The organism is Oceanobacter kriegii DSM 6294 (assembly GCF_000422845.1).
GTDB classification, from domain to species: domain Bacteria; phylum Pseudomonadota; class Gammaproteobacteria; order Pseudomonadales; family Oceanobacteraceae; genus Oceanobacter; species Oceanobacter kriegii.
Genome location: NZ_AUGV01000009.1, coordinates 1 through 54261, shown reverse-complemented (window position 1 = coordinate 54261; position 54261 = coordinate 1). Strand labels below are relative to the sequence as shown.

Below are 54261 nucleotides of genomic sequence, written 5' to 3'. Positions count from 1 at the left end.
CCGCCGAACAACTCGGCCGCCTGCTGACCCTGATTAAAGACAGCACCCTCAACAACGGTGGCGCCAAGGAAGTCTTCAATGCATTGGTTGAAGGTAAGGGCGACGGCACAGTTGAATGTGTGGATGCACTGGTCGACAGCATGGGCCTGAAACAGGTATCCGACACCGGCGCCATCGAAGCCATCGTTGCCGACGTACTGGCCAACAACCCGAAACTGGTAGAAGGCTACCTGGCTACCCCGGTTGAAAAACGCGGCAAAGCCATGGGTCCATTCATCGGCCTCACCCGTAAAGCCGCAGCAGGTGTAAACCCGCAAGTGGTGATGGAAGTGCTGAAGAAGAAGCTGGAAGAGTTGGGGTAAGACAGTCGGGAGACTGACGTCAGGCGTCTGGAGCGGTTGGCCAGATGCCTGGTTTGTTGGAAGGTCGGACGTCTGAAGTCGGACGTCCGATGCTCTTAAGCTTTGTTGGCCTCAGAGCGAACCGAAACGCGTAACTTCATTCGCGAATAAATTCGCTCCTACAACGAGCTTTGATCGCAAAGCCGTAGGGTGTAATAGCCGAAGGCGTATTACACCGCTACATTTGATGTATTACGCGTTCCGCTAATACATCCTACAGAGTGTTCAACAAATTGATCTGTCTCCCGCGCTACTGCCTGGGAGTAGATACCGTTTCACCCGAGAACAAAACGCCGGTGTGGCTGAAAACTTTCAGTACTTACCGTTACGCTTGTCGTAGGCCCGTATAAGATTATCCCAAACATTATACGACCGCTCTTTTCTTAGATCTGATTCCACTACAGCACTTTCAAATCCCAAGTTTTCCATAAACTGTTCAACGACAGTTTTGAACCACGGATCGGCCTCCGGGGATATGACAACCTTGTTTATCAACCCCTTTAAATTACCGATTTATAGCACCATCCCATTCTCTGGATTTTTATCACTTTTGGTCAAATCAACAGATGGATCGAAACATATCAATCTTGTTTCATTTTCAAATTCATACTCTTGAGACTTCAATTTAAACGGAGTAAATCCATTTCCACTTTGGCATGATTCAGCGTATTCATCGTGATCAATATATTCCACATCATAGAACTCTACCGACATATGACCAGGAGACTCAATAGACTTCAGGACAGACTCTTTGTCAGAAACCAAGCAAAGAGAATTTCTTGATCCTCCATAAATCTGCCACATAGCTACTGACTCCATTTCAGATCTGTTCCAGCAACTAACGTAGATCCACTCCCGACACTGAGGGTGAACAGCTTCTATGCCACTGGATGGATACGCCCCAAATGGAGTTAAAAACTCACGCGCCTCGATTGCCTTCCTGTGCTTCTCATTTTCAGCCAATCTTGCGTGCCACACAGCTTGGCTTTCACCTATAGGCCCCATGGCTCCATTCACAGCCAAATCAATAATCGGTGCATCGTTGCTCATTGATATAAAGTAGTGAGCAGGAAGCCCGCCTTCAAGATCATCTGAGAACAACGTCATCTTAGGAAGAAAGAGATTTCCCCCGAGCATTAGTGATGCAAATTTGTCGAAACTCATATAACGACGAATAATTTCAGACATAAAACTCCATTTAATAAAATTTCACCACTGTCCGGGCAATCGCCTCGAGGTATGGAACACCCGCAAGATTTCAATTTGCTGCAATCCGGAGTTAATCCGATAAGGAATAATGTAGCGGGTATTGGGAACCACCAGTTCACGAGTGCCAGCAATACGGCCGGGGCGGCCAAGGTTCGGGGTTTCTTCAAGTAGGTTGACAGCGGTAACGATACGCTGAACAACTAGTCGGGCGGCGGCGGGGTCTTCGGAAGCAATAAACTCTGCTTCGTCATCCAGGTTTTTGAGAGCTTTGGCCAGCCATTTAATCTGCATCCACTCCCCACTTCCCAAGCGTTTCCTTCACTTGAGTTGCCGTGGCAAATTCGCCGCGATCGGCTTCCTTGATCGCGTCTTGCAGTTCCTGCGACTGCCATTCATTCAATTCTACAAAGTCTTTCAACACATCGGACGCTAGCGCATCGCTGGATTGCTGACTGGCAGCAGCCAGCCGATCAAGACGTTGCTTGAGATCGGAGTCGAGTTGAATGGTCATGGTGGTGGTCATAATGAGCCCTCGCGCAGGAGTTGTTCAAAAATAGCACAGCACCGTAGGGTGTAATAGCCGAAGGCGTATTACACCGAGAGCCCCACCCACAAGGAGCAAGGCAACAAGTGAGTCACACTCAAGCGGCGATGCTTTCCAATGGAATCCCGTTACGAGCCGTTTCCAGAAAGGATGCAGGAGCTGAATTGATATCGAGGATATCGACCTTCCAGGGCAGTTCGGATTCATCGAAGGCCATTGCCAGCTGGGCAAGCAGTCCAAAGTCGAGCGTTTTGCCACCTTCCAGTTCAATGGCCAGATCAAGGTCTGAAAATCGTTTGGCATTGCCGTTTGCGCGACTGCCGTAGACCCAGACATGAATTGCGTCTGGAAGATGTTGCTTCAGAATCTGTTTGACGATTAGAAGCTCAGACGGGCTGATGGCGAGTTGCTGTTCCATACTTCTACTCTTCACCGACCTACTCCGCAAAGCTGCTGTCGTTCAGGCGAGCCAACAGGTATTCGGATTCTTTCAGAAAGTCCGGAATCTGCTGGAACACTTCCAAGGCCTTGGCTTCGTTGTAGCTATGGCTGGTGATGTTTCTGGCCAGCCGGTATTTGGCCCAGCAGTCCCAACTATTAAGCAACAAACCTCGTTCAGCGCCTGTTCGAATCAGCTCCTGGAAGCTGTAACCATCAACATCCGCCGGGTTTGCAGAAGTCATCTCAAGGTGGCGTTTCAGCATCTTGTGGGAAAGATCATAGGTATATTCAAACCGCTGAATACAGGCATCGCGTACAAACTCATTGGCCGTGCGCTCATACTCATCTATTGCACGTTGCAACGAGGAAATGGCATTGGCAAAGGATTCTGTTTGCAGCATTGGGACGCCCTTTTGAGTGGTTCGCTTCAGGTTAACTCAGAACACACAGGTGCCGCTATAAAACCACGGCATCACTACCTTGAGCACAGCACTGCCCTAATGTAGGTCGAATAAGCCGAAGGCGCCATCCGACGCATGCAGCACGTCGGATGGCAGCCGCTTGTCTGGCTCCCACGCTCTGCGTGGTAGCCGAGATACCGCCCGCCCCTGCATTTCCACGCGGAGCGTGGGAACGAGAAAAGATAATAGCATTGCCGCAGGTAGCAATTTTAACGGGATGTATTCCCGGGAGAAGCTGAGTATGCTTGAAAGCTACTCCAACAAGCAGGTTTAGCAAGTGAATAATTTTCGTTTTTTTGTTGGTATTTTTTTATTTTTCGCCCTATGTACATTAGGCTACATAAAGCTTATGGCCACGTCTTTGGGAATTAAATCACATACGTTTAATATAGAGAGCGTCCTGGAAGCTTTCAGCATCGCTCTGGTATTAGCCAGTATTTTCACCACTATCAGAGCTCTCATAAAGAAACCAAACAACCAGAGATGATTGCTTATCTATCTGACCCACGCTATTAACAGGAACTAGGATCTCCATATGGTGTAGGTGAAGGCACATTAGAACGCACACGCTGATGTACTACGCGTTTTTCCGGGCGGCGCTCCACTGACACATTCTACTTTCCAGCAAGTAGTGTATTTTATCCCCTGGGCCCGTGAAGCTTTGTCTTGATATAGCCAACCACCTCCAGAATGAGATCCCGAAACAGCATGGTAAAAAGCAGTACGTAAAAGAATCCGTCTTTGTTTTCAGGAGAAGCCTCCGAGTAGCAAAAAGCGATCATCAGTCCTATCCCTGCCAGGTACCCGAAAGCAAGTAAAACCCCGACGATATTATTTTTCATGTCGATCCGTTGACCCATCGCTTATACCTCTCGATAGCAGCGCGGCTAATTTCCACCACTGAAGCTTCAGTGACCCAGCGAGGAGAAGAAAGACGTCGGCTTAGCGGGACTATTTTCCACATTTCTCCGTGTTTGTTTGTGCATCGCTCACGGTTATAGCAGGCCCGTCCTCTGTTCCAGATTTCGCCATTGAGCCAATAGGAAAGTCCGTTACGGGAGGTTTCAACCATTTCAATACAAACCGAACCACCTTCTTGCTTTTGAATGTATACGAGCAGTCTGCGGTCAATCTTATCTTTCATTCCTAGAATACTCGTTGGTGTTAAATTCGCCTCAGTAAACAGATTTAAAAGCCGTTCCAATTCACCCTGATGCAAGGAAACTCTTCGCGACCAGTAGCAGTAAGACCAACTCAGGGCATTGAATATGAACATAGAGCTTCCGTGGAAAACAGGAACTCCAGCACAACCAGAATATTCACTGCAGCACTTGGTAGGTCGAATAAGCCGAAGGCGCCATCCGACACATGCAGCACGTCGGATGGCAGCCGCTTCGCGGCTTTATTCGACCTACCATGGATTATTTTGCCAGCCCAAGAAGACCAAAATGAACATTTACAAATCACAATGTGCAAATTGAACACAAAAGCCTAGAATAAGGTGTGTTTAATCACCGTTTGGAGTCGTTATGTCTGCTCAGTTACAGCTTCAACCAGATCCTGCTGCCGTGCTCTGCAAGGCGTTGTTTCGGGCTTCCGAGCAACTGACGCTGAAGCAGTCGGAGTTGGGTCAGGTGATTGGCATAAATCGCAGCAGTGTGTCGCGCCTGAAGGATAAAGGGGTGCTGGACCCGTCTTCGAAGCAAGGTGAGCTGGCCTTGCTGTTGATTCGGGCAGCCCGTGCCTTGTATGCGCTGGCCGGTGGCGATGGCGCCTGGATCAAGCATTTCATGCGCTCCCCCAACACGGCCACTGGCGGTATTCCAGCGGAACAAATGCAAACCGTGCAAGGGTTGATGACGGTGGTCACCTATTTGGATGCCATGCGAGGCAAGGTCTGAGCATGACTCACACAGATACGGATATCTGGGCGCAATGTCAGGGTGAACAACACATTCGTTCAATCGAAGGGCGGTTGTGGCGTTTGGTAGAAAGCCAGGAGCAAGTTGCTACGCTGAACTATGTCGATTCGCTCGACGAGCAAGCCGTGCTGGAAGACTTGCTGGAGTCGGCCAAACCACCGGCCCCGTATCAGTTCCACCCAGTGACCAATGAACCACTGCATTATTTACTGAAAACCCCATTCCGCTACCCACCATTGAAGTGGGGATCTCGCTTTGGCCAACAGCACGAGCCCAGCTTGTTTTACGGTGGCTGCTCGGTTGAGGCCACGCTGACAGAGTCAGCGTACTACCGTCTGGTTTTTCTGCATGCCATGCCACTCCCCGGCCCGTCCGATCGTTTAACCACCGAACACACGCTGTTTTCTGTGTCTTACCGCACCACGACTGGCGTGTACTTACAGCAAGTGCCGTTCGATCAATTTCAGGCAATGCTGACTCACCCCAGCGACTATCGCGCGTCACAGCACACCGGTAGTAGCATGCGCGCTGCTGGGGTTGAGGCATTCGAGTATTTGTCAGCCCGCAGTGCAACGCCTCTGACCTGCGTCGCCTTGTTTACGCCTCGGCCGTTTGCTGACAGCAGTCCAGAGTCGATGGAACGTTGGCTGTGTGAAGTCAGCCGCGACAAGGTCACCTTCAAGGCGGTTGGCAACCACAACACGGTTCATTTTCCGCTGACGTCCTTTCTGGTTGATGGCACGCTGCCCAAACCGGCTTAGCTCCTGTCGCTCTGCGTGGTAACCGATATCCCCCCTGCGTTCCCACGCGGAGCGTGGGAACGAGAATATTCACTACGGCACTTGGTAGGTCGAATAAGCCGAAGGCGCCATCCGGCACCTGCAGCACGTCGGATGGCAGCCGCTTCGCGGCTTTATTCGACCTACATTTTTCAGTTTTTTATCCAGATACACCCAACCGCCATTTCCCGTAAAACTCATGCAACAACGCTCTATCCCTGTTAGGGGAACAATCATTCGCGGAGGCTTAATATACAATCCGTATATGTTTTGTATTTCATCAGGCATCGCGGCTTGGCGATGTGTCTGTGAGGGGTAAGGAAGAAGATGGGTATCGTCAAAATCTCTGACGAGTTGCATGAGGAAATCCGTGACGCCAGTGCGGTGATGGCGCGGTCGATTAATTCGCAGGCAGAGTACTGGATCAAGATTGGTATGTTGGCGGAGTTTTATCCACAGCTGAGTTATGCCGAGTTAACGCGCAAGCTGTTGATGAATGAGGCTTTGCCGTTGGCGTCATTGCGCTCTGAGCACCATCAGGCACGAACGCAGGAGGCCAGCTGATGAATGCGGTTGTGAAAACCCCTGAAGAACTGGAGTTGATGCGTGAATCCGGTCGTTTACTGGCGCAGGTGTTTGCGATGCTGGACGACTTTGTGCAAGCGGGTGTCAGCACCATGGACATCAATCTGGCGGTGGAAGACTTTATTGAAAACGAGTTGAACGCCCGTCCAGCCAGCCGTGGTCAGTACGATTTCCCATATTGTTTGAACACTTCAGTAAACCATGTGGTGTGCCACGGCATGCCGAAGGCCAGTCAGATTCTGCGCAATGGCGATATCATCAACTGCGATATTACTCTGGAGAAGAACGGTTTTATTGCTGATTCCAGCAAGATGTATTGCGTTGGCAAGATCACGCCAGTGGCCCGTCGTCTGGTGGATAAAACCTACGAGGCTATGTGGGCCGGTATCAAGACGGTGAAGCCAGGGGCGACACTGGGCGATATCGGTTTTGCGGTGCAGCAGGTGGCCCAGCAAGCCGGTTACAGCGTGGTACGTGAATATTGTGGCCATGGCATTGGCCGCGAGATGCACGAAGACCCGCAGGTATTGCACTACGGCGCGCCGGGCACGGGCATGAAGCTGGAGGAAGGTATGACCTTCACCATCGAGCCGATGATCAATCAGGGCGACCGCAAGCTGAAGCATATGAAAGACGGTTGGACGGTCATTACCCGTGACAAGAAGCTGTCGGCCCAGTGGGAGCACACCATTGCGGTCACCAAGGACGGCTACGAGGTGCTGACCTTGCGCGACGAGGAAACCGAGTCCCGCTTCGGCCGGGTTGAATAAAACGGACTCAATTGCTTTTAAACAAGCCTTTGAGGATATAGCCCATCAAGGCAATCACACCGGAGCCTGCGCCAATAATGCCCAACATCACGCTGCTGGGCACAGGCTCTGCCAATGTCTGCATCTGGCTGAAATAGCTGCCAATAAACCAGAACAGCCCCACAAACCAGCCGCTGATCAGCAAACAAATAAACATCGACAGACCAATCTTGAGGTTGGTATTCGCTTTTACATCACCGGTCAAAGCCCGGCTGTGGGCCAGCTTGACCAGTTGTTCGTCTTTTTTAAGGGAGTAATCCACCTGCTCCTGGGTTTCCTTGACGGTCGCAGGACGGCTGGGTACGGCTTTGGTAAACGGGTCCATGTCTGCGATTCCTTTCAAAGTCCGGATACGTTGTCAGGGCAGCTGATCACCTTGCGGTAGTGATCCTTGATCATGTCATTCGGTATGCGAGCAAACAGGTCGCGCTTGCCATCTTCTTCTTCATACACGCAATACCAAGGCGTATTCGGCTGATGGGTGAGGTTCACCAGGTCCATCGGATCGCGGTCGCCGTAGAGTTTCAGGGTGCCTTCCAGCGCTTCAATAACATCATGGTCATCCACCCCCGCTTCCACCGCACCGACCGGAATTTTCTCGGCTCCAAATTCCCGAAACTGGTTGTACACCCCCAGAATCACCGGGCCGTATTTCCAGGCACTGATGTCGTCCTTGAACATGGGTTTGTTTTTCCACGCCAACAAATAACCGTGGGCAATGTAGAGCAGCTTTTGCAGCTGTAAGTTGGATAGCGCCAGCTGACGTTGCTGGGCCAGTTCGAGCATTTTGTAGGCTACGTCGACGGCGCGATACATGCTGCGTTCCTGCAGTCCGAATTTGGCCACCAGTGTAGTGAGGGTTGGCGTGCTTGTTCAAGAGCCCTTAAACCAGTGACGCCCCCCTAGTCACGGCCTATTTGTTGACATAAATCAACAAAATCCAGACTTGTACACAGTTTGCATACTTCAAATATCCATATTTGTGAAACAATTCGTACTGGATAGACGGATTTATCCCATAATTGCTCAGCTTTAACATGGAAGTCATATTAATAGAACAACCGTTTTAAACGGGCACTGCAATGACGCAAACGATTAGTATTAACCCTGAATTATTGATAGGTCGTGGCAGGGACAGAGCCTGCTACCGCCATCCTGACGATCCCGACTTTTGCATCAAGGTCGGCACCAAGCCGGAAAAACAAACCCGCCGCGAAAAGCGCTATTTCCTGTATTTGCTACGCAAAGGCGTGGATATGCGTTTCATCGCTCCTTATATGGGAGACATCAAAACCTCCCATGGCACGGGTGCGCTGTTTCCGCTGATTCACGATGACAATGGCGAGGTGTCGCTGACGCTGACCCAGACCATCAAGGCCAATCAGATTGACCGCGGTACCCTCAACCGCAAACTCGATCAGTTGTATCGGTATCTGGTCGACAACCATATTTGTACCCGGGATGTCAGCCCGAACAACATTATGGTGCGCCGTCGCGCCGGACAGATCGATTTCATTCTGATTGATGGCGTTAGCCGCCCTAACCTCAACCCGTTATCGATTCGTTTGCCAGCACTGGCCAAACGCAGTGTCGACAAGTGCTGGGTTAGCCTGATGCAGAAGGTCAACAAGCTGACGACTGCCACTGTTGTGCCACTGCACGCCGCCTGAGCCAGTTTTAATCTTCCCGCCTGCTGTCCATAGCAAGATATAACGCAAGATATAACCACCAGCTCGTACTGCACCGGGCTGGTGCTGTTATAAGGCAAATATGCCTGCCACCGCGCCTTAAACGCGCCTGAATACCCTTCACTGCCTATCTACCGCGAGACACCTGACTGGCTGAATCCTCTTCGGAAGAGTAATTGTCCACATCCGCCGCAAGGCATAGATGACAATGCTATCCAAAAGTGTGATCAGGCCGACGTTCGGTCAGTTGGAGCCAGCCAACAGCCAATATTTGGCACCGCTGTTGCTATGTTCAGTCAGGTTCGGGCCAACGGCGGCCCAAGCCATAGATCGCATTCAAGATCGTTTAATGCATGTATCTGGATAACGGTGTCCAGCTTCTGTCAGTGTGTCTGACGGCGGCGGGACGCCGTTTTTTATGCCTGAAGAAAAAGCCGGCCCGGCAAACAGGGCGCGACAGCCAGGTCGTCGCACAGAAGAAACAGAACCGCCTGCGGGCAAACCATGATCAAGAGGAACTGACAATGTCCTATCTCGCACCTTCCGAATTTGCCACCAAGATGGTGGACGCTGGTGAAGAAAAAATCTTCATGTCCACCAAGGACACTCTGATCCGAGCCTTTATGGCCGGTGCTATCCTGGCTCTGGCAGCCGTATTCGCTATTACCGTTGCCATGAAGAGCGGCTCTCCCATTCTGGGGGCCTGCCTGTTCCCGGTTGGTTTCATCATGCTGTATCTGATGAAGTTCGACCTGCTGACCGGTGTGTTCACACTGGTGCCACTGGCACTGATCGACAAGCGTCCGGGCTGCAACATGCAGCAATTGCTGCGCAACTGGGGACTGGTGTTCTGCGGGAACCTGGCCGGTGCCCTGACGGTTGCAGTGATGATTTCTTTCATTCTGACCTACGGTTACAACACCGATGGCGGCGCGCTGGCTGCCAAGGTTTCTACCATTGGTGAATCCCGCACCGTTGGTTACGCCGCTCACGGTATCGACGGCTGGCTGACCATTTTCATCCGCGGCATGCTGTGCAACTGGATGGTATCCATGGGTGTGGTTGGTGCCATGATCTCTACCTCTGCTACCGGCAAAATGGCTGCCATGTGGATGCCGATCATGCTGTTCTTCTTCATGGGCTTCGAGCATTCCATTGTGAACATGTTCCTGTTCCCATTCTCCATGATCATGGGCGGTGACTTCACAGTAATGGACTACATCATCTGGAACGAACTGCCGACGGCTCTGGGTAACCTGGTGGGTGGCTTCCTGTTTGTCGCCTTGCCGCTGTACTACACCCATGTTCGCCAGGATGCCAAGCGCACACTGGGCGGCGGCGCTGGCAGCATGACCGCTCCGGCTGACAAGGCCAAATAAGGGGGTTGCCAACATGGGCTGTAGTTCTGGATATTGTGGCTCTGGATACTGTTGATCTGGATAAAGAAAAACACCGCTCACCAGTCCCATCCACAGCCATCACCATGACATAACCCTCAACACTGGCCCCTGCGGATACCCCGTTGGGGCCAGTGTTGTGTTTGGCCTGAACAACCATGCCCCATTCACTTCAGGAGCATTGATGACCAGCCAGTTGCAGGTTCGCTATGGCCACTATTCCGACAAGGGCCGTAAAGCACACAATCAGGACTTCCACGACGGCAAGCTGCCGCAAGGTAACGAAGGCGCGTTGAAAGGTCTTGCGTTTGCCATCGCCGATGGCATTAGCAGCAGCGACGTCAGCCGTCAGGCGGCCGAAACCGCCGTTGGTAACTTTCTAAGCGACTACTACTGCACCCCGGAAAGCTGGTCGGTGAAGCAATCGGCCAACAAGGTCATCTCCGCCACCAATGCCTGGCTGCATTCCCAAACCCTGCAAAGCCCCTTTCGCAACGACTTTAACCGCGGTTATGTCTGCACCCTTGCTGTGCTGATTCTGCGCCAGCGCAGTGGCCACCTGTTCCACCTTGGCGACAGCCGTATCTACCGTTTGCGCAATGGATCAATGGAACAACTGACCCGCGACCACCGGGTGTGGGAGCACAACCGCAAAAGCTATCTGGCCAATGCCATGGGCATGCGGCCACTGGCAGACATCGACGAGCACAGTGTCGAGCTGGAGTCCGGCGATGTGTTTTTATTAACCACCGACGGCATCCATGACTTTGCCGACCCGGCATTTATCGACCAGACCTTGCAGCTGCACAGCGATAACCTTGACGATGCCGCTCGCCAGATTGCCGAAGATGCGTTGGAGAGAGGCAGTGACGACAACCTCACCTTGCAGGTGATTCAGGTAACGGGCTTGCCGACTGCTCGCGGTCATAGCCCGGTGGCGGAACTGCAACAGCTGCCATTGCCACCGGCACTGGATGCCCGCATGGAGTTCGACGGTTATCGGGTACTGCGCAATCTGCACACCTCCAGCCGCAGTCACGTGTGGTTGGCAGAAGATATCGACAGCGGCAAACAGGTAGCGTTGAAAGTCCCTTCCGGGGAGTTACAACAAGACGCTGACTATCTGGATCGTTTTCTGATGGAAGAATGGATCAGCCGTCGCATCAACAGCCCCCATGTGCTGCAACCCCAGCTGCCCAATCGGCCCCGCAACTATTTGTACACCACCACCGAATACGTCGACGGTCAGACTCTGACGCAGTGGCTGGAAGACAACTCCAAGCCGTCACTGGAGGTGGTTCGAGGAATCATTGAGCAAATTGCCCGAGGGCTACGGGCCTTTCATCGGCTGGAAATGCTGCATCAGGATCTCAAGCCCGGCAATGTGCTGATCGACCACGCAGGCACCGTGCGAATCATCGATTTTGGTTCGACGGCGGTGCGCGGTTTGATGGAAGCAGGAATGCAAACGGAAGAACCGCTGCCGGGTACTGCGTTGTATATGGCGCCGGAGTATTTTATTGGCTTGGGCGGCTCGACCGAGTCAGATCAGTTTTCGCTGGCGGTGCTCACGTATCACATGCTCACCGGCCAGTATCCGTATGGCACTCGGGTGGCTCACTGCCGTTCGCAGTCGGCGCAACGCAGACTGGAATATCGCAGCATTCTGAACGACGAACACACCGAAGTGCCCGCCTGGGTCGACAGCGCCATTCAACGGGCCTGCCAGATCGATCCGCTGAAGCGCTACGATGATCTGGCCGAATTCGTCTACGACCTGCGCCACCCCAATCAACAGTATCTGAAACAAACCCGGCCACCGCTGGTACAGCGCAACCCGGTAGCCTTCTGGCAATCCATCGCTGCACTTGAGCTGCTATTGCTGCTGGTGCTCTGCTATCAGATGCTCAACTGACGGAACCCGGTTATGCTGTTGGCGTTCCAAGAGCTTGCTGGGTTAACCCGCCAGCGTCTGGATCAAGGATATGCAACAACAGGACTTTCCATGAAAACCCCGTTACTGGATGCCATCAAAGCTGCGGCTGTTGGCATCGCGGCGTCAGTGATCGCCATTGCCGCCACCTTCACCAGCGCCAACGCCGAAGTGATTGGCGAGGTCGATACTGCGTTCAAATTGATCGGCAAAAACCACCGCATTGTGATTGAAGCCTTTGATGACCCCAAAGTAGAAGGCGTGGCGTGCCATTTAAGCCGCGCTCGCAAAGGCGGAATTTCCGGCTCGCTGGGATTGGCTGAAGACACCTCGGATGCGGCCATTGCCTGCCGTCAGATAGGCCCGATTCGCATTGTTGATGAACTGGAAGACGGCGAGAAAGTATTCAACGCTCGTACCTCTATTCTGTTCAAAACCATGCAGGTGGTGCGTTTCCTCGACAAGAAACGCAACACGCTGGTGTATCTGGTGTATTCCGACAAACTGGTGGAAGGCTCGCCGAAGAACAGCATTTCGACGGTGCCTATTCAGCCGTGGTAATCAGCCTTGGTAGCCAGGCCTGATAACCAGCTCGGCTGGTCATACCAAGCGGTCAGCCTTTGAAATCGACCTTGCAGCTCTGGCACACCTGATCACCGTAGTAGTTGTTGTCGTAGTTGCACGGGCTCTCGTCACGACGACGGGCAGCCGGTTGGGCAGAGGCTGACACTTTGTTGTTGCTGGCAGAAATACCAGTGGAAGCGGCAGCGAGGTAGCGGAACACATTGCTCATGGGATTTCTCCTGACTCTTGAATAGTCTTTCAAATAGCTTTTAGGAATCGACTTGATTTACTTAAAAGCTTCAATCAATCGATAGAGTCAGATTAGTCCCCTGATCTGCGTTTCGGAAATCGCTTTTTTCTCTGCCTTATATAGCTATTAGCAATCAGAGTTTTGATTTCGATAGCCAATTGCAAATCCCTATCCAGCAGCCAACACAGTGTCGGCTGCGTCCACTTGCTTGCGACGCAATACCTGCGCCCAGAACATCAGCCCGGCTCCGCCAACCAATGCGGTCATTTCAACCGCCAACGACAACATCGACATCTGTGTGTGCCCAAGCAGCAGCCATAACAACCCACAGGCCGGAATCAGCCAAATAACCAGCGCCGTGGCCACCAGCATTTCAATGGCATTGCGGGCTGGCGACATACGTCGTAGCCAGGCCCACAACAGCCAGCCGAGAAACACGACATAGTAAGTGGTTACCAACCATTGATTCACCGCGCCCTGCCCAACTGAGCCTGTGGACAACAGCTCACTGGAAACGGCAGCAAACAGGCCTGCCGATTTGGCCACCACCATGGCGGCGGCCACCGCTGCTATCACGCCCAGACACACGCCGTTTGTGAGTGCTCGCATCACAGTGACGGAATGAAACCGACGCCGATGGGGCTGCGCCTGTTGCAGCTTTTTACGGCGGCTCTCGGTCCACAGCAAATTGCCGCTGTAGAACACAAAGGCACCGCTGATGCCCAACAGGAAGTACAGCCATTTCATGGTCAGGCCACCAAAACTGCCAAAGTGAATGCCGAAGAAGGTCGCAACCAAGCCACTCCAGACATCCTCCTGCCCAGGAACAATGTTGCGGTTGGTCACCTCCCCGGTGTACGGATTCAGCACCAGATAGCCCTCGCGGGCACCACGGGTAACGAAATCGTCGGTACTCAGCGCCACTCGCGCAGCCGGACGAGCCGACTCCAGGTTAAACAGATCCACCGACTTGATGCCAAAGCCCGGTGCTTCGGCCTCAATGCCCTGCAATATCTCATTGAACGGTGGCAAGGCTTCTATGGAGTAACTGCTCGCGGGTGCGCCGCCACGGCCGCCAAACATCGGCTGTTCGCCGTACACCAGTTCGGCCATGGAGTCGTAAAACACATCGTGAAAGGCAAACACCACCACCGTCAGCGCAATCACCAGATGAAACGGCAGGCTGGTAATGCCAATCAGGTTGTGGGCATCGAGCCAGAAGCGCTTGTTGCTTTTCTCTGGCCGCAACACCAGAAAGTCCCGCACGATGGCAGGCAACACCAACACCAGACCGGACACCAGCGCCAGACTGTACAAAAACGCCGCAACACCCATCAGGTAAACACCCAACACATCGTGGCCAACATCACCGGGAATCCCGGCGCTGCGATGAAGCTGGTCGATCAGCTCCGCCAGTTGGCCCGGTACGTACTGACGCACCTGCAGTTGTCCCTGTGCATCCAGCGACGCCTGAAACTCGCTGGCCTGCAAATCAATATCGCGGCTGAACGGCCCTTCGTGCCACACCACCGGAGCCGGGCTACCGTCTTGCAGATGCACGGTCATGTCCTTGCGCGCAGCGGGGTGCTGTTGCAGCACGGTATCCACCAGCTGGCCCAGTTCGGCGGCCGCCATCTCACTGGCCGGGCGCAGGTTATCCTGCGGAGGATTGGCCCAGCGTTGCAGTGGCTCCTCGAACATGGTCAAGGCACCGGCAAAGAAGCCCACAAACAGCAGCAGCCCCGAGCAAATGCCCACCCAGGTATGCAGGGTTTTGTACATTTTCAGCCATTCGCCACGTACCTTGATGCCTGCTTTGGCCATCACTGAATCCCCCATTGCGTACGGCTGAAGTAGAGTAAAATCTGCGTCAGCAAAGCCAGCCCACCAATCCAGCCCAGCGCTTGCCAGCCTGACCGCATCGGGTAGACCAGATTCAGCACCACCAGCCACACCAGCGGCACCATCCACATATTGAATTGCACCTTATTCGGAGCGTCGATGCCGCCCGGCCCCCACCAGGCAAACAGGCCTACCAGCCCAATCGACAAGGCGAAGCCCGGCCCCAGAGCCACAAGGGTTTTCAGCCACCAGTGGTTTCGGAATACGGCTTTGGACTCGGATGTCTGTTTCATTGCGCTTTTCCTTTATCCGCTTTGCCTTTATCCGCTGTTCCTTTCACCTTTTTATTCACTTTCTCAACCGCCGTGCGGTGACTCTGGCTGGCAGGTCCCGCCTCGGGTGTCGGCCGCATCAGCGCCAGCGCAGGAAACAGTGATAGCGACAGCATCACGGTGGTCAACCAACTCAGCACGGCTGCCAGTGTTTCAATACGCCAGCACCAGACGATCAGCAGCAGCGCCAGACACAGTAAAGCCCCGCTCCGCCAATGGGCAGAGAGGGGCTGATGTCGCCATCGTTGACCCGGCAACGTCAGGCAGAACGCCGACGTTGCCAGGGCCGTGGCCAATACAAGCAATAAGTGGGTCATAGAATCAGAACTGGTAGCGGGCACCCAGATACACACTGCGCCCCATCACACTGCCGTTGTAGTTATCGTTGATGTTATCCAGACGGGTATTGCTGAGGTTCTTCACCCCGTAGGTCAGTTTCAGGTCATCGCCGATGTCGCTGGCCATGCCCAGATTCCAGACGTAGTAGCCCGGCAGTTTGTTGTACACCTGCACCCAGCTGCCGCTGGCGTTACTCCAGGCGGAGTACTGCATGCCCGCCTTGTAGGCCACATCGAGGTTAACGTTGAAACGATCCAGCGCTCGCCAGTTCAACTTCACGCCAGCCTCATGTTCCGGGCGATGCTCCAGTACGACCTTGTTGCCATCGGCGTCTTCGTACGACGTCATCAAGCGGGTGTAGTTGGCGCTCAGAACCATGCTGTCGGTCAGGTCATAGGAACCCTGAGCTTCGTAGCCTTTGGTGGTGGCCTTGGCAACGTTGATCCACTCCGCGGAGATCGGGTTGCCATCGGTGTCGTACCCGACTTCGCGCTCAATCAGATCCTTGATGCGGTTGTTGAAGTACGCCATGGTCAGATCAAAGCGGCTCAGGTTCAGCTCGAAACCGGCTTCGTAGTTGATGCTGGTTTCCGGTTCCAGATCCGGGTTGCCTGCCAGCGTGCAATCACCACCACAGGAAATAATGGCGTATTCAGCGCTCAATTTACTGCCGTCCGGGGCTTTGAAGGCTTTCGAAACACCGCCTTTCAGGGTCAGTGCATCGGATAGCTGGTACACCGCGTAGGCTTTTGGCGAGAAGTTCTGGCCAAACAGTTCGTGGTCGTCCAAACGGCCACCCAGAGTGACGCTGAAATCATCGGTCAGGAAGGCTTCGCCCTGGGCAAACCAGGCATTGGTGGTCACGTCGTATTCACCGGTATCCAGATAGGTCGCGGCGTCCTTGATGGTCTGGGTGCGACGGTCAAAACCGGCCAGCCAGTCAATAAAGCCGATCGACCCCGACAGCCAGGCTTTGGTGTAGAGGTTGTCCTCTTCCAGATTGCGCGACTGCGGATCATCGTATGAGCTGTTGTAGTCATGGATGTCGGAGTGCTCGCTTTTGATGTAAGCCTGAGCTTGCAGACTCTCCCACTGACCCGTCCAGTTGAGGCCGATGTCGGTACGGGTAATGTCCTGTTCACGACTGGCCGAGCCACCGGAATACAGCGCGTATGGACGTTCATCGCGGTTACGCGCCAGTTCCAGCTGCAACGCGTGGTTTGGATTCACCTGCCAGCTGATCGTGCTGTTGAGGTTCAGGGCTTTCTTTTCTTCACGATCCGGCGCGTCCGTTGAAGTACTGGCATCGCCATCTGCGTACCAGGCATCCTGCCCCAGCTTTTCCGCGCCCAGCGCCAGGTCCACCGAATCACTCAAGGCACCGGAGATCGAGGCGTTGGCGCGGTACTGGTCACCGCCCTTGCCGGAGGTTACGGCACGGTATTCCGCGCCCAGCTGACCACTCCACTCATCGGTTGGCTGCTTGGTGATGATGTTGACCACACCACCAATGGCATCGGCGCCGTACAACGACGACATTGGGCCACGAATGATTTCAATACGCTCAATATCACCCAATGGCACCGAGTTAAGGTCAAAGTCGCCGCCGCGCCACATGGCGCCGGCCGAAGATACCCGCTTGCCGTTCACCAGTATCACGGTGTATTCGCCACCCAAACCACGAATTTGCAGTTCGTCACGGCCAGAGGCATCCGCCAGATTACTGATACCCACGGCCGAATCGAGAAAGTCAGACAGACTGTTCACCGGCGCTTCGGCCAGATCTTCTGCGGTAAACACCGACGAAAACGCCGGTGCCGACGCCACGCTGCGAGCTTTCATGGTCGCAGTGACCACCACTTCTTCCAGCACGTCCTCACTGTCGGACTGCTCGGCCAATGCCGGATTGATCGCCAGAAAACTGATCAAGCCCAAGGAAACGGGCAGGGTTTTGAGTTCAGAATAGGGAAAACGTGACGTGCTCATGGGAAAGCTGTGCTCCTGGGAAACGGTCTGTCCATCGAATGGAACGCATGCTATTTGATAATAAATCCCATTAACAACAATGATTGAACTTTTTTACATTTCAAAAAATAAAAAGTCAGATTTAATAAATCCCTAAAAAGTCAATGGGTACCTTGAGCCAACAGACAGGTCCGCGCCCAACCAATAACATTCTGTTACCTGGGGACACTCTGAATAACGCAGCACCGTTTTGAACGAGATCCCAAGCCAACGACTGTGAGGAAAACATAACAATGATCGCTGTTGTCAAAGCGTTCCAGCATTGGCTGCTGAACCGTAATAGCCTGATTTTTATCGCCAACGTCATTCTGATGCTGGTACTGCTGAACACCCTGCCCTACCAACACGATGTGGTGGTCGGCCTCAGCATTCTGACGTTCTGCGCCATTTTGTGGCTTACCGAAGCCGTGCATGTGTCGATTACCGCGCTGATGGTGCCGATTCTGGCGGTGTTCCTTGGGGTATTCGATACGCCCAAGGCACTCAGTAATTTCGCCAACCCGATTATTTTCCTGTTTTTGGGTGGCTTTGCTCTGGCAGCCGCCTTGCGGGTACAAAAGCTGGATCAGGCCATCGCCGATAAGGTCATGGTGCTGGCACGAGGCCGTATGACCATTGCCGTACTGCTGATCTTTGCCGTTACCGCCGGGCTGTCGATGTGGATCAGCAACACCGCCACTGCCGCGATGATGCTGCCATTGGCGATGGGCCTGCTGAACCAGATCAACAACGATGACGACCACGGCACCTACCTGTTTGTGTTGCTGGGCATTGCCTACTGCGCCAGCATTGGCGGTATCGGTACGCTGGTGGGGAGCCCGCCAAACGCCATTGCCGCCGCCGAAGCCAAACTCAGCTTTGCTGACTGGATGGAAGCGGCCATGCCGATTGCGCTGATTCTGCTGCCACTGTGCGTGGGTCTGCTGTACATCATCACCAAACCGAACCTAAGCCATAAATTCGAGATTGACCATGAGCCGCTGGAGTGGACCCACAGCCGCATTCTGACCCTGTGCATTTTTATGGCCGCGGTGGTGTGCTGGATTTTCAGTGGCCAGATCAACGCCATGCTGGGCGGTTTGGCCAAGTTCGATACCATTGTTGCGCTGTGTGCCATTCTGGCGCTGGGCGTGACCCGGGTAGTGCAATGGAAAGACATTGAACGAACCGCCGACTGGGGGGTGTTGTTGCTGTTTGGTGGCGGCCTGACCCTCAGTGCGGTACTGAAAACCACCGGTACCAGTGTGTTTCTGGCCGAATCCATCGGCGACATGCTCGGTGGTATCGGCGGTATCCTGACGTTGGCAGGCATCATCACCTTTGTGGTGTTCCTGACCGAATTTGCCAGTAATACCGCCAGTGCCGCGTTGTTGGTACCGGTATTCGCGGGCATTGCCGAAGCCATGGGCATCGACCCTGTGATCATGAGCATCATGATTGGTGTTTCTGCGTCCTGCGCCTTTATGCTGCCGGTCGCTACGCCACCGAACGCCATCGTCTTTGGCACCGGCTTTGTGCCTCAGAAAGACATGATGCGCATTGGCATGTGGCTGAATCTGGTGTGTATCCTGTTTCTGGCCCTCTACAGCTGGCTGTTCTGGTAAGCCTTTTCTGGTTAGCCGCAAGTTGTTCTGCCACTCCTGAATTCTGTTAAACTGCGACTTATCCGAGCTTAATACTCGGGTAAGTCAAAGCTGACAAACGTATTCCAATAACGCCGACAGGCGGATCAGCACTCAAGAATTCAATCGCTAGAGGTTTGTATGAAGTCCTTCTGGTCACTGTTCGCAGCCGTTTTCATGGTCATCGCCATGGTCTCCCCTCAGCCAGCTGAAGCCAAAAAGCGTTTTGGCAGCGGCGGCTTTGGCAAAAGTTATTCCACCGCTCCGGCCCAGAAAAAGGCTACGCCGGACAGTACTCAACAAAATCAATCCGCAGCCCAGACCGGGCAAACCAGCAAAAGCGGCATGGGCAAAGGCCTGATGGGCGGCATGCTGGGTGGTTTGCTGGCCGGTGGCCTGTTTGCCTACCTGCTGGGCAGCGGTGCCTTTGAAGGCATCCAGTTTATGGACATCCTGCTGTTAGCACTGGTGGCCTTTGTGCTGTTCAAACTGTTGCGCGGCTCCCGACCGCAACAGCAAGGTCATGCCTATCAGGGCTCTGCCCCTCATTCACAAGCACAGCCACAGTCACCGTTTCCGAATGGTGCCAATACCCAACAACGTACCAGCTCGGCCACCAGCCTGGGCGGTATGATGGACGCTGCCCGTCAGGCACCACCAATGAACCTGCCTGCCGACTTCGACCACGTTGGTTTTATCGGCGGCGCACTGGATCACTACCGCAAGGTGCAGCAAGCCTGGAACGACGGCGATCTGGAAACCATTCGTGAGTACGTATCGGCCGACCTGTACGAAGCGCTGGCCCAGCAACGTTCAGCCATGAACGATGCACCGCCGCAAACCGAAGTGCTGGATCTGGCGGCAGACATCGTCCGTGCAGACGAAGTCGGTAGCGTCCGTCAAATCAGCGTACTGTTCCGTGGCCGTAGCCGCGATCTGGGTGACAACTCCGAAGACGGTATCTTCGATACCTGGCACCTGGAGCGTGACACCAGCAACAGTGCCAACCCATGGTTGGTGGTTGGTATCGAAGCCGAATAAGGCCTTCTGATAGAACCAAACAAAGCCGCTGATCCAGCGGCTTTGTTGTTTCTGCAGCCCAGCTTTTATGATTACGTCATAAGCGACTGAACTTGAGGGGAAATCTACTTAATCCTGCACAGCTCTGCGCGAGTGTTGCCGGTTTTCAGAGCAAGGCGGATAACGCAGTGAAATGACGCGTCCTTTTCAAGTTATCCAACACAGCTATGTGAAGCGGCAACCCGCGCCCTTCGGGGGCTGCTGGATGATTCCGACTCTGTGTCGCCAGTTTTTGACTTGACCTGTCAGGACTGCCAACTGGCTTCGTGATTCACAACCATCCAGAAACCCAGAGCGGGCACCGGATTAAATAGATGTCCCCTTTAGTCCCAGCCGCTATAATCGGCGCAAATTTGTCCGTCCACAGCCCGGCTGTGAGTTTTACAAGCAATTGGTGCGACATGAATCCGGATCTGAGCAAGCTGCAACCCTACCCGTTCGAGAAACTGGCCAAACTGAAGGCCGCCGTAACCCCGAACGCGGCGCTGGAACACATTTCCCTGTCTATTGGTGAACCCAAACATCCGGCTCCGGCGTTTGTTCAGCAAGCCATGATCGACAATATCCAGAGTCTGGAAAACTACCCGACCACCAAGGGCATGCCAGAGCTGAGCCAGGCCTGTGCCGAGTGGCTGGAAAAGCGTTTCAAACTGAACGCGGTCGACCCGCTATCCCAGGTGATTCCGGTCAACGGCACCCGTGAAGCCATTTTTGCCTTCACCCAGGCGGTGGTGGATCGCAGCCAAGCCAACCCGTTGGTGCTGAGCCCGAACCCGTTCTACCAGATCTATGAAGGCGCCGCCTATCTGGCCGGTGCCACGCCGTACTTCCTGCCATGTCTGGAAAACACCGGCTTCAATGCCGACTTCGATTCCGTTTCTGACGAAGTCTGGAACGACTGTCAGGTGCTGTTCGTGTGTACCCCGGGCAACCCGACCGGTTCTACCCTGACCACCGACGACTTCAAGAAGCTGATCGCGCTGGCCGACAAACACGACTTCGTGATTGCCTCTGACGAGTGTTACTCCGAGCTGTGGGTCGACGGTAAGCAAGCCCCTGCGGGCCTGCTGCAAGCCTGTGCCGAGCTGGGCCGTGACGATTACGACAAGTGTGTGGTGTTCCACTCGCTGTCAAAGCGCTCCAACCTGCCGGGTCTGCGCTCAGGCTTCATCGCTGGCGATGCCAAGATCATGAAGCCGTTCCTGCTGTACCGCACCTACCACGGTTGCGCCCAGCCGATTCAGACCCAGATGGCTGCCATCGCCGCCTGGAACGACGAAGCCCACGTGGAAGAAAACCGTCGTCTGTACACCGAGAAATTCCAGACCTTCCTGGAAATCCTGCAGCCGGTGATGGACATCGAACAGACCGACGCCAGCTTCTATTTATGGCCAAAAACCCCGATTGCCGACGACCTGTTTGCCCAGCGTCTGTTTGAAGAACAGCACATCACGGTACTGCCGGGTTCGTATGTATCCCGCACCGTCGATGGCGTGAATCCGGGTGCTGGCCGTGTGCGTATGGCGCTGGTCGCCAGCGTCGATGAGTGCCGCGAAGCCGCCCTGCGCATTCGTGCCTTTGTTGAAAAACTGAACTCAGAAGCCGAACAGGCGTAAGGAGAAGCCCATGAGCCTGACACCGAACCCGTTTGGCACCGACATCACCGTTGAAGACGTGCTGGATACCCTCGGCTTCTTCGACGACTGGGAAGAGCGCTACAAGTACATCATCGACCTCGGCAAGCAGCTGCCCGCCATGGCAGACGACAAGAAAACCGACGAGCACCTGATTCGTGGCTGTCAAAGCCAGGTGTGGATTGATTCCGCCATCGTCGACGGCAAGCTGATGCTGGAAGCCGACTCCGACGCCCAGATCGTCAAAGGCCTGCTGGGTATGGTGCTGACCGCCTACAACAGCAAGACCCCGGCTGACGCTTTGGCGTTTGATATCGAAGGCTACTTTGCCGAAATCGATCTGATCAAACACCTGAGCCCAACGCGCGGCAACGGCATCCGCGCCATGGTGCAACGCATTCGCGAAATCGCTGCCAACGCCTGATCTGACGCTCACCGAAGACACAAAAAAACCGCCCGGGTGTTAAACACCGAGGCGGTTTTTTTTGGTCACTCAAAAATGGCGATTAGCCGATTTTTGGGTCCAGTTCACCGGTCAGGTAACGCTCGAACATATTGTCCAGAGAGATCGGTTTGATCTTGCTGGCGTTGCCCGCAGTACCGAAGGCTTCGTAACGTGCCACACAAATGTCCATCATGGCATCAACGGTTTTGGCCATGAATTTACGTGGGTCGAACTCGCTTGGGTTCTGAGCCAGGAAGCGACGGGTCGCACCGGTAGAGGCCAGACGCAGGTCGGTATCGATGTTCACTTTACGAACGCCGTACTTGATGCCTTCAACGATCTGCTCAACAGGCACGCCGTAGGTTTCCGGGATTTCACCACCGAATTCGTTGATCACCGCCAGCCATTCTTGTGGCACAGAGGAAGAACCGTGCATCACCAGGTGAGTGTCTGGAATGCGCTTGTGGATTTCCTTGATGCGGTCGATCGCCAGGATGTCGCCTGTTGGTGGACGAGTGAACTTGTAAGCACCGTGAGAAGTACCACAGGCAATGGCCAGGGCATCAACACCGGTTTTCTTGACGAAGTCAGCGGCTTCTTCCGGGTCGGTCAGCATCTGGTCGTGAGACAGGATGCCTTCAGCGCCAATGCCGTCTTCTTCGCCGGCCTGACCGGTTTCCAGGGAACCCAGACAACCCAGTTCGCCTTCTACAGAAACGCCACAGGCGTGAGCCATTTGAACGGTGCGCTTGGTCACGTCCACGTTGTACTCGTAGGAAGTCGGGGTCTTGCCGTCTTCACCCAGAGAACCGTCCATCATCACGGAGCTGAAACCCAGCTGGATAGAACGCTGACACACGTCTGGAGAGGTGCCATGATCCTGGTGCATACATACCGGGATGTGCGGGAATTCTTCAATGGCAGCCAGGATCAGGTGACGCAGGAAAGGGGCACCCGCGTACTTGCGCGCACCGGCAGAAGCCTGCACGATAACCGGAGAATCGGTCTTGTCTGCGGCCATCATAATGGCGCGCATCTGTTCCAGGTTGTTGACGTTAAACGCCGGTACGCCGTAACCAACTTCGGCGGCGTGATCCAGCATCTGGCGCATGCTAATCAGGGCCATGGGGTTTCCTTTGCATTATAAGATATTGTGGTCGCATGATTGTATCACTCACGCCGCCGCTTTCAGACCCTGTTAATGCATGCTTGTCAGGAAAATCTTCAACCAAAACAAAAAGATAACAATTATCATTTTTACTTTAATGGTATAAATAGCCAAAACTGGCGACCAACGCGGAGACCACACGTCCTATCGACCTGCCGCGGCCAGTCCGAACGAGCACACCACTCACAACCGACCAACAACACGAGAACAGGGAGTAGTCACCATGGTTTCACCCGCCCAACTTGCCATGCTGGACAAAGTCACCCAACAGAAAGGCTTCGTTGCCGCCCTTGACCAAAGCGGTGGTAGCACCCCCAAGGCGCTGAAGCTGTACGGTGTAGAAGAAAACGAATACGACGGCGATGAGGCCATGTTCACCAAGGTGCACGAAATGCGTACCCGCATCGTCACCAACGACGCGTTTGACGGCCAGCGCGTGCTGGGCGCCATCCTGTTTGAAAACACCCTCGACCGCGAAATCAACGGCAAGCCGTCTTCCCACTACCTGTGGCAAGACAAGCAGGTGGTGCCGTTCCTGAAAGTCGACAAGGGCCTGGCCGACGAAGCCAATGGCGTGCAGCTGATGAAGCCAATGCCACAGCTGGATGAGCTGCTGGCCAAAGCCAACGCAAAAGACGTGTTTGGCACCAAGATGCGCTCGGTGATCAAGCAAGCCAATGCCGACGGCATTACGGCTGTGGTTGCCCAGCAGTTTGAGATTGGACGCCAGATTCTGGCGGCCGGTCTGGTGCCGATCATTGAGCCAGAGGTGGATATTCACTGTGCCGACAAAGCCGATGCCGAAGCGCTGTTGAAAGCCGCATTGTTGAGCCAGCTGGACCAACTGGCCGATGACCAGAACGTGATGCTGAAGGTGACCCTGCCAGAGCAGGACAACTTCTACGCCGAGTGCATCGCCCACCCTCGGGTGATTCAGGTGGTTGCCTTGTCTGGTGGTTACAGCCGTGAAGAATCCAACCGTCGACTGACCAACAATGAAGGCATGATTGCGAGCTTCTCTCGTGCTCTTACCGAAGGTTTGTCTGCGCGTCAGAGCGATGGCGACTTCACTGGCACCCTGAACCGCACCATCGAGTCGATTTATCAGGCGTCGATTACCTGATAGCTAAGACCTGACAACAACTAGCTGATCGCCAATTCTGTCAGGCACAAAAAAGCCGCTCAATTCGAGCGGCTTTTTGCTTTCCGGCTGTCCGGATTAACCCTTGGCGCGTTCTTCCAGAACCGCTACCGCAGGCAGGGTCTTGCCTTCTACAAACTCCAGGAAGGCACCGCCGCCAGTGGAGATGTAGGACACCTTGTCGGCGATGTCGTACTTGTCGACAGCTGCCAGGGTGTCGCCACCACCAGCGATAGAGAAGCCTTCAGACTCGGCAATCGCCAGCGACAGGGCTTTGGTACCTTCGCCGAACTGGTCGAATTCGAACACGCCTACCGGGCCGTTCCAGATGATGGTTTTGGCTTCTTTCAGCTGTTCAGCCAGAGCTGCGGCAGAATCCGGACCGATGTCGAAGATCATGTCGTCTTCAGCCACATCGTCGGCAGACTTCAGGGTCGCTTCGGCAGACTCGGAGAATTCCTTGCCACACACCACGTCGGTTGGAACCGGGATGGAAACCTTTTCCATCAGCGCCTTGGCAGAGTCAATCAGATCCGCTTCGTACAGAGACTTGCCCACTGACTTGCCAGCAGCGGCCAGGAAGGTGTTGGCAATACCGCCACCCACGATGATCTGGTCACAGATGTCAGACAGGCTGTTCAGCACTTCCAGCTTGGTCGATACCTTGGAACCGCCAACGATGGCCACCAGCGGACGGGCTGGCTTGTCCAGCGCCTTGCCCAGTGCGTCCAGTTCAGCGGCCAGCAATGGGCCAGCAGCAGCGACCGGAGCAAATTTGGCAACACCGTGAGTGGACGCCTGAGCGCGGTGTGCGGTACCGAACGCGTCCATTACGAATACGTCACACAGGGCCGCGTAGGCTTTTGACAGTGCTTCTTCGTCTTTCTTTTCGCCTTTGTTAAAGCGCACGTTTTCCAGCAGCACCAGTTCGCCTTCGGCTACTTCAACACCCGCTTCGAAGTCTTTAACCACCTTCACTTCGCGGTTCAGCAGGCCACCCAGGTGGTTTGCTACTGGCTGCATGGAGAATTCATCGGCGTATTCGCCTTCGGTCGGACGACCCAGGTGAGACATCACAATGACTTTGGCACCGGCTTCCAGCGCGTGCTGGATGGTTGGCAGGGAGGCGCGAATACGCGCATCGGAAGTTACCTTGCCGTCTTTTACCGGTACGTTCAGATCTTCACGGATCAGGACGCGTTTTCCTTTCAAATCCAGATCGGTCATTTTGATCACAGACATTGTGCTTTCCTCAGTAGTTGTGTTGCTGGCCCAAAGCCAAGCCTTTTATTGTGAGATTGCATGGCAACAGTCGCTAGTCTCTTATCGCTAGCCAGTGTCGCCAGAATGACAACGCTTGCCCGCCGGGTGCTCATCCGTCGAGGCAAGCGCCTTGAATCAGTCGTTCGAGCCGTACAGCTGGCCCATCCGCACGGCGGTATCCAGCATGCGGTTGGCAAAGCCCCATTCGTTATCAAACCAGACAAACAGCTTCAGCATCGAACCGGCGCTGACCCGGGTCTGGGTGGCGTCGATGATGGCGGAACGCGGGTCGTGGTTAAAGTCGGTCGAGGCGTGGGGTTCATAGCTGATGCCCACCAGCCCTTTGAAGCGGTCGTTGGCGACCTGCTGCAATAACTGGTTCACCGCCTCGACCGTGGTGTCACAGCCCAGCTGCAAGCTGACGTCTAATACCGAAACGTTAATGGTCGGCACCCGCACGTGCAGGCTTTCCAGTTTGCCGTCCAGTTCTGGCATCAAGCGGGCAATGCCCTTCGGCAAGCCGGTGTCGACCGGAATGATGCTCTGTACTGCCGAGCGGGTTCGACGCAGGTCGCTGGAGTAGGCATCGATCACCGGCTGGTCGTTCATTGCCGAGTGAATGGTGGTGGTCACCCCACGCTCAATACCAAAGGCCTCGTTTAATACCGTCAGCAGCGGCACCAGACAGTTGGTCGAGCAAGAGCCGTTGGAGACGATCTGCTGCTCGGCGGTCAGGCTGTCCTGATTGATGCCGTAGATAATGGTGTTATCAACGGCGCTGTCGGCCGGGTTGGAAATCAGTACCCGCGCGGCACCGGCCTGCAAGTGGGCCTCGGCATCGTCACGGTTGCGGATCTGACCGCTGCATTCCAGTACCAGATCGACCTGATCTTCGGCCCAGTTCAACTGCTCGGGCTCGGCTTCGTGATAGCAACGGATCAGGTCGTTGTTAATGCGCAACAACCCCGGGCCTTCAACCACCACCTCGCCGGGAAAGCGCCCATGGGTGCTGTCGTAGCGCAGCATGTAGCTGAGTGAGTCGATATCGGCGAGTTCATTAATAGCCACAATTTGCAGCTGCTCGCGGTAACGGTTTTCATACAGCGCGCGTAATACCGAACGTCCTATCCGGCCAAAACCGTTAATGGCAATGCGAGTGGTCATATCGTCAGGCGATCCTGAAATGGGGTCTGTCGTCAGGGGCGGCTATTGTCCGGCAATTGGCCAGGTGTGGCAAATGTAACCAGCCATCGAACCCGACATAGCAACCAGCCATCAAAATCGCCCATCGAAATCGTCCAAAGCCTGACTGCCCTGCTTTGAACGCGGTTCGCTGCGACTTTCTGCTACGACCTGATTTGCCAAAAAATCCCTCACTGACGCACTCCGTTTGATGCAAGTCACACAAAGGGCAATTTCTACTCCTTTGGAACTACGACCAAGGTTCCGTCGAATTAAACAAGGATGCCAAATGACCGGGTCGCAAACCATCCAGCAAACTGGTCGGACTCGCATTGACGCGGACCTGACGTCCGAGCCATCAAAACTCTGTTTGCGATAACAATAATTACCCGGAGAACCAACATGACCATCTATGCAAATCCTGGCCAAGAAGGCTCAGTCGTAACCTTCAAAGAACGCTACGGCAACTTCATCGGCGGTGAGTGGGTTGAACCAGTAAACGGCAACTACATGGACAACATCAGCCCGGTAAACGGTCAGGTGTTCTGTCAGGTTCCTCGCTCTGATGCAGCGGATATTGAAAAAGCACTGGACGCAGCACACGCTGCCAAAGACGCCTGGGGCAAAACCTCTGTTACCGAACGCGCCAACATCCTGCTGAAGATTGCTGACCGCATCGAAGCCAACCTGGAAAAACTGGCAGTAGCCGAAACCTGGGACAACGGTAAAGCCGTTCGTGAAACCCTGGCTGCTGACGTACCACTGTCTGCTGACCACTTCCGTTACTTCGCTGGCTGTGTACGCGCTCAGGAAGGCACCATCGGTGACATCGACGAAAACACCGTTGCTTACCACTTCCACGAGCCTCTGGGTGTTGTTGGTCAGATCATCCCTTGGAACTTCCCACTGCTGATGGCAGCGTGGAAACTGGCGCCAGCACTGGCTGCCGGTAACTGTATCGTTATGAAGCCTGCCGAACAGACTCCTGTATCCATCCTGATCCTGATGGAATGCATCGGCGACCTGCTGCCAGCGGGCGTACTGAACATCGTCAACGGCGTTGGTGCTGAAGCCGGTCAGGCGCTGGCCACTTCTACCCGTATCGCCAAGATCGCCTTCACCGGTTCGACTCCGGTTGGCGCGCACATCATGAAGTGTGCTGCTGAGAACATCATTCCTTCCACGGTAGAGCTGGGCGGCAAGTCCCCTAACATCTACTTCGAAGACGTCATGGATTGCGAAGACAGCTTCATCAGCAAGTGTGTTGAAGGTGCGGTACTGGCCTTCTTCAACCAGGGTGAAGTATGTACCTGTCCTTCCCGTCTGTTGATTCAGGAAAGCATCTACGAGAAGTTCATCGCCAAGGTGGTTGAGCGTATCGGTCAGATCAAGCGCGGTAACCCACTGGATACCGACACCATGGTGGGTGCTCAGGCTTCCCAGCAGCAGTTCGAGAAGATCATGGGCTACCTGCAGATTGGTCGTGACGAAGGCGCTGAAGTACTGACCGGTGGTGACGCTGAAGCTCTGAACGGTGACCTGGGCACTGGCTACTACATCCAGCCTACCCTGCTGAAAGGCACCAACGACATGCGCGTATTCCAGGAAGAAATCTTTGGCCCTGTGGTAGCGGTAACTACCTTCAAGGACGAAGCTGAAGCTCTGGCAATCGCCAACGACACCGAGTTCGGTCTGGGTGCTGGTGTATGGTCCCGCGATATGAACCGTGCTTACCGCATGGGCCGTGGTATCGAAGCTGGCCGTGTATGGACCAACTGCTACCACGCTTACCCGGCACACGCTGCCTTCGGTGGTTACAAGAAGTCCGGTGTTGGCCGTGAGACCCACAAGATGATGCTGGATCACTACCAGCAGACCAAGAACCTGCTGGTTAGCTACAGCACTGATCCACTGGGTTTCTTCTAATCGAAGCCTGATTGCCCGCACTGCGTGCGGGCAACACCAGTTGTGAATCGCAACAGGAGCTTCGGCTCCTGTTTGTGTTTATGGGCTACCGCCCTGCTCACCACTCCCCCACTTCTATTTTTTTCCTTTTTCTTTTTCTTCTGCCCCTACTTCTATTCTGGCTTTCTGATCTTCTGGCTTTCTCGCTATCTATCACCCAACCTCCATCACCCAGCCTCTACCTCCTCCCCTAACAGTCGATAGCCAAATCCCAAGCAGCCGACGATCTTTCATATTTCTCGAACGGTTTTTCGTATTTATTGAGCTTTTTTCGTTTAATTGATTGCCTACACTGTCAGCACTTTCAACGAATTACGGGAGCTTCCGATGGGATTGCTGGTTAATGGCGAATGGCACGATCAATGGTACGACACCAAAGCCTCTGACGGTGCCTTCCAGCGCGAAGACGCCCAGCTACGCAACTGGGTAACCGCCAATGGCGAACCCGGCCCGACTGGCAAGGGTGGCTTTGCCGCAGAATCCGGTCGCTACCACCTGTATGTATCACTGGCCTGCCCGTGGGCGCACCGCACACTGATTTTCCGCAAACTGAAGCAACTGGAAGCCCACATCGATGTATCCGTTGTGTCTCCGGACATGCTGTCCAACGGTTGGGAATTTGACACCGAACACGAACAGCAACGCTTTCGCTCCAGCGGCGATGCGCTGTTCAACTCGGACTACATGCACCAGGTGTACACCCGCAACAAGGTCGATTACAGCGGCCGCGTGACCGTGCCGGTACTGTGGGACAAACAGCAAAACTGCATTGTCAGCAACGAGTCGTCCGAGATTATCCGGATGTTCAATTCCGCCTTTAACGAGCTGACGGGCAACCACGACGATTACTATCCAGAAGCCCTGCGTGAACGGATTGATGCCGTGAACGAGTGGGTGTATCACGACATCAATAACGGCGTGTACAAATCCGGTTTTGCCACTCAGGCGGATAAATACGAAGCCAATGTGGCGCGGGTATTTGAAGCCCTGAACAAAGCCGAGACCATTCTGCAGCAGCAGGATTTTCTGGTGGCGAATGACGATGGCAACGCCGTGCTGACCGAGGCCGACTGGCGTCTGTTTACCACGCTGGTGCGTTTTGATGCCGTTTACGTTGGTCACTTCAAATGCAACGTCCGCCGCATCGAGGACTACCCGGCGCTGTCGGCGTACCTGAAGCGTTTGTACGATCACCCGGGCATTGCTGAGACAGTCAATATTGACCACATCAAACGTCACTACTACTACAGCCACGACATGATCAACCCGACCCGCATTGTGCCGGTCGGCCCTGAGCTGTCGTTTATGAAGCGCTGATCAATTACCTGTTTTCGCAAATAAAGACGGCAGGCCCGGATGTTCCGGGCCTGCCGCTTTGTGTTTCAAGAACTGAAAACGGGCTCAGAAGCTCAGTTGAAGCAGGATTTTTTCGAGGGTTTTCTTGCCCAGACCTTTCACTTCCAGCAGGTCCTTGGCCTTGTAATAAGGACGGCCTTCCACCAGCGCCTCAGCCAGCTTGCGCGAGACACCCGCCAATGACTGTAACTGTGCCAGAGTGGCGCTGTTCACATTCACGCTGGTCGTTGTGCTGTTTGTTTCAGACACTTCGGCCTTGGCCACTGGCGCTTGGTTTTTAGCCGCAGTGGCTTTGGTAGTTTTGGCCCCAGAAGCTTTGTTGGAAACCGGCGCTTTCCTGGCAACAGTTTTTTTGGCAGCAGGCTTTTTGGCAACAGGCACTTGTTTCACCGCGGCCTTCTCAGGCTCTGTCGTTTTCGAGGCAGCTTCCTTCACTTCCTCAGAGCCAGCAGTGCTACCAAATGCCACTTCAATCACGTTTTTGCCGTTCAGCACATCCAGCTCAGGCTCAACCACGTAGTCACAGGCAAAGGTCATGCTGTCGACCAGCTGGTATTCCGCACCGTCCCATTCACGCAGTTGCAACGACAGTTGCCACTGACCAACCGGTGGCTCTTCAAACGGCAGCAGGTGTTGGCATTGTGGGAAGAAACACTGGCCAGCCAGTGTGCCCAGTACCGTGTGCGTCAGCACGTGCTGTTGACGATCGCCCGTTCGGGACGCACGCAGTTCCAGCAACAAGGTGCCGCTCAGATTGCCTTCCGAGCGGTCGTTGTTAATGGCTTCAATGTTGAGGGTAATGGTGTTGCCGTCAATGGCGTAACCGCAGTCACCTGACAGGTATACCGAAGGGTGTGCGGCGAATGAATTGGGTTGGTTGTCAGCGAACATGTCTTTTCTCCCGTATAAAGACACGTCCAATATAGACCCTGTTTCCAATCGGCGGCGAGAAGTTTTGATTAATTTCCGCACAACTGAGAAAAGCTTCAATAATTGCCTGAGTTTTTACCGATCAGCTGTTAGAAAATCGGCACTGCGAACGGCTTTATGCACCCACTCCGGCCACTGATCCGACAAGTTAGTATCCGTCACCGCGTACGCTTCACCGTAAAGGTTAAGCTGCAGTTGCCAGGCATGCAGCAGATGATGGTTTGCACCCAGTGTCTGGTAATCCGCATCGTCCAGATCACGCTCCAGCCGTTGCAAATAAAACGCGCCGTCATGGGAGTAGATTTTATCGCCCACAATCGGGTGGCCGAGCCAGGCCAGCTGGGTTCGTATCTGGTGTCTGCGCCCGCTGTACAAGCGGCATTCAATCAGGCTTTGGCCGTTGTTTGAGGCCAGCACCGTAAAGCCGGTGCGAGCCCATTTGGGCTTGATCCATTGCGCCCCGTCCGGTGGCTGATCCGCCTGTCCGGCAATGCAGTGCACCCGGGACCGAATTGCGCTGTCGCTACGTTCAGCCAGCCAGCATTCCAACTCTTGCTGCTGCCACGACGGCACGCCATCGACCAGTGCCAGATAGCGCTTGGAAGTCATCAGGCGATCGAGTTTTTTCTTCCACTTGCGGTCGTAATGGCTTTCCAACGCCAGCAAGGTGATGCCGGAAGTTTCGGCGTCCAGCCGGTGCAACAAATGCGCGTCGTCGTAGGGGCTTTCGCGCCGCACCCGGCCAATGAGGGTGTCGAACAAATTGCGGGTGGTGCGACTGACCGGCAGATTGGCCGGCTTGTGAACCGCCATGACTTCATGGTGCTGCCAGAGGGTTTGCCACCGGGAAGACACCGGCCCTTCCTGATGCTCAGGCAGCCAGAAGCGCCATTGCTGGCCAATGGCCAGCAGGCTGTCGGCACGCAGCTCAATGGCCTTGCCCTGTGCCGCGACTTCGATCCAGCCGGATTCTAACGCCTGCTCGAAGCCGTAATGCTCAACCTTTTGATGCCAGTGCGCCCACAACTGCGCTAATGGCTGTTCAACAAATACCTCGCCCGTCAGCCAGTAACCCGACTCATTGCTCAAGCGGTACCACCCACATCACGCCCACTTCGGTGCGATCTACCCGAACCCGGGTACCGGCTGCCAACGGTTGCTCGCTTTTCAGTTTCCATTCAATGCCGGAATATTTGCGCGTTACATTGTCGTTCAAATGCACGTCTTCGTTCAGCACAAAGGCATCGCGGGCAAAGTCGGAATTAAGCTTGTCCGGTGCACGGTTGTCTTGCAGTCGCTTGAATGGCTTCCACAGCAGCACCGCCAATACCGTGATCAGGATGGCGTTACTCCAGAGCGCCGCTGTCAGGGTTTCCGGCAGCACGCCAAACATCATCAGCAGGCCATTCACACACAGTGAGATACCGGCAAAAAACAGCACAATTGAGCTGAAGCCCAGCAGACCCACTTCAATGATCAGCGCCACAATCCCCAGCACCAGCAGGCTTTGCGACATGTGTGACGAAATAAACTCCATAATGACTTCCTGATAATCCGTTCGACAAAAACAACCAGGGCCTGAAACAAGGCTCCGAACAAATAAACAAGCAAACCGTCAGCATACACCAGCAACGCCGGTGCATGCCGACCCGATCAGGCTCAAACGCCTGTTTTTTGCTTGTTCAACGACTGAATAATGGTTGTGGCGCTGGCCACCATGCTGCTGGCATCGGTGCCGTTGTCTGGCAGCAATACCACTGAAGATTCCTTGGCGATGGCGTGCTTGGCTTCGATGGCCTTGGTCGCCAGCTCCAGCTGCACCGCGCTCTGACCGTCCGGGGTATTGGCAGACTCACCCACCATACGCAGGGCGTCGGCCTGGGCCTGAGCTACGGCTACGATCGCCTGAGCTTCACCTTCGGCTTTCAGAACCTGCTCGGCTTTTTCCGCTTCAGCCGCCAGTACCCGCGCCTGCTTCTCACCTTCTGCAACGTTAATGGCCGACTGGCGGTCACCTTCGGATTCCAGAATCTGCGCACGTTTAACCCGCTCGGCCTTCATTTGCGCTTCCATTGACTGCATCACGGACTGCGGCGGCACAATGTCCTTGATCTCGTAACGCATCACCTGAATGCCCCACGGCTCGGCGGCTTCGTTAATGGAGGACACAATATTGGTGTTGAGCTGGTTACGTTCCTCGAAGGTTTTATCCAGCTCCATTTTACCCAGCTCGGAACGCATGGTGGTTTGCGCCAACTGAGTTACCGCGAACACGTAGTTATCAACGCCATAGGTGGCCTTGTACGGGTCCAGCACCCGGAAGTAGAGCACGCCATCAACGCTGAGGGTGATGTTGTCCTTGGTGATGGCAGACTGGCTTGGTACATCAACCGCTTGCTCTTTCAGCGAGCGGTCAGCCGCGACCTTGTCGATGAAAGGCACAATGAAATTCAGACCGGCTTCCTTGGTTGCGTTGTATTTACCGAAACGCTCAATCAACCAGGCACGGTTCTGCGGTACAAATTTGATTGAGCTGCGCAGCAGCACAATCACAAACACCAGCGCTACAAATTGCACTGACAACACCATTGATAAAATCTGATCCATGGGAAAACGTCCTCTTTTGTCCTTTCTACTGGTTCCGGCCAAGCCGGAGGTCTATGGTGATACGGTTGCTATTCAAACGCCTGAGCGGTCATTGCAGATCGTCGCTGGAGCACCTTATGTGGAACCCTTGGCTGGACAATCCCTTGCTTAAAACTTCCTGGCTGCAACCCGACTACTGGATGCAGGAAACCGGTGCGCTGCCGCTGGAGCAGGTGCAACAGCGCTGGCAACTGCCCGACAGCCGCTATCTGGAGATCGACGGTATGCAGGTGCATTACCGCGATAGCGCCGACCAGCAAGACTCAGACAAGCCGGTGCTGCTGTTGTTGCACGGACTGTTTGCCTCCTTGCATACCTGGATGCCCTGGACCGAACGACTGGTCGATGACTTCCGCGTCATCAGTCTCGACTTGCCCAATTTTGGCCTTACCGGGCCACACCCGAAGGGGATGGTAAAGCATCTGTACAGCGACTTCCTTGCGCAATTTATCAATCAGTTAAATCTTTCTCATTGCCATGTGGCAGGGAATTCACTGGGCGGCTGGATGGCCTGGGAGTTTGCTGCTCGGTATCCCCAGCATGTGGATAAATTGGTGCTGGTCGACAGTGCCGGCTTCTTCTTTGTACCACCGACCTTCATGCTGAATCTGTCGATGCCGGGTGGTGGCTGGCTGTATTCCCGCAGCAGGATTGATCCTGCGGTAATTGGCGAATTGCTCGAACAGGTGTTTCATAACCCCGAGCTGGTGACCCAGGAACAGAAGTCCCGTTACTACGACATGATGATGCGTGAAGGCAATCGCGTCGCTGCGGCACGGGTGATGCGCTTTATCCGTGACCAGATGGGCTTTGATACCACGCTGCTGGATATGGTGACGCAACCCACCCTGATTCTGTGGGGACAAGACGATCCCTGGATGCCGGTCGATCATGCCGAGCAATTCCAACAGAAGTTGCCTCATAGCCAGCTGTTGCTGTACCCGGAATGTGGCCATTTGCCGATGGAAGAAAACCCGGACGTCAGCGCCGACGACTGCCGCCGCTTTTTGCTGTCAGAGGCCCAGGTGTCCAAACCTTAGAGATTCAGTGATATCTAATAAGCACCTTCGGAATGGACAGCAACCATCTGCTCGCTGCTGTCCTGAGCGACTGGCTGCCAGCGTCTCAGAAACGCCAGATCGTTGGCAAAGGCCGGAGCCAATGGCGCGCTGGCTTTGGCCTTCGACACACTGACCGCATCCTGTAACCGGGCCGAACCGGCCTCTACCGTCACAGCTCGCAAGCAGTCACTGCTGTAACGGTGAGAAGCGACGTTGTCGACCACCCACCACTCGGCCTGCAAACGCTCATGGGTGATATCCAGCAGTACGTAACCGCGATAGTAAAAATCGACAAAGTGCAGGTGTGGCAACAGCGCTTGTACCGAACTGGCGGCCAGACTGGCGCGAGTCTGGTTGGCAATGCCCTCGGACGTAACCGCCGGGGTCACGAACTCGACGCCAAGCGGCGTGGCTTCGCCCTCTGCAAAGGGGTCATCGTACAATTCCAGCGCCCACGATGAATGAATATCGCCGGTAAGCACCACGAAGTTATCCACCTGGCTTTGCCGCACGCAATCGAACAGGCGCTGACGCGCTGCCGGGTAGCCGTCCCACTGATCGTAATTGATCGGCATGGTGTTGGTGCCCAGTTGCGCCACCATCACCTGCTGGCCCATCAGCTTCCAGGTTATCTGTTGCTGTTGGGCATTCACCAGCTGGCTGTAAAACCAGCTTTCCTGTTCAAACCCCAGTAAGGTGCGATCGTTACGGTCGCGCTCAGCCAGTGTCTCAGCCTGTCGGTCACGGCCGGCCAAGCGGGTATCCAGCATGCTGAGGTCCACCAGATCCCCAAACCGAAAGCTGCGATAGATGCCCATATTGCTGCGATCCGGCTCACGAATCGGCATCCATTCCAGATACGCTCGCACCGCGCCATTGAGGCGCTGACGCCAGTCGCCAGAGTCGGCATCGCTGTGCTGTTCGGCACCGCCGACCCAGGCGTTGTTCGCCACCTCATGGTCATCCCAGATCACCATAAAGGGATGCTGACGGTGGACCTCCTGTAAGTCCTTGTCGCGCTTGTAACAGGCGTGGCGGGTGCGGTATTCATCGAGGGTACGAATTTCCTTCAGCGGCTCATTCACGCGGCCTGTGCGCACGCAATCTTCCAGTTCGGCGTATTCGTAGATGTAGTCACCCAGGTGCAGTACCACATCGAGGTCAGCACGCTTGGCCAACTCCTTGTAAACGTTGAAAAAGCCCTTGGCGAAATTCGAGCAGGAGGTATAGGCAATGCGCAGATGATCGACTCTGCCAGTGGGCAAGGTGCGGGTACGGCCAACGTCGGACCAGTGGCCATCAACTTCGAACGCGTAATAGTAGGTTTGCCCGGGTGACAGGCCGTCGACATCCACCTTGGCGGTGAAATCCCGCTGTGCGGAGGTTTGCCCCTGACCAGAGCGCACCACCTGCGTTAACGCCACATCGGTGGCCATCAACCAGCGGTAGCGCAGTATCAGTTCGGAATCTGTGGTTTCAAGCGCGGGAGTGATCCGGGTCCAGAGAATGACCCGGTCGGTCAGTGGGTCGCCACTGGCAATGCCATGGCGAAATGGATAGTTACTGCGCTGTTTGCGTTGCGGGCCTGCGGAGGCAAACAACGTGGTTCCTGCGCTGTCGAGCAGAAACTCCCGGCGAGTCAGAGGCATGGCGCATTCGACGTAAATCCCTAATGCGTCGATTAAGCATCCCGCCGATGACAGTCGGGTTGCGGCTGGTTGACGTTCCGGTGGCGATTTGGTGTCACTGATGTGACATTACGACTTACCTGTCAGCCCAGGGCGAATCAACGTGCCGGGCCAATCAGCCAGTGCGCCAACCGATTGCCAACCAGCAAGGCCAGCACAAACAACAATACATCGCCATTCATGGTAGCGATATCAACCAATGCAGGCCCCGGGCACAGCCCAACCATGCCCCAGCCAATGCCAAACATCGCTGCTCCAGTGATCAACCGCACATTGATACTGCTCATCGTCGGCGTATGGAACTGGCGTTCAAACAGCGGTTGCTGCCGTTTACCGATCAGTCGCCAGCCAATCGCAAACACCAGCACGGCAGCGCCCATGACCGCCATCAACGCAGGCTGCCAGGCTCCAAAGATGTCCAGAAAGCCACGTACCTTGGCCGGGTTATTCATACCAGACAGCAGCAAGCCAATGCCAAACAGCAAGCCCGCCAACAATGCGCTGAACAATGAGCCAAGATAACGGGCACTGATCGATGAGTTGCTTTCAGATACCGACGTACTCATAAGCCAGCCTCCATCAATCGCTGCACTTGCGCCATAACGGCCACCGTGAGAATGGCAAAGCCCATAAACACCAGGGTTGCAACCACCGAGCGCAGTGACATACGCCCCATACCACAGACACCGTGGCCGCTGGTACAGCCGTTGGCCACATAGGTGCCCACTCCAACCAACAGTCCCCCTGCGATGATCAGCCCCTTGTGGCTTGTCATGTCGACGGCTTCCGGCATGTATCCCAGCATTAACAATACCGGCATGGATAGAATCAACCCGAAGGCAAAACACACCGCCCACAAGCGATTGCGCTCGCCGCGGCCAATCCAACTGAAGCAACTGGAGATCACCCCGGTCATTCCACTGATGCGGCCATTGGCCAGCCAGAGCCAGATCGCCGCCAGTCCAATCAAGGCGCCACCTATGAATTCTGCAATCACTCTGTCCCCACATGCACTACGGATTCAAACGCGACAAAGTCTATCACTGAACGCTGATTCTCCAGAGCCTGATCACCGTCTGGAGAGCGCATACCGCTGCTCCGAGCCGCCAACTGTTCATATCACCGAGCCTACAGGCGTTCCATACCATAGACGCTGTTGCTGGCGCGCTGGACAGCGGGAGGCTCGAATTAAAGCGCCGAACCGGCTAGTCTGAACTCACTTATTGAGTGGATATTGTTATGGACATTATTGATCAGCTGCAAAACGACAGCGAAACCCGCCCAATCACCTTCCTGACCGGTGCTGAATACCCACAGTGGAAGGCCGAACACAGCCATGCCGAGAGCTGGCTCGAGGCCAACGGCTACGAGGGCAAAGGCCTGATTCTGATTCCTGGCGAGCACGGCATAGAAGCCCTGTTTGTGGCCGAGCAATACGATCAATCCTTCGTCTGCGGTGACCTTGCCAACCAGCTGCCAGCAGGCCACTACGCCGTTGAAGGCGACCGTAGCGATGACGAGCTGTTTAACATCGCCTTTGGATGGGGTGCAGGCGCCTATCGCTTCACTCGCTACAAGGAAAACACAAAGCCACAGGCCCATCTGCTGTTAACCGACGAAGCGCTGCTGACCCGTGTGAACAACACCCTGACGGCTGTTAGCCTGACCCGTGACCTGATCAATACCCCGGCCCAGGACATGATGCCCCAGCATCTGGCCGATGCCGCCAGCAAGCTGGCCGAGCAACACGGTGCTGAATTCCACGAAATCATTGGCGATGATCTGCTGGAGCTGAACTACCCGATGATCCACGCCGTTGGCCGCGCCAGTATTCACGAACCGCGTTTGCTGGACCTGAGCTGGGGTCACCCGGACGCGCCGAAAGTCACTCTGGTGGGCAAAGGCGTCTGCTTTGACTCCGGTGGCCTGAACCTCAAGCCCGGCAATTTCATGCGCCAAATGAAGAAGGACATGGGCGGTTCTGCCCATGTACTGGGGCTGGCCAGCCTGATCATGGCCAGCAAACTGAATGTACGCTTGCGGGTACTGGTACCGGCGGTTGAAAACGCCGTCAGCGGCAATGCCTTCCGCCCAGGGGACGTACTGCCAACCCGCAAGGGACTGACCGTAGAAATCGACAATACCGACGCCGAAGGCCGTCTGGTGCTGTGCGACGCGCTGGCAGAAGCCATTGAAGACAAGCCGGAAATCATCATCGATTTCGCCACGCTCACAGGCGCCTGCCGTGTGGCTTTGGGGACTGAGCTACCGGGCTTCTTCTGCAACGACAAAACCGTCGCACGGGCGCTCTCAGACGCCGGAGAACGAGTCACCGACCCGGTATGGCAACTGCCGCTGCACCAGCCTTACGCCGATATGATGAAAAGCGACATTGCCGATCTGGTGAACAGTGCCGCCAGCCCATTCGGCGGAGCCATTACCGCAGCCCTGTATTTGCAGGAGTTTATTGATGACACCCCGTGGGTGCACTTCGATGTGATGGCATGGAACAACCGCAAACTGCCGGGTCGTCCAACCGGTGGTGAAGCTATGGGCCTGCGCGCGGTGTTTGAATACCTCAACAGCCGCTTTGCTGACTGAAGCTTCTGATTATTCAGAGGGACCTTATGCTTGAATATTCAAGCAATGACGATTCCTTACAAGCTCCGCCTGTAACTTACAGGCGTTTCACCTACATTTGTGACGTGTGGTTAACACCACATCATGATCGTCACTCACGGATGAGTACCTTCCTTTGATGCGAACCCCGGTTCGCATTTTTTATGCCTGCCTTTTGCCATTGCCATATAGCGCTCCGCTTCCGACTTCCGAGCCTGCGCGGCCCGCTCACTTCCGACTTCCGACTTCCGACTTCCGAGCCTGCGCGGCCCGCTCACTTCCGACTTCCGACTTCCGACTTCCGACTTCCGACTTCCGACTTCCGGCAAGAGACTATCGACACTCAAATAACAGGCACAAAAAAACCCGCCGAAGCGGGTTCTTCTGTTGGCGAGCCAGTCAAATGAGCTTATTCAGCTGCATCGTCCTGAACTTCAACCACGTCTTCTTCAGCAACGTTCACTGGACGGTCAACCAGCTCAACGTAGGCCATAGGAGCCGCATCACCAGCACGGAAACCGCACTTCAGGATACGAATATAGCCGCCTGGACGCGCTTTGTAGCGTGGGCCCAGTTCGTTGAACAGTTTACCAACAGCTTCTTTGCTGCGAGTACGGGAGAACGCCAGACGACGGTTCGCAACTGAATCCTCTTTAGCCAGAGTGATCAGCGGCTCAGCGACGCGACGCAGTTCTTTTGCCTTAGGCAAAGTCGTCTTGATAACTTCGTGTTCGAACAGGCTCACCGCCATGTTTTTGAACATGGCTTGACGGTGTGCGCTGGTACGATTGAAGTGACGACCACTTTTACGATGACGCATGGTTTAAATTCCTTACTAACTGAACGTTCTGATCAAGCCAGTACTTTGTCGTCGTTACGCAGGCTGGCTGGTGGCCAGTTTTCCAAGTGCATACCCAATGACAAACCACGGGAGGCCAGAACGTCTTTGATTTCAGTCAGAGACTTCTTACCCAGATTAGGTGTCTTCAGCAGCTCAACTTCAGTACGCTGGATCAGATCACCAATGTAGTAAATGTTTTCTGCTTTCAGACAGTTGGCGGAACGAACGGTCAGTTCCAGATCGTCTACAGGACGCAGCAGAATCGGATCAATTTCCTCTTCTTCACGTACCTGCTCAACCACTTCGTCATTCTCAAGATTGACGAAGATTGCCAACTGCTGCTGCAAGATGGTCGCGGAACGACGGATCGCTTCTTCCGGATCAATAGTGCCGTTGGTCTCCAGATCGATCACCAACTTGTCCAGGTCAGTACGCTGTTCTACACGTGCAGAATCTACACTGTAGGAAACGCGCTTGACCGGGCTGTAAGTGGCGTCCAGCTGGAGCTTGCCAATTGCCTTGGTCTCTTCGTCGCTCTGGTAACGCGCTTCAACGGTTTCATAACCGCGGCCGGAGGCAACTTTCAAAGTCATCTTCAGCTCAGCACCTTCACCCAGTTCAGCGATGAAGTGATCAGGGTTGGCGATATCAACACCGTGATCCAGTTGAATATCAGCAGCTGTAACCGTAGCCGGACCGACTTTGGTAACGGTCAGGCTGGCTTCATCACGCTCATGCAGTTTGACTGCAACACCCTTAAGATTCAGCAGGATTTCAATAACATCCTGTTGAACGCCCTCGATTGCACTGTATTCGTGCAATACGCCATCGATTTCACATTCGACCACTGCCGCACCCGGCATGGAAGAAAGCAAAATGCGACGCAGGGCCGCACCCAGAGTGTGACCGAAGCCGCGCTCCAGAGGCTCAAGGGTGACCTTGGCGTGGGTAGCGCTAACTTCGTCTACCTGGATGTTTCGAGGTGTCAAAAATTCGTTCACTGCACGCTGCATAGCTGCCCCTAAGCTCCTCTATTACTTGGAGTAAAGTTCCACGATCAGGTTTTCGTTGATCTCTGCAGGGAGATCAGCGCGTTCCGGAACGTTGGTGTAAGTTCCTTCCATCTTGCTGGAATCCACATTGATCCAGCCACAATCAGGACGTTGACCAGCCAGCTCAAGAGCGGACTTGATACGAGCCTGGTTTTTGGCTTTTTCGCGGATACCAATCACATCACCAGCATTAACCTGGAAAGACGGAATGTTTACAGTGCGACCGTTAACGGTGACTGCCTTGTGAGAAACCAGCTGACGGGATTCTGCACGAGTGGAACCGAAGCCCATGCGATAAACAACGTTATCCAGGCGGGATTCCAGCAGTTGCAGCAGGTTTTCACCGGTAGCACCCTTGCGGCGTGCTGCTTCCTTGTAGTAGCTACGGAATTGCTTTTCCAGAACGCCGTACAGACGACGAACTTTTTGCTTTTCACGCAGCTGCAGACCGTAGTCTGACAGACGACCACGACCAGCGCCATGAACGCCAGGCTTGGTTTCTGCTTTACATTTTGAGTCAAGTGCGCGGATACCGCTCTTCAGGAACAGATCAGTTCCTTCACGACGGGACAGTTTACACTTAGGACCAATATAACGTGCCATTTATTCTGCCTCCTTATACGCGACGCTTCTTAGGTGGACGACAGCCGTTATGAGGAATCGGAGTCACGTCAGTGATGTTTGTGATTTTGTAACCACAAGCATTCAATGCGCGAACTGCAGATTCACGGCCAGGACCAGGACCTTTAACTTCAACGTCCAGGTTCTTCAAGCCATACTCTTTAGCAGCTTCACCAGCACGCTCTGCAGCCACCTGAGCGGCGAAAGGAGTGCTCTTACGGGAACCACGGAAACCAGAACCACCGGCAGTTGCCCAGGACAGAGCATTGCCTTGACGGTCAGTAATGGTCACGATGGTGTTGTTAAAAGAGGCATGGATGTGGGCGATGCCGTCCACTACCTGCTTTTTAACCTTCTTCTTGGTTGTTCGTTGTGGCTTAGCCATTCTTTAAATCCTGCTTTTAATATCAACACTGCAACAAGTGAATGCAGCTACACTAAAAGACCAACTCGTAATTACTTACGGATTGGCTTGCGCGGACCCTTACGGGTACGAGCATTTGTTTTAGTACGCTGACCGCGAAGTGGCAGGCTACGGCGATGACGGATACCGCGGAAGCAACCCATGTCCATCAAACGCTTGATGTTCATTTGTACTTCGCGACGCAGGTCACCTTCAACCGTGAACTTGGCAACTTCATTACGGATAAGGTCAAGCTGATCTTCGCTCAGAGTACCAATCTTGGTGTCTTCTGCGATGCCAGTAGCGGCACAGATCTGCTTGGCAGTAGTCTTACCAACGCCAAAAACGTAGGTCAGGGAAATTACTGCATGCTTGTTGTCAGGAATGTTGACACCGGCAATACGGGCCATGTCTAACTCCGTTACACTTTACTTGATGAAAGGGCGCGAGATACTACAAGCTGATTAACTAAAAAGCAAGCAACTTGTTCTCGCACCCGCCTCGACAGGAAATTAACCCTGACGTTGTTTGTGCTTTGGATCTGTACAGATCACACGCACACTGCCGTTACGACGAATGATTTTACATTCACGGCACATTTTTTTAACAGACGCACGTACTTTCATGACTGTCTCCTAAAATGGGCTCAGCGAGCTGAACCCACATTCTTGAGGTTTGCTTTCTTCATCAGGGACTCATACTGATGAGACATCAGATGAGATTGCACCTGCGCCATGAAATCCATGACCACCACAACAACAATCAGCAAGGAAGTACCACCGAAGTAGAAAGGTACGTCGGCAGCAACCACCAGGAATTGTGGCAACAGACATACGGCAGCGATATAGATCGATCCGAACAGAGTCAGTCGACCCAGCACACCGTCAATGTATTTGGCAGTCTGGATACCAGGACGAATCCCAGGGATGAAAGCACCGGATTTTTTCAGGTTCTCGGCCACATCTTTCGGGTTGAACATCAACGCCGTGTAGAAGTAGCAGAAGAAGATGATACCGGCAGCAAACAATACGATATAAAGCGGCTGGCTAGGCGCCAACGCCAGGCTGACGTCTTGCAGCCATTCCATGCCTTCACCCTTACCGAACCACTGACCCAGAGAGGCAGGGAACAACAACAGGGACGAAGCAAAGATGGCCGGGATAACGCCCGCCATGTTCAGTTTCAGCGGCAGATGGCTCGACTGCTGTTGAGCCATTTGACGATTGCCCATCTGGCGCTTGGCGTAGTTGATGGTGATGCGACGCTGTCCACGTTCAACGAAGACAACAAACGCAACCACAGCTACAGCCAGAGCAGCGATGACCAGCAACAACAGGATATTCAGATCACCCTGGCGGGCAGATTCGAACGCCTGACCAATTGCACTTGGCAACCCGGCAACAATACCGGCGAAGATCAGGATAGAGATACCGTTGCCGATACCCCGTTCAGTCACCTGCTCACCCAACCACATCATGAATACCGCACCGGCCACGAAGGACGGTACAGCCGCGATGTAGAAGTCGAGGCCGGAGGAGAAGGTAACACCCTGCCCTGCCAGACCCGCAGACACACCGAACGCCTGCACCGTAGCCAGAAGCACGGTGCCGTAACGGGTGTACTGGGTAATCTTGCGACGACCGGATTCACCTTCTTTCTTCAACTGCTCGAGCTGCGGGCTCACTGCCGTAAGCAACTGCATGATAATGGATGCAGAGATGTACGGCATGATACCGAGCGCAAGAATACTCATGCGCTCAAGTGCACCACCCGAGAACATATTGAACATTTCAAGGATGGTACCCTGATTCTGTTCAAACAACCGAGCGAGTGCGTCCGGGTTAATCCCTGGTACCGGAATGTGGGTACCAATCCTGTATACAACAATTGCCAGGAGCACGAACCGGATCCGAGCGAATAATTCGCCCAGACCCTTGTTCATTCCTTGTGGTAGTGAGCCTTGGGTAGCCATTAGTCTTCGACCTTACCGCCTGCTGCTTCGATGGCAGCCTTCGCGCCTTTAGTGACTTTCAGACCTTTAACAGTCACAGCCTTGCTGATTTCGCCAGACAGAATTACGCGAGCAGATTTGAACTGTTCGCCGATTACGTCTGCTGCTTTCAGTGCTGCCAGATCTACAACGTCGCCTTCAACCAGGGCCAGTTCGTTCAGACGGATTTCCGCCACGAAACGAGCCTTGCGAGAAGTGAAGCCAAATTTTGGCAGACGACGGTGGATAGGCATCTGACCGCCTTCGAAACCAGGAGCAACGCTACCGCCGGAACGGGACTTCAGACCTTTGTGACCACGGCCACCAGTCTTACCCAGACCGGAACCGATACCACGGCCAACGCGCTTACGGTTTGTCTTGGAGCCAGGAGCTGGGCTCAATTCATTGAGACGCATGTTACTCCCCTTCTACCTTAACCATGTATTGAACTTGGTTGATCATGCCGCGAACGGAAGGAGTATCTTCCAGTTCAACAGTGTGACCAATGCGACGCAGGCCCAGACCTTTCATGGTTTCGCGGTGCTTTGGCAGTTTGCCAATAGTGCTGCGAGTCTGGGTAACTTTGATAGTTTTATCAGCCATTTCAATTACCCCAGAATGTCTTCTACGGACTTACCGCGCTTGGCAGCTACCTGTTCAGGAGACTGCATCTGCGCCAGACCGTTGAAAGTTGCACGAACCACGTTGTTCGGGTTGGTAGAACCGTAGCACTTGGCCAGAACGTTCTTGATACCAACCATCTCCAGTACGGCACGCATTGCGCCACCGGCAATAATACCGGTACCTTCAGATGCTGGCTGCATGTAGATGCGGGAACCGGAGTGGCGAGCCTTTACAGGGTACTGCAAAGTGTTGCCGTCCAGTTGAACGTTAATCATGTTGCGCTTGGCCTGTTCCATTGCTTTTTGAATAGCAGTTGGAACTTCACGGGATTTACCGCGACCGAAGCCAACACGGCCATTGCCGTCACCAACAACAGTCAGAGCGGTGAACGCGAAGATACGACCACCCTTAACTACTTTGGCTACACGGTTAACCTGAACCAGCTTTTCCTGGAATTCGCTTTCGTTACGATCGTTGTTGCGATCGTTATTACGTTCGTTATTTGCCATGATCAATACCCTTAGAATTCGAGGCCGTTTTCACGAGCCGCGTCAGCCAGAGCTTTAACACGACCATGGTATTTAAAACCGGAGCGATCGAAAGCGACCTTGGTAATGCCAGCAGCTTTAGCACGCTCAGCAATCAGCTGGCCTACTTTGGTAGCTGCACTTACGTTACCGGTTGTATCGTTACGCAGATCCGCTTCTACGGTAGAAGCCGTTGCCAGGACGCTAGCGCCATTGGCAGAGATGATCTGAGCATAAATGTGTCGTGGTGTACGGTGTACACACAGACGGACCGCGCTTTTTTCACGGATGTTAATCCGGGTTTTCTGGGCACGGCGCAGACGAGCTTTTTTCTTCTCATTCATGGCCTAGACCTTACTTTTTCTTGGCTTCTTTACGACGAACAGTTTCGTCAGCGTAGCGAACACCCTTGCCTTTGTATGGCTCAGGCGGACGGTAACCGCGGATTTCTGCAGCAACCTGACCAACCGCTTGCTTGTCCGCACCTTTGATCACGATTTCGGTCTGGCTAGGAGTTTCAACAGAAACGCCTTCTGGCAGAACGTAATCGATTGGGTGGGAGAAGCCCAGGTTCAAATTCAGAGTGTTACCAGCGGCTTTGGCACGATAACCAACACCTTGCAGAATCAGTTTCTTTTCGAAACCAACGCTTACACCAGTAACCATGTTGTTAACCAGGGCACGGAAAGTACCAGCCATAGCGGTAGCTTTCTTATCGTTTTCCTTGGTAGCAGCAAACGTCAGGGCGCTTTCTTCCTGGTTGATGGCCACGTAAGAGTGGACAGCCAGTTCCAGAGTGCCTTGTTTGCCTTTAACGGAGATTGTTCCTTCACCCAGCTTGACTTCAACGCCAGCAGGGATTTGTACAGGAGCCTTAGCGACGCGAGACATGGTATCCCCCCTTAGAATACAGTGGCGATAACTTCACCGCCGACACCCGCAGCACGGGCAGCGCGATCAGTCATGACGCCTTTGGAGGTGGATACGATGGCTACGCCCAGACCTGCTTCAACTTTAGGCAGTTCTGCAGCACCCTTGTACTGACGCAGACCAGGACGTGAAACACGCTGGATGCGTTCAATAACAGGCTTGCCTTCGTAGTATTTCAGTTCGATAGACAGAGTCGGCTTGGCCGCTTCGTCTACTGAAAAACCACTGATGTAGCCTTCTGCTTCCAATACTTTGGCAACAGATGCTTTGATTTTGGAAGACGGCATGTTCACAGTCGTATGTCCAGCTTGCTGGGCATTACGAATGCGGGTGAACATATCCGCCAACGTATCTTGCATACTCATTTAATAATTACCTCTGTTGTACAGCGGCCACGACGACAAAACCGGGGCGATTAACCCCGGTAATGCGAAGCGGGAGTGCTTACCAACTAGCTTTTTTCAGGCCGGGTACGTTACCTTTCATGCCTTCTTCACGCAACTTAATACGTGACAGCTTGAACTTACGGTAAACGCCATGTGGACGGCCAGTCATTTGACAGCGACGCTGCAGGCGGCTCGCGGAAGAATCGCGAGGCAGCTTTTGCAGTGCCATCTGTGCATTCCAACGTTCTTCATCAGAAGATTCTGGATTCTTGATGATTGCCTTCAGCTCAGCGCGCTTGGCAGCAAACTTGTCTACCAGTTTCTCACGCTTGGCTTCACGCTGCTTCATGCTAATTTTAGCCATGACTAACTCCTATTAACGGAACGGGAACTGCAGCGCTTTCAGCAAAGCACGGCCTTCTTCGTTCGTTTTGGCTGTCGTAGTGATGGTCACATCCATACCGCGAACCTTGTCTACTTTGTCGTAGTCAATTTCCGGGAAGATGATCTGTTCCTTCACACCCATGCTGTAGTTACCGCGACCGTCGAAAGACTTACCGTTGATACCACGGAAGTCACGTACACGAGGCAGTGCGATATCGACCAGACGGTCCATAAATTCCCACATACGATCGCGACGCAGAGTCACTTTACAGCCGATAGGCCAACCTTCACGAACCTTGAAGCCCGCTACTGATTTACGTGCCTTGGTGATAACAACTTTCTGGCCAGAGATCGCTTCCATATCGGCAACGGCATTGTCCAGCAGTTTCTTATCGCCCAGAGCTTCACCAACACCCATGTTCAGGGTGATTTTGGTGATTTTAGGCACTTCCATAATGTTTTTGTAACCAAACTCTTCTTTCAGCTTGGCTACTACTTCTTCTTTGTACAGGTTTTCTAAACGTGACATAGCAGTATCCAGCTCCTATCAGGCGTCGATGACGTCGCCAGTGGATTTGAAGATACGTACCTTTTTGTCGCCTTCAACCTTGAAGCCAACACGGTCAGCTTTTTCAGTCTTAGGGTTCCAGATGGCTACGTTGGAAGCCTGAATACCGGCTTCCTTCTCAATGATACCACCTGGCTGCTGCAGGTACGGGTTTGGCTTCTGGTGTTTTTTCACCATGTTAACACCGGTTACGATCAGACGACCGTCAGCCAGTACTTTTTGTACTGAGCCGCGCTTGCCCTTGTCTTTACCAGCGATAACTACCACTTCGTCTTTACTACGAATTTTCAACATATTCTGTCCCCTCCCCTTAAAGCACTTCTGGTGCCAGGGAAATGATCTTCATGAACTTCTCAGAACGCAGTTCACGAGTCACAGGGCCAAAGATACGAGTACCGATTGGCGCCAGAGATGCGTTCAGCAGAACTGCAGAGTTGACGTCAAAGCGGATAATAGAACCATCCGGGCGACGAATACCTTTACGGGTACGTACAACCACGGCGTTCATTACCTGGCCTTTCTTCACTTTACCGCGTGGAATTGCTTCCTTCACGGATACCTTGATCAAATCACCGATGCCGGCATAACGACGATGAGAGCCGCCCAGTACCTTAATGCACTGAACACGCTTCGCGCCGCTGTTGTCGGCAACGTCCAGCATGGATTGTGTCTGGATCATGCTATTCGCTCCTAACTAACTGCGCCCGGTCTTAGACCTTGGCGGCGCGCTCGTCGATTGAAACCAGCGCCCATGTCTTGTTCTTGGACAAAGGACGCGACTCTTTAACTGTAACAGTGTCACCGATCTGACATTCGTTTGCTTCGTCGTGAGCCATCACCTTGGTGGACTTCTTAACGAACTTCTTGTAGATCGGGTGCTTTACAAAGCGTTCAACACGCACAGTGATGGACTTGTCCATCTTGTTGCTCACGACCTTACCACTCAGGGTACGAACGGTCTGTGTGTTCTCAGTCATGATTATTCACCTGCCTTCTGTGCCAACAGAGTCTTAACTCGAGCGATGTCGCGACGAGTCTGACCGATCAGGTGAGTCTGACCCAGCTGGCCAGTGGCCTTCTGCATACGCAACTTGAATTGTTCGCTCAACAGTTCATTCAGCTGAGATTTCAGCTCAGCCACTGACTTTTCTTTCAGTTCACTTGCTTTCATCACAGCACCGTCCGCTTAACAAACGTGGTATCGAAAGGCAGTTTTGCAGCAGCCAGTGCGAATGCTTCGCGAGCCAGCTCTTCAGAAACGCCTTCCATTTCATACAGAACCTTGCCTGGCTGAATCTGGCATACCCAGTATTCAACGTTACCCTTACCTTTACCCATACGAACCTCAAGAGGCTTTTCGGTGATCGGCTTGTCAGGGAAGACACGGATCCAGATTTTACCGCCACGCTTGATCTTACGAGTCATAGCACGACGAGCTGCTTCAATTTGACGCGAAGTCAGACGGCCGCGGCCGGTTGCTTTCAGAGCGTATTCGCCGAAAGAAACCTTGGAGCCACGAATGGCCAGGCCACGGTTACGACCAGTCTGGACTTTGCGGAATTTGGTACGTTTTGGTAACAACATAACTCAATCCCCTTATGAACGGCCGCCAGACTTTTTCTTACCCTGGTTCTTGGCGCGCTCACGAACTTCCTGGATACCACCCAGGATTTCGCCTTTGAAGATCCAAACCTTCACGCCAATAACACCGTAAGTAGTGTGTGCTTCGTAGGTTGCGTAATCGATATCGGCACGCAGAGTGTGCAGAGGCACACGACCTTCGCGGTACCATTCGGCACGCGCAATTTCAGCACCACCCAGACGACCACTCACCTGGATCTTGATACCTTCAGCACCGCCACGCATAGCGTTCTGTACCGCACGCTTCATAGCGCGACGGAACATAACACGACGTTCCAGCTGAGAGGCAACGCTCTGGGCTACCAGCTTGGCATCCAGATCCGGCTTGCGAACTTCTTCGATGTTGATGTGTACTGGAATACCCATCACTTCGCTCAGGTCCTTACGCAGAACCTCAACGTCTTCGCCTTTCTTACCAATCACGATGCCTGGACGGGCAGTGTGGATGGTAACTTTGGCGTTTTGAGCAGGACGCTCAATAACAACTTTGCTTACTGAAGCCTTTTCCAGGCGCTTTTCGATCAGGGAACGAACAGCAATATCAGTCAGCAGGTTGTCTGCATACTTGTCCTTACCGGCATACCACACAGAATTGTGGTCCTTGGTAATACCCAGGCGGATACCGGTTGGATGAACTTTCTGACCCATCTGACCAACTCCTATTTTTCTGAAACTTTCACAGTGATGTGACAAGTGCGCTTGAAGATACGATCGGCGCGACCTTTCGCACGAGGGCGAATGCGCTTCATCGTCAGACCTTCGTCGGCGTATACGGTGCTGACAATCAGCTCGTCTACGTCGGCGCCATCATTGTGTTCAGCGTTGGCGATGGCAGATTCCAGAACTTTCTTGACCAGGTCAGCGCCTTTTTTGGTGCTGAAGGACAGAATTTCCAGAGCGTCATCCACTTTCTTGCCGCGGATCTGGTCAGCAACCAGGCGAGCTTTCTGAGCGGACAAGCGTGCACCACGCAATACAGCGGCTACTTCAGACATGATTCACCCCTTACTTATCGCTTGGCTTTCTTATCCGCTACGTGACCCTTGTAGGTACGGGTCAGCGCGAATTCGCCGAGTTTATGTCCAACCATGTCTTCGGTTACGAAAACAGGCACGTGTTGTTTGCCGTTATGAACAGCGATGGTCAGCCCCACGAAATCCGGGAAGATAGTGGAGCGGCGAGACCAGGTCTTGATCGGACGCTTGTCGTTCTTCTCAAGAGCGGTCTCTACCTTCTTCATCAAGTGATGGTCGATAAACGGACCTTTTTTCAATGAACGTGGCACAGTTCAATCCTCTCTTAGTTATTTCGCAGAACGACGACGTACGATCAGCTTATCGGTACGCTTATTCTTACGAGTCTTGTAACCCTTGGTTGGAACGCCCCATGGAGTAACAGGGTGACGACCACCAGAGGTACGACCTTCACCACCACCGTGTGGGTGGTCAACCGGGTTCATTACCACACCGCGAACGGTAGGACGAACACCGCGCCAGCGAGAAGCACCAGCTTTACCCAGTTCACGCAGACCGTGCTCAGAGTTGCCTACTTCGCCCAGGGTAGCGCGACAGTCAACCAGGACCTTACGCATTTCACCGGAACGCAGACGCAGAGTCGCGTAAGCACCTTCACGAGCAACCAGCTGAGCAGAAGTACCAGCGGAACGAGCGATCTGGCCGCCCTTGCCTGGCTTCAGCTCAACGTTGTGGACTACAGAACCCACTGGAACGTTACGCAGTGACATCGCGGAACCTACTTTGATAGGCGCGTGATCACCGGAAACAACTTCGTCACCAGCATGCAGGCCTTTAGGAGCCAGAATGTAACGACGTTCACCGTCAGCGTATTTCAGCAGAGCGATGTTCGCAGAGCGATTTGGATCGTATTCCAGGCGCTCAACAACGGCTGGGATGCCATCCTTGTTACGCTTGAAGTCAACGATACGGTAGTGATGCTTGTGACCACCGCCAATGTGGCGAGTGGTGATACGACCGTTGTTGTTACGACCACCAGACTTGCTGTTCTTTTCCAACAGAGCTGCGTGAGGCTTGCCTTTGTGCAGTTCGTTGTTTACGACTTTAACCAGGTGACGACGGCCAGCTGAAGTCGGTTTAGTTTTAACCAATGCCATAACTCAGCTCCTTATTCCGCGTCTGCAAAGTCGATGTCCTGACCGTCGACCAAGCGAACGTATGCTTTGCGAACATCGTTGCGCTTGCCCATGCCGCGGGCAGTGCGTTTGGTTTTGCCTTTGATGTTTACAGTCTGTACGGAGCGAACTTTCACTTCGAACAGAGCTTCAACGGCGGCTTTGATCTCTGGCTTGGTAGCGTCAGCAGCAACACGGAATACGTATTGGCCGTGCTTCTCTGCTACCCAGGTAGCTTTTTCAGAGATCTGAGGTGCCAACAGCACCTTGTAAAGACGTTCACGGATCATGCGTAAGCCTCCTCAAGCTGCTTCAGGGCCGGCACAGTCACCAAAACCTTCTCAAACGCGATCAGGCTTACAGGATCGATAGAAGTCGCTTCAGCAACACCAACGTGAGGAACGTTGCGAGCAGCCAGGTACAGCTTCTCGTCGATCTCTTCAGAGATGATCAGAACGTTGTCCAGTTCCAGTTCGTTCAGCTTGGCAACGAATTCCTTGGTCTTGTGGCTTTCCACAGCGAAGGAATCAGCAACAACCAGGCGTTCCTGACGAACCAGTTCAGACAAGATGGACTGCATCGCAGCGCGGTACATCTTCTTGTTAACTTTCTGTTCGAAGTTACGTGGCTTGGCTGCGAAAGTTACACCACCAGAGCGCCAGATTGGGCTGCTGGATGTACCAGAACGAGCACGGCCAGTACCTTTCTGACGCCATGGCTTGATGCCACCGCCAGCAACTTCGGAACGGGTCTTTTGAGCTTTGGTACCCTGACGGCCACCGGCCATATAGGCGGTAACAACCTGGTGAACCAGAGACTCATTGAATTCACGGCCAAAAGTAGCGTCGGAAACCGCTACCGCAGCACCTGCGTTAGTTTTCAGTTCCATCGCTTACCCCTTGACTGCTGGCTTGACAACAACGTTAGAACCTGGAGCACCAGGAACCGCGCCTTTGATCAGCAACAGTTTGTTTTCCGCATCAACGCGTACAATTTCCAGGCTTTGGGTAGTCTGCTGTTCAGAACCCATGTGACCGGCCATTTTCTTGCCTTTCCAGACACGGCCTGGAGTTTGACACTGACCAATAGAACCTGGTGCGCGATGAGACAGGGAGTTACCGTGAGTAGCATCCTGAGTACGGAAGTTCCAGCGCTTAACGCCACCCTGGAAGCCCTTACCTTTGGTGGTACCGGTAACATCAACTTTCTGACCAGCTTCAAACTGTTCAATAGACAGTTCTTGGCCAGCTTCAAAAGCTTCTTCAGTACGGAACTCGATCAAGCCACTGCCTGCTTCAACATTCGCCTTGGCGAAGTGACCGGCTTCCGGCTTGGAAACGCGAGACGCTTTCTTAGCGCCATAAGCAACCTGAATTGCACTGTAACCGTCAGTTTCAACGGTCTTTACCTGGCTAACACGGTTAGGTGTAACTTCCAGGACAGTAACAGCAACAGATTGACCTTCTTCGGTAAATACGCGAGTCATGCCCGCTTTTTTACCGACAATACCAATTGCCATTTTATATACCTCTCGTGTACGGGGCTAAAACCCACTATGGCCGCCCAATCTTCTAAATACGGGCGTTACACAGAGCACTGTGTAAGGTTAAACGGTTCGATTAACCCAGACTGATCTGAACTTCCACACCGGCAGCCAGATCCAGCTTCATCAGCGCATCAACAGTTTTTTCAGTTGGCTCAACAATGTCGAGCATGCGCTTGTGTGTACGGATTTCGTACTGGTCGCGCGCGTCTTTGTTGACGTGCGGAGAAACCAGAACGGTAAAACGCTCTTTACGAGTAGGCAGTGGGATAGGACCACGTACCTGAGCGCCCGTACGTTTAGCAGTATCGACAATTTCCTGAGTCGAGGTATCGATCAGGCGATGGTCGAACGCTTTCAAACGGATACGGATTCGTTGGTTCATTACCAAACTCCAAATTTATGTGCCAGAGCTCGTTCTCCCCCAATTCAAGGGGACGCGAATTGTATGCGGCTGTACAAAAAGTGTCAACCTAGAAAAATAAAAATGCCACAAAGGCGAGGTAAGGCAGGAATCTCGAGGGGAGAAAACAAAACCCCGATGCGAATGATCGGGGTTTTGATGAGGACCAATCAAAGAGTGACTGGCCCGGGCATCATTGATTACTCAACGATTTTGGCTACAACGCCAGCACCAACAGTACGGCCACCTTCACGGATCGCGAAGCGCAGACCTTCGTCCATGGCGATAGGAGCAATCAGGGTTACACCCAGCTGCACGTTATCACCTGGCATTACCATCTCAACGCCTTCTGGCAGCTCAACAGCACCAGTTACGTCAGTGGTACGGAAGTAGAACTGTGGACGGTAACCTTTGAAGAATGGAGTGTGACGACCACCTTCATCTTTGCCCAGTACGTATACTTCGGATTCGAACTTGGTGTGCGGAGTGATGGAACCTGGCTTGGCCAGTACCTGACCACGCTCAACTTCGTCACGCTTGGTACCACGCAGCAGTACACCTACGTTCTCACCTGCACGGCCTTCGTCCAGGATCTTACGGAACATTTCAACACCAGTACAAGTGGTTTTGGTAGTTTCCTTGATACCGATGATTTCAACTTCTTCACCAGTACGTACGATACCGCGCTCAACACGACCGGTAACAACGGTACCACGACCCTGAATGGAGAATACGTCTTCGATAGGCATAATGAATGCACCGTCGATCGCACGCTCTGGTTCTGGGATGTAGGAATCCAGGGCTTCAACCAGCTTCTTAACAGCGGTAGTACCCATTTCGTTGTCGTCCTGGCCGTTCAGAGCCATCAGAGCAGAACC

Annotated in this window: 69 protein-coding genes (1 of these 69 only partly in view); 18 read left to right on the top strand and 51 right to left on the bottom strand. The window is 53.9% G+C overall.

The genetic code is table 11. The features are described 5' to 3' along the window. Positions 1 to 362: the end of an Asp-tRNA(Asn)/Glu-tRNA(Gln) amidotransferase subunit GatB gene (gene gatB / locus G516_RS0107780; RefSeq protein WP_028293172.1), read on the top strand. Its footprint begins 1102 nt before the window's first position; the window shows 362 of its 1464 coding nt (coding positions 1103–1464); its start codon lies off the left edge, out of view; the stop codon is at positions 360 to 362. Positions 363 to 914: 552 nt separating this feature from the next. Here gatB and G516_RS0107775 read toward each other — a convergent pair. The 5 genes from G516_RS0107775 to G516_RS0107755 all read right to left on the bottom strand — a co-directional run bounded on the left by G516_RS0107775 (position 915) and on the right by G516_RS0107755 (position 2996). Then, complete coding sequence (locus G516_RS0107775; protein WP_028293171.1) at positions 915 to 1589, bottom strand: DUF2971 domain-containing protein; 675 nt, start codon at positions 1587 to 1589, stop codon at positions 915 to 917. 21 nt (positions 1590 to 1610) lie between these two features. Continuing rightward, positions 1611 to 1901, bottom strand: a complete 291-nt coding sequence (locus tag G516_RS0107770) for a type II toxin-antitoxin system RelE/ParE family toxin (protein ID WP_028293170.1) — start codon at positions 1899 to 1901, stop codon at positions 1611 to 1613. Beyond that, positions 1891 to 2133, bottom strand: a complete 243-nt coding sequence (locus G516_RS0107765; protein ID WP_028293169.1) for a CopG family ribbon-helix-helix protein — start codon at positions 2131 to 2133, stop codon at positions 1891 to 1893. The genes G516_RS0107770 and G516_RS0107765 overlap by 11 nt, the downstream gene beginning before the upstream one ends. 118 nt (positions 2134 to 2251) lie before the next feature. Beyond that, complete coding sequence (locus G516_RS21560) at positions 2252 to 2572, bottom strand: nucleotidyltransferase family protein (RefSeq protein ID WP_036535251.1); 321 nt, start codon at positions 2570 to 2572, stop codon at positions 2252 to 2254. 19 nt (positions 2573 to 2591) lie between these two features. Then, positions 2592 to 2996, bottom strand: coding sequence for a nucleotidyltransferase substrate binding protein (locus tag G516_RS0107755; protein WP_028293168.1), 405 nt, complete (start codon positions 2994 to 2996; stop codon positions 2592 to 2594). A 1589-nt stretch (positions 2997 to 4585) separates the two neighbouring features. Here G516_RS0107755 and G516_RS0107745 point away from each other — a divergent pair. The 4 genes from G516_RS0107745 to map all read left to right on the top strand — a co-directional run bounded on the left by G516_RS0107745 (position 4586) and on the right by map (position 7112). Next, the gene (locus G516_RS0107745; protein ID WP_028293166.1) at positions 4586 to 4957 is read left to right on the top strand and encodes an MbcA/ParS/Xre antitoxin family protein; all 372 of its coding nucleotides are present in this window, start codon (positions 4586 to 4588) and stop codon (positions 4955 to 4957) included. A gap of 2 nt (positions 4958 to 4959) precedes the next feature. Then, complete coding sequence (locus tag G516_RS0107740) at positions 4960 to 5739, top strand: RES family NAD+ phosphorylase (RefSeq protein ID WP_028293165.1); 780 nt, start codon at positions 4960 to 4962, stop codon at positions 5737 to 5739. A gap of 345 nt (positions 5740 to 6084) precedes the next feature. After that, positions 6085 to 6321, top strand: a complete 237-nt coding sequence (locus tag G516_RS0107735) for a ParD-like family protein (protein ID WP_028293164.1) — start codon at positions 6085 to 6087, stop codon at positions 6319 to 6321. Then, entirely contained in the window at positions 6321 to 7112 is a 792-nt protein-coding gene (map, locus tag G516_RS0107730; RefSeq protein ID WP_036535248.1) for a type I methionyl aminopeptidase, read from the top strand. Before G516_RS0107735 ends, map begins: the two co-directional genes overlap by 1 nt. A 7-nt stretch (positions 7113 to 7119) precedes the next feature. On the opposite strand, the gene G516_RS0107725 is transcribed toward map, so the two are convergent. Beyond that, complete coding sequence (locus G516_RS0107725; RefSeq protein ID WP_028293162.1) at positions 7120 to 7476, bottom strand: hypothetical protein; 357 nt, start codon at positions 7474 to 7476, stop codon at positions 7120 to 7122. A gap of 14 nt (positions 7477 to 7490) precedes the next feature. Continuing rightward, complete coding sequence (locus G516_RS21555; protein ID WP_051219059.1) at positions 7491 to 7967, bottom strand: Panacea domain-containing protein; 477 nt, start codon at positions 7965 to 7967, stop codon at positions 7491 to 7493. 266 nt (positions 7968 to 8233) lie between these two features. Here G516_RS21555 and G516_RS0107715 point away from each other — a divergent pair, with 266 nt between their 5' ends. The 4 genes from G516_RS0107715 (at position 8234) to G516_RS0107695 (ending at position 12730) form a co-directional block, all read left to right on the top strand. After that, complete coding sequence (locus tag G516_RS0107715) at positions 8234 to 8821, top strand: YrbL family protein (RefSeq protein ID WP_028293161.1); 588 nt, start codon at positions 8234 to 8236, stop codon at positions 8819 to 8821. A 542-nt stretch (positions 8822 to 9363) separates the two neighbouring features. After that, positions 9364 to 10218: a formate/nitrite transporter family protein gene (locus G516_RS21550; protein WP_051219117.1), complete on the top strand. Its 855-nt coding sequence runs from the start codon at positions 9364 to 9366 to the stop codon at positions 10216 to 10218. 202 nt (positions 10219 to 10420) lie between these two features. Then, positions 10421 to 12151 (top strand): bifunctional protein-serine/threonine kinase/phosphatase, encoded by a 1731-nt coding sequence (locus tag G516_RS0107700; RefSeq protein ID WP_028293160.1) that lies wholly within the window; start codon positions 10421 to 10423, stop codon positions 12149 to 12151. Positions 12152 to 12241: 90 nt separating this feature from the next. Continuing rightward, positions 12242 to 12730, top strand: coding sequence for a CreA family protein (locus G516_RS0107695; RefSeq protein WP_051219058.1), 489 nt, complete (start codon positions 12242 to 12244; stop codon positions 12728 to 12730). Positions 12731 to 12782: 52 nt separating this feature from the next. Here G516_RS0107695 and G516_RS0107690 read toward each other — a convergent pair whose 3' ends face one another. The 5 genes from G516_RS0107690 to G516_RS0107670 form a co-directional block, all read right to left on the bottom strand. Further along, positions 12783 to 12962, bottom strand: a complete 180-nt coding sequence (locus G516_RS0107690) for a hypothetical protein (RefSeq protein WP_028293158.1) — start codon at positions 12960 to 12962, stop codon at positions 12783 to 12785. Between the two features lie 189 nt (positions 12963 to 13151). Next, on the bottom strand, positions 13152 to 14807 hold the full coding sequence (locus G516_RS21545; RefSeq protein WP_169449509.1) for a PepSY-associated TM helix domain-containing protein: 1656 nt from the start codon (positions 14805 to 14807) through the stop codon (positions 13152 to 13154). Then, positions 14807 to 15118 (bottom strand): hypothetical protein, encoded by a 312-nt coding sequence (locus G516_RS0107680; RefSeq protein WP_028293157.1) that lies wholly within the window; start codon positions 15116 to 15118, stop codon positions 14807 to 14809. Before G516_RS0107680 ends, G516_RS21545 begins: the two co-directional genes overlap by 1 nt. Then, positions 15115 to 15474, bottom strand: a complete 360-nt coding sequence (locus tag G516_RS0107675; RefSeq protein WP_028293156.1) for a hypothetical protein — start codon at positions 15472 to 15474, stop codon at positions 15115 to 15117. The genes G516_RS0107680 and G516_RS0107675 overlap by 4 nt, the downstream gene beginning before the upstream one ends. Positions 15475 to 15478: 4 nt before the next feature. Further along, on the bottom strand, positions 15479 to 17482 hold the full coding sequence (locus G516_RS0107670) for a TonB-dependent receptor plug domain-containing protein (protein WP_028293155.1): 2004 nt from the start codon (positions 17480 to 17482) through the stop codon (positions 15479 to 15481). Positions 17483 to 17754: 272 nt separating this feature from the next. On the opposite strand from G516_RS0107670, the gene G516_RS0107665 reads away from it, so the two are divergent. From G516_RS0107665 to G516_RS0107650, 4 genes are all read left to right on the top strand, one after another. Next, complete coding sequence (locus G516_RS0107665) at positions 17755 to 19125, top strand: DASS family sodium-coupled anion symporter (RefSeq protein ID WP_028293154.1); 1371 nt, start codon at positions 17755 to 17757, stop codon at positions 19123 to 19125. Positions 19126 to 19284: 159 nt separating this feature from the next. Next, positions 19285 to 20184: a Tim44 domain-containing protein gene (locus tag G516_RS0107660; RefSeq protein WP_028293153.1), complete on the top strand. Its 900-nt coding sequence runs from the start codon at positions 19285 to 19287 to the stop codon at positions 20182 to 20184. Positions 20185 to 20624: 440 nt separating this feature from the next. Next, the gene (gene dapC, locus G516_RS0107655) at positions 20625 to 21839 is read left to right on the top strand and encodes a succinyldiaminopimelate transaminase (protein ID WP_028293152.1); all 1215 of its coding nucleotides are present in this window, start codon (positions 20625 to 20627) and stop codon (positions 21837 to 21839) included. 10 nt (positions 21840 to 21849) lie between these two features. Beyond that, complete coding sequence (locus G516_RS0107650) at positions 21850 to 22281, top strand: SufE family protein (RefSeq protein WP_028293151.1); 432 nt, start codon at positions 21850 to 21852, stop codon at positions 22279 to 22281. An 82-nt stretch (positions 22282 to 22363) separates the two neighbouring features. Here G516_RS0107650 and fba read toward each other — a convergent pair whose 3' ends face one another. Further along, positions 22364 to 23428, bottom strand: a complete 1065-nt coding sequence (fba, locus tag G516_RS0107645; protein ID WP_028293150.1) for a class II fructose-bisphosphate aldolase — start codon at positions 23426 to 23428, stop codon at positions 22364 to 22366. Positions 23429 to 23693: 265 nt separating this feature from the next. Here fba and G516_RS0107640 point away from each other — a divergent pair, with 265 nt between their 5' ends. Continuing rightward, positions 23694 to 24593, top strand: a complete 900-nt coding sequence (locus G516_RS0107640; RefSeq protein ID WP_028293149.1) for a fructose bisphosphate aldolase — start codon at positions 23694 to 23696, stop codon at positions 24591 to 24593. Positions 24594 to 24689: 96 nt separating this feature from the next. On the opposite strand, the gene G516_RS0107635 is transcribed toward G516_RS0107640, so the two are convergent. Both G516_RS0107635 and G516_RS0107630 read right to left on the bottom strand, forming a co-directional pair. Then, a complete protein-coding gene (locus G516_RS0107635; RefSeq protein ID WP_028293148.1) occupies positions 24690 to 25853 on the bottom strand; it encodes a phosphoglycerate kinase in 1164 nt (387 codons plus the stop codon). Positions 25854 to 26009: 156 nt separating this feature from the next. Next, positions 26010 to 27038 carry a type I glyceraldehyde-3-phosphate dehydrogenase gene (locus tag G516_RS0107630; RefSeq protein ID WP_028293147.1) on the bottom strand — a complete coding sequence of 343 codons (1029 nt, stop codon included), beginning with the start codon at positions 27036 to 27038 and terminating at the stop codon, positions 26010 to 26012. A 420-nt stretch (positions 27039 to 27458) separates the two neighbouring features. Here G516_RS0107630 and exaC point away from each other — a divergent pair, with 420 nt between their 5' ends. Together exaC and G516_RS0107615 are read left to right on the top strand one after the other, a co-directional pair. After that, positions 27459 to 28982: an acetaldehyde dehydrogenase ExaC gene (gene exaC / locus G516_RS0107620; protein WP_028293146.1), complete on the top strand. Its 1524-nt coding sequence runs from the start codon at positions 27459 to 27461 to the stop codon at positions 28980 to 28982. A gap of 366 nt (positions 28983 to 29348) precedes the next feature. Next, positions 29349 to 30338, top strand: a complete 990-nt coding sequence (locus tag G516_RS0107615) for a glutathione S-transferase family protein (protein WP_028293145.1) — start codon at positions 29349 to 29351, stop codon at positions 30336 to 30338. Between the two features lie 84 nt (positions 30339 to 30422). On the opposite strand, the gene G516_RS23805 is transcribed toward G516_RS0107615, so the two are convergent. The 4 genes from G516_RS23805 to G516_RS0107595 form a co-directional block, all read right to left on the bottom strand. Beyond that, positions 30423 to 31268, bottom strand: a complete 846-nt coding sequence (locus tag G516_RS23805; RefSeq protein ID WP_051219057.1) for a helix-hairpin-helix domain-containing protein — start codon at positions 31266 to 31268, stop codon at positions 30423 to 30425. 114 nt (positions 31269 to 31382) lie between these two features. Beyond that, positions 31383 to 32396, bottom strand: coding sequence for an RluA family pseudouridine synthase (locus G516_RS21540; protein ID WP_051219056.1), 1014 nt, complete (start codon positions 32394 to 32396; stop codon positions 31383 to 31385). Beyond that, positions 32386 to 32844 carry an NfeD family protein gene (locus G516_RS0107600; protein WP_028293143.1) on the bottom strand — a complete coding sequence of 153 codons (459 nt, stop codon included), beginning with the start codon at positions 32842 to 32844 and terminating at the stop codon, positions 32386 to 32388. Before G516_RS0107600 ends, G516_RS21540 begins: the two co-directional genes overlap by 11 nt. A 122-nt stretch (positions 32845 to 32966) precedes the next feature. Next, positions 32967 to 33914, bottom strand: a complete 948-nt coding sequence (locus G516_RS0107595) for an SPFH domain-containing protein (protein WP_028293142.1) — start codon at positions 33912 to 33914, stop codon at positions 32967 to 32969. Positions 33915 to 34030: 116 nt separating this feature from the next. Between G516_RS0107595 and G516_RS0107590 the strand changes: the two genes are divergently transcribed. After that, positions 34031 to 34993 carry an alpha/beta fold hydrolase gene (locus G516_RS0107590; protein ID WP_051219055.1) on the top strand — a complete coding sequence of 321 codons (963 nt, stop codon included), beginning with the start codon at positions 34031 to 34033 and terminating at the stop codon, positions 34991 to 34993. Between the two features lie 14 nt (positions 34994 to 35007). Here the strand turns inward: G516_RS0107590 and G516_RS21535 are convergent, their stop codons facing one another. The 3 genes from G516_RS21535 to G516_RS0107575 form a co-directional block, all read right to left on the bottom strand. Further along, positions 35008 to 36663: an alkaline phosphatase D family protein gene (locus tag G516_RS21535; RefSeq protein WP_084644942.1), complete on the bottom strand. Its 1656-nt coding sequence runs from the start codon at positions 36661 to 36663 to the stop codon at positions 35008 to 35010. A 137-nt stretch (positions 36664 to 36800) separates the two neighbouring features. After that, on the bottom strand, positions 36801 to 37268 hold the full coding sequence (locus G516_RS0107580) for a DUF6691 family protein (protein ID WP_051219053.1): 468 nt from the start codon (positions 37266 to 37268) through the stop codon (positions 36801 to 36803). After that, positions 37265 to 37699: a YeeE/YedE family protein gene (locus G516_RS0107575; protein ID WP_028293139.1), complete on the bottom strand. Its 435-nt coding sequence runs from the start codon at positions 37697 to 37699 to the stop codon at positions 37265 to 37267. The genes G516_RS0107580 and G516_RS0107575 overlap by 4 nt, the downstream gene beginning before the upstream one ends. Before the next feature lie 242 nt (positions 37700 to 37941). On the opposite strand from G516_RS0107575, the gene G516_RS0107570 reads away from it, so the two are divergent. Further along, entirely contained in the window at positions 37942 to 39303 is a 1362-nt protein-coding gene (locus G516_RS0107570; protein ID WP_036535239.1) for a leucyl aminopeptidase family protein, read from the top strand. Positions 39304 to 39730: 427 nt separating this feature from the next. Here G516_RS0107570 and rplQ read toward each other — a convergent pair whose 3' ends face one another. The 29 genes from rplQ to G516_RS0107430 form a co-directional block, all read right to left on the bottom strand. After that, complete coding sequence (rplQ, locus tag G516_RS0107565) at positions 39731 to 40141, bottom strand: 50S ribosomal protein L17 (RefSeq protein WP_028293137.1); 411 nt, start codon at positions 40139 to 40141, stop codon at positions 39731 to 39733. A gap of 32 nt (positions 40142 to 40173) precedes the next feature. Next, a complete protein-coding gene (locus tag G516_RS0107560) occupies positions 40174 to 41175 on the bottom strand; it encodes a DNA-directed RNA polymerase subunit alpha (RefSeq protein WP_028293136.1) in 1002 nt (333 codons plus the stop codon). Positions 41176 to 41196: 21 nt separating this feature from the next. Further along, a complete protein-coding gene (gene rpsD / locus G516_RS0107555) occupies positions 41197 to 41817 on the bottom strand; it encodes a 30S ribosomal protein S4 (protein ID WP_028293135.1) in 621 nt (206 codons plus the stop codon). A 13-nt stretch (positions 41818 to 41830) separates the two neighbouring features. Next, positions 41831 to 42220, bottom strand: a complete 390-nt coding sequence (rpsK, locus tag G516_RS0107550; RefSeq protein ID WP_028293134.1) for a 30S ribosomal protein S11 — start codon at positions 42218 to 42220, stop codon at positions 41831 to 41833. A 71-nt stretch (positions 42221 to 42291) separates the two neighbouring features. Next, positions 42292 to 42648: a 30S ribosomal protein S13 gene (gene rpsM, locus G516_RS0107545; protein WP_028293133.1), complete on the bottom strand. Its 357-nt coding sequence runs from the start codon at positions 42646 to 42648 to the stop codon at positions 42292 to 42294. A 102-nt stretch (positions 42649 to 42750) separates the two neighbouring features. Then, complete coding sequence (gene rpmJ / locus G516_RS24320; protein ID WP_084644941.1) at positions 42751 to 42864, bottom strand: 50S ribosomal protein L36; 114 nt, start codon at positions 42862 to 42864, stop codon at positions 42751 to 42753. Between the two features lie 20 nt (positions 42865 to 42884). Then, a complete protein-coding gene (gene secY, locus G516_RS0107540) occupies positions 42885 to 44210 on the bottom strand; it encodes a preprotein translocase subunit SecY (RefSeq protein ID WP_028293132.1) in 1326 nt (441 codons plus the stop codon). Then, a complete protein-coding gene (gene rplO / locus G516_RS0107535) occupies positions 44210 to 44644 on the bottom strand; it encodes a 50S ribosomal protein L15 (protein WP_028293131.1) in 435 nt (144 codons plus the stop codon). Before rplO ends, secY begins: the two co-directional genes overlap by 1 nt. A 1-nt stretch (position 44645) precedes the next feature. After that, positions 44646 to 44831, bottom strand: a complete 186-nt coding sequence (gene rpmD, locus G516_RS0107530) for a 50S ribosomal protein L30 (RefSeq protein WP_028293130.1) — start codon at positions 44829 to 44831, stop codon at positions 44646 to 44648. 5 nt (positions 44832 to 44836) lie between these two features. Continuing rightward, the gene (gene rpsE / locus G516_RS0107525) at positions 44837 to 45361 is read right to left on the bottom strand and encodes a 30S ribosomal protein S5 (RefSeq protein ID WP_028293129.1); all 525 of its coding nucleotides are present in this window, start codon (positions 45359 to 45361) and stop codon (positions 44837 to 44839) included. A gap of 11 nt (positions 45362 to 45372) precedes the next feature. Further along, positions 45373 to 45723 (bottom strand): 50S ribosomal protein L18, encoded by a 351-nt coding sequence (gene rplR / locus G516_RS0107520; RefSeq protein ID WP_028293128.1) that lies wholly within the window; start codon positions 45721 to 45723, stop codon positions 45373 to 45375. 10 nt (positions 45724 to 45733) lie between these two features. Further along, positions 45734 to 46270, bottom strand: a complete 537-nt coding sequence (gene rplF, locus G516_RS0107515) for a 50S ribosomal protein L6 (protein ID WP_028293127.1) — start codon at positions 46268 to 46270, stop codon at positions 45734 to 45736. 11 nt (positions 46271 to 46281) lie between these two features. Next, positions 46282 to 46674 (bottom strand): 30S ribosomal protein S8, encoded by a 393-nt coding sequence (gene rpsH, locus G516_RS0107510; RefSeq protein ID WP_028293126.1) that lies wholly within the window; start codon positions 46672 to 46674, stop codon positions 46282 to 46284. Between the two features lie 79 nt (positions 46675 to 46753). Further along, positions 46754 to 47059, bottom strand: a complete 306-nt coding sequence (gene rpsN / locus G516_RS0107505; RefSeq protein ID WP_028293125.1) for a 30S ribosomal protein S14 — start codon at positions 47057 to 47059, stop codon at positions 46754 to 46756. A gap of 12 nt (positions 47060 to 47071) precedes the next feature. After that, a complete protein-coding gene (rplE, locus tag G516_RS0107500; RefSeq protein WP_028293124.1) occupies positions 47072 to 47608 on the bottom strand; it encodes a 50S ribosomal protein L5 in 537 nt (178 codons plus the stop codon). Positions 47609 to 47626: 18 nt separating this feature from the next. Next, positions 47627 to 47941, bottom strand: coding sequence for a 50S ribosomal protein L24 (gene rplX, locus G516_RS0107495; RefSeq protein ID WP_028293123.1), 315 nt, complete (start codon positions 47939 to 47941; stop codon positions 47627 to 47629). Between the two features lie 16 nt (positions 47942 to 47957). Further along, on the bottom strand, positions 47958 to 48326 hold the full coding sequence (gene rplN, locus G516_RS0107490; RefSeq protein WP_028293122.1) for a 50S ribosomal protein L14: 369 nt from the start codon (positions 48324 to 48326) through the stop codon (positions 47958 to 47960). A 31-nt stretch (positions 48327 to 48357) separates the two neighbouring features. After that, on the bottom strand, positions 48358 to 48624 hold the full coding sequence (rpsQ, locus tag G516_RS0107485; protein WP_028293121.1) for a 30S ribosomal protein S17: 267 nt from the start codon (positions 48622 to 48624) through the stop codon (positions 48358 to 48360). Between the two features lie 2 nt (positions 48625 to 48626). Then, positions 48627 to 48818, bottom strand: coding sequence for a 50S ribosomal protein L29 (rpmC, locus tag G516_RS0107480; protein ID WP_028293120.1), 192 nt, complete (start codon positions 48816 to 48818; stop codon positions 48627 to 48629). Then, on the bottom strand, positions 48818 to 49231 hold the full coding sequence (rplP, locus tag G516_RS0107475) for a 50S ribosomal protein L16 (RefSeq protein ID WP_028293119.1): 414 nt from the start codon (positions 49229 to 49231) through the stop codon (positions 48818 to 48820). Before rplP ends, rpmC begins: the two co-directional genes overlap by 1 nt. Positions 49232 to 49243: 12 nt before the next feature. Continuing rightward, entirely contained in the window at positions 49244 to 49936 is a 693-nt protein-coding gene (gene rpsC, locus G516_RS0107470; protein WP_028293118.1) for a 30S ribosomal protein S3, read from the bottom strand. Positions 49937 to 49947: 11 nt separating this feature from the next. Next, entirely contained in the window at positions 49948 to 50286 is a 339-nt protein-coding gene (rplV, locus tag G516_RS0107465) for a 50S ribosomal protein L22 (protein WP_456090130.1), read from the bottom strand. An 11-nt stretch (positions 50287 to 50297) separates the two neighbouring features. After that, positions 50298 to 50573: a 30S ribosomal protein S19 gene (rpsS, locus tag G516_RS0107460; RefSeq protein WP_028293116.1), complete on the bottom strand. Its 276-nt coding sequence runs from the start codon at positions 50571 to 50573 to the stop codon at positions 50298 to 50300. Positions 50574 to 50591: 18 nt separating this feature from the next. Then, positions 50592 to 51419: a 50S ribosomal protein L2 gene (gene rplB, locus G516_RS0107455; RefSeq protein WP_028293115.1), complete on the bottom strand. Its 828-nt coding sequence runs from the start codon at positions 51417 to 51419 to the stop codon at positions 50592 to 50594. 11 nt (positions 51420 to 51430) lie between these two features. Further along, positions 51431 to 51727, bottom strand: a complete 297-nt coding sequence (rplW, locus tag G516_RS0107450; RefSeq protein ID WP_028293114.1) for a 50S ribosomal protein L23 — start codon at positions 51725 to 51727, stop codon at positions 51431 to 51433. Further along, positions 51724 to 52326, bottom strand: a complete 603-nt coding sequence (rplD, locus tag G516_RS0107445) for a 50S ribosomal protein L4 (RefSeq protein ID WP_028293113.1) — start codon at positions 52324 to 52326, stop codon at positions 51724 to 51726. Before rplD ends, rplW begins: the two co-directional genes overlap by 4 nt. A 3-nt stretch (positions 52327 to 52329) precedes the next feature. Further along, the gene (gene rplC / locus G516_RS0107440) at positions 52330 to 52956 is read right to left on the bottom strand and encodes a 50S ribosomal protein L3 (protein WP_028293112.1); all 627 of its coding nucleotides are present in this window, start codon (positions 52954 to 52956) and stop codon (positions 52330 to 52332) included. 100 nt (positions 52957 to 53056) lie between these two features. Then, a complete protein-coding gene (gene rpsJ, locus G516_RS0107435) occupies positions 53057 to 53365 on the bottom strand; it encodes a 30S ribosomal protein S10 (protein WP_036535225.1) in 309 nt (102 codons plus the stop codon). Positions 53366 to 53583: 218 nt separating this feature from the next. Beyond that, the coding region (locus G516_RS0107430; RefSeq protein ID WP_028293110.1) for an EF-Tu C-terminal domain-related protein at positions 53584 to 54261 on the bottom strand (678 nt) is incomplete at its 5' end.

Excerpts from the sequence above, each read along its gene's own strand:
- G516_RS0107775 (WP_028293171.1), bottom strand. The coding sequence starts at position 1,589 with ATGTCTGAAATTATTCGTCGTTATATGAGTTTCGACAAATTTGCATCA.
- G516_RS0107770 (WP_028293170.1), bottom strand. The coding sequence starts at position 1,901 with ATGCAGATTAAATGGCTGGCCAAAGCTCTCAAAAACCTGGATGACGAA.
- G516_RS0107765 (WP_028293169.1), bottom strand. The coding sequence starts at position 2,133 with ATGACCACCACCATGACCATTCAACTCGACTCCGATCTCAAGCAACGT.
- G516_RS21560 (WP_036535251.1), bottom strand. The coding sequence starts at position 2,572 with ATGGAACAGCAACTCGCCATCAGCCCGTCTGAGCTTCTAATCGTCAAA.
- G516_RS0107755 (WP_028293168.1), bottom strand. The coding sequence starts at position 2,996 with ATGCTGCAAACAGAATCCTTTGCCAATGCCATTTCCTCGTTGCAACGT.
- G516_RS0107745 (WP_028293166.1), top strand. The coding sequence starts at position 4,586 with ATGTCTGCTCAGTTACAGCTTCAACCAGATCCTGCTGCCGTGCTCTGC.
- G516_RS0107740 (WP_028293165.1), top strand. The coding sequence starts at position 4,960 with ATGACTCACACAGATACGGATATCTGGGCGCAATGTCAGGGTGAACAA.
- G516_RS0107735 (WP_028293164.1), top strand. The coding sequence starts at position 6,085 with ATGGGTATCGTCAAAATCTCTGACGAGTTGCATGAGGAAATCCGTGAC.
- map (WP_036535248.1), top strand. The coding sequence starts at position 6,321 with ATGAATGCGGTTGTGAAAACCCCTGAAGAACTGGAGTTGATGCGTGAA.
- G516_RS0107725 (WP_028293162.1), bottom strand. The coding sequence starts at position 7,476 with ATGGACCCGTTTACCAAAGCCGTACCCAGCCGTCCTGCGACCGTCAAG.
- G516_RS21555 (WP_051219059.1), bottom strand. The coding sequence starts at position 7,967 with ATGTATCGCGCCGTCGACGTAGCCTACAAAATGCTCGAACTGGCCCAG.
- G516_RS0107715 (WP_028293161.1), top strand. The coding sequence starts at position 8,234 with ATGACGCAAACGATTAGTATTAACCCTGAATTATTGATAGGTCGTGGC.
- G516_RS21550 (WP_051219117.1), top strand. The coding sequence starts at position 9,364 with ATGTCCTATCTCGCACCTTCCGAATTTGCCACCAAGATGGTGGACGCT.
- G516_RS0107700 (WP_028293160.1), top strand. The coding sequence starts at position 10,421 with ATGACCAGCCAGTTGCAGGTTCGCTATGGCCACTATTCCGACAAGGGC.
- G516_RS0107695 (WP_051219058.1), top strand. The coding sequence starts at position 12,242 with ATGAAAACCCCGTTACTGGATGCCATCAAAGCTGCGGCTGTTGGCATC.
- G516_RS0107690 (WP_028293158.1), bottom strand. The coding sequence starts at position 12,962 with ATGAGCAATGTGTTCCGCTACCTCGCTGCCGCTTCCACTGGTATTTCT.
- G516_RS21545 (WP_169449509.1), bottom strand. The coding sequence starts at position 14,807 with ATGGCCAAAGCAGGCATCAAGGTACGTGGCGAATGGCTGAAAATGTAC.
- G516_RS0107680 (WP_028293157.1), bottom strand. The coding sequence starts at position 15,118 with ATGAAACAGACATCCGAGTCCAAAGCCGTATTCCGAAACCACTGGTGG.
- G516_RS0107675 (WP_028293156.1), bottom strand. The coding sequence starts at position 15,474 with ATGACCCACTTATTGCTTGTATTGGCCACGGCCCTGGCAACGTCGGCG.
- G516_RS0107670 (WP_028293155.1), bottom strand. The coding sequence starts at position 17,482 with ATGAGCACGTCACGTTTTCCCTATTCTGAACTCAAAACCCTGCCCGTT.
- G516_RS0107665 (WP_028293154.1), top strand. The coding sequence starts at position 17,755 with ATGATCGCTGTTGTCAAAGCGTTCCAGCATTGGCTGCTGAACCGTAAT.
- G516_RS0107660 (WP_028293153.1), top strand. The coding sequence starts at position 19,285 with ATGAAGTCCTTCTGGTCACTGTTCGCAGCCGTTTTCATGGTCATCGCC.
- dapC (WP_028293152.1), top strand. The coding sequence starts at position 20,625 with ATGAATCCGGATCTGAGCAAGCTGCAACCCTACCCGTTCGAGAAACTG.
- G516_RS0107650 (WP_028293151.1), top strand. The coding sequence starts at position 21,850 with ATGAGCCTGACACCGAACCCGTTTGGCACCGACATCACCGTTGAAGAC.
- fba (WP_028293150.1), bottom strand. The coding sequence starts at position 23,428 with ATGGCCCTGATTAGCATGCGCCAGATGCTGGATCACGCCGCCGAAGTT.
- G516_RS0107640 (WP_028293149.1), top strand. The coding sequence starts at position 23,694 with ATGGTTTCACCCGCCCAACTTGCCATGCTGGACAAAGTCACCCAACAG.
- G516_RS0107635 (WP_028293148.1), bottom strand. The coding sequence starts at position 25,853 with ATGTCTGTGATCAAAATGACCGATCTGGATTTGAAAGGAAAACGCGTC.
- G516_RS0107630 (WP_028293147.1), bottom strand. The coding sequence starts at position 27,038 with ATGACCACTCGCATTGCCATTAACGGTTTTGGCCGGATAGGACGTTCG.
- exaC (WP_028293146.1), top strand. The coding sequence starts at position 27,459 with ATGACCATCTATGCAAATCCTGGCCAAGAAGGCTCAGTCGTAACCTTC.
- G516_RS0107615 (WP_028293145.1), top strand. The coding sequence starts at position 29,349 with ATGGGATTGCTGGTTAATGGCGAATGGCACGATCAATGGTACGACACC.
- G516_RS23805 (WP_051219057.1), bottom strand. The coding sequence starts at position 31,268 with ATGTTCGCTGACAACCAACCCAATTCATTCGCCGCACACCCTTCGGTA.
- G516_RS0107600 (WP_028293143.1), bottom strand. The coding sequence starts at position 32,844 with ATGGAGTTTATTTCGTCACACATGTCGCAAAGCCTGCTGGTGCTGGGG.
- G516_RS0107595 (WP_028293142.1), bottom strand. The coding sequence starts at position 33,914 with ATGGATCAGATTTTATCAATGGTGTTGTCAGTGCAATTTGTAGCGCTG.
- G516_RS0107590 (WP_051219055.1), top strand. The coding sequence starts at position 34,031 with ATGTGGAACCCTTGGCTGGACAATCCCTTGCTTAAAACTTCCTGGCTG.
- G516_RS21535 (WP_084644942.1), bottom strand. The coding sequence starts at position 36,663 with ATGCCTCTGACTCGCCGGGAGTTTCTGCTCGACAGCGCAGGAACCACG.
- G516_RS0107580 (WP_051219053.1), bottom strand. The coding sequence starts at position 37,268 with ATGAGTACGTCGGTATCTGAAAGCAACTCATCGATCAGTGCCCGTTAT.
- G516_RS0107570 (WP_036535239.1), top strand. The coding sequence starts at position 37,942 with ATGGACATTATTGATCAGCTGCAAAACGACAGCGAAACCCGCCCAATC.
- rplQ (WP_028293137.1), bottom strand. The coding sequence starts at position 40,141 with ATGCGTCATCGTAAAAGTGGTCGTCACTTCAATCGTACCAGCGCACAC.
- G516_RS0107560 (WP_028293136.1), bottom strand. The coding sequence starts at position 41,175 with ATGCAGCGTGCAGTGAACGAATTTTTGACACCTCGAAACATCCAGGTA.
- rpsD (WP_028293135.1), bottom strand. The coding sequence starts at position 41,817 with ATGGCACGTTATATTGGTCCTAAGTGTAAACTGTCCCGTCGTGAAGGA.
- rpsK (WP_028293134.1), bottom strand. The coding sequence starts at position 42,220 with ATGGCTAAGCCACAACGAACAACCAAGAAGAAGGTTAAAAAGCAGGTA.
- rpsM (WP_028293133.1), bottom strand. The coding sequence starts at position 42,648 with ATGGCCCGTATTGCCGGTGTCAACATTCCTGACAACAAGCATGCAGTA.
- rpmJ (WP_084644941.1), bottom strand. The coding sequence starts at position 42,864 with ATGAAAGTACGTGCGTCTGTTAAAAAAATGTGCCGTGAATGTAAAATC.
- secY (WP_028293132.1), bottom strand. The coding sequence starts at position 44,210 with ATGGCTACCCAAGGCTCACTACCACAAGGAATGAACAAGGGTCTGGGC.
- rplO (WP_028293131.1), bottom strand. The coding sequence starts at position 44,644 with ATGCGTCTCAATGAATTGAGCCCAGCTCCTGGCTCCAAGACAAACCGT.
- rpmD (WP_028293130.1), bottom strand. The coding sequence starts at position 44,831 with ATGGCTGATAAAACTATCAAAGTTACCCAGACTCGCAGCACTATTGGC.
- rpsE (WP_028293129.1), bottom strand. The coding sequence starts at position 45,361 with ATGGCAAATAACGAACGTAATAACGATCGCAACAACGATCGTAACGAA.
- rplR (WP_028293128.1), bottom strand. The coding sequence starts at position 45,723 with ATGAATGAGAAGAAAAAAGCTCGTCTGCGCCGTGCCCAGAAAACCCGG.
- rplF (WP_028293127.1), bottom strand. The coding sequence starts at position 46,270 with ATGTCTCGCGTCGCTAAGGCTCCTGTACAAATCCCTGCTGGCGTTGAA.
- rpsH (WP_028293126.1), bottom strand. The coding sequence starts at position 46,674 with ATGAGTATGCAAGATACGTTGGCGGATATGTTCACCCGCATTCGTAAT.
- rpsN (WP_028293125.1), bottom strand. The coding sequence starts at position 47,059 with ATGGCTAAAATTAGCATGAAGCAGCGTGAAGCCAAGCGTGAGAAACTG.
- rplE (WP_028293124.1), bottom strand. The coding sequence starts at position 47,608 with ATGTCACGTTTAGAAAACCTGTACAAAGAAGAAGTAGTAGCCAAGCTG.
- rplX (WP_028293123.1), bottom strand. The coding sequence starts at position 47,941 with ATGTTGAAAATTCGTAGTAAAGACGAAGTGGTAGTTATCGCTGGTAAA.
- rplN (WP_028293122.1), bottom strand. The coding sequence starts at position 48,326 with ATGATCCAGACACAATCCATGCTGGACGTTGCCGACAACAGCGGCGCG.
- rpsQ (WP_028293121.1), bottom strand. The coding sequence starts at position 48,624 with ATGACTGAGAACACACAGACCGTTCGTACCCTGAGTGGTAAGGTCGTG.
- rpmC (WP_028293120.1), bottom strand. The coding sequence starts at position 48,818 with ATGAAAGCAAGTGAACTGAAAGAAAAGTCAGTGGCTGAGCTGAAATCT.
- rplP (WP_028293119.1), bottom strand. The coding sequence starts at position 49,231 with ATGTTGTTACCAAAACGTACCAAATTCCGCAAAGTCCAGACTGGTCGT.
- rpsC (WP_028293118.1), bottom strand. The coding sequence starts at position 49,936 with ATGGGTCAGAAAGTTCATCCAACCGGTATCCGCCTGGGTATTACCAAG.
- rplB (WP_028293115.1), bottom strand. The coding sequence starts at position 51,419 with ATGGCATTGGTTAAAACTAAACCGACTTCAGCTGGCCGTCGTCACCTG.
- rplW (WP_028293114.1), bottom strand. The coding sequence starts at position 51,727 with ATGATCCGTGAACGTCTTTACAAGGTGCTGTTGGCACCTCAGATCTCT.
- rplD (WP_028293113.1), bottom strand. The coding sequence starts at position 52,326 with ATGGAACTGAAAACTAACGCAGGTGCTGCGGTAGCGGTTTCCGACGCT.
- rplC (WP_028293112.1), bottom strand. The coding sequence starts at position 52,956 with ATGGCAATTGGTATTGTCGGTAAAAAAGCGGGCATGACTCGCGTATTT.
- rpsJ (WP_036535225.1), bottom strand. The coding sequence starts at position 53,365 with ATGAACCAACGAATCCGTATCCGTTTGAAAGCGTTCGACCATCGCCTG.